Origin of the sequence: Campylobacter concisus (assembly GCF_002165815.1) — a bacterium.
Classification (GTDB): domain Bacteria; phylum Campylobacterota; class Campylobacteria; order Campylobacterales; family Campylobacteraceae; genus Campylobacter_A; species Campylobacter_A concisus_BH.
Map to the genome: position 1 here is coordinate 169970 of NZ_NDYN01000001.1, position 57671 is coordinate 227640.

Annotated in this window: 68 protein-coding genes (2 of these 68 running past the window's edge); 44 read left to right on the forward strand and 24 right to left on the reverse strand. The window is 34.7% G+C overall.

Annotated features, from left to right (window positions below; all coding sequences use genetic code 11):
• Positions 1–8115, reverse strand: partial view of a hypothetical protein gene (locus B9N65_RS00910; protein WP_087582425.1) — the 5' portion only. Its footprint begins 2151 nt before the window's first position; 8115 of the gene's 10266 nt are visible here — the first part of the coding sequence; the start codon lies at positions 8113–8115; the stop codon falls past the left edge of the window.
• Positions 8116–8321: 206 nt separating this feature from the next.
• Here B9N65_RS00910 and B9N65_RS00915 point away from each other — a divergent pair, with 206 nt between their 5' ends.
• The 3 genes from B9N65_RS00915 to B9N65_RS00925 are packed head-to-tail and all read left to right on the forward strand — an operon-like array spanning position 8322 to position 10113.
• The gene (locus tag B9N65_RS00915; RefSeq protein ID WP_087582426.1) at positions 8322–9254 is read left to right on the forward strand and encodes a DUF559 domain-containing protein; all 933 of its coding nucleotides are present in this window, start codon (positions 8322–8324) and stop codon (positions 9252–9254) included.
• On the forward strand, positions 9245–9706 hold the full coding sequence (locus B9N65_RS00920; protein ID WP_087582427.1) for a hypothetical protein: 462 nt from the start codon (positions 9245–9247) through the stop codon (positions 9704–9706). The genes B9N65_RS00915 and B9N65_RS00920 overlap by 10 nt, the downstream gene beginning before the upstream one ends.
• Complete coding sequence (locus tag B9N65_RS00925; RefSeq protein WP_087582428.1) at positions 9706–10113, forward strand: hypothetical protein; 408 nt, start codon at positions 9706–9708, stop codon at positions 10111–10113. Before B9N65_RS00920 ends, B9N65_RS00925 begins: the two co-directional genes overlap by 1 nt.
• On the opposite strand, the gene B9N65_RS00930 is transcribed toward B9N65_RS00925, so the two are convergent.
• The 21 genes from B9N65_RS00930 to B9N65_RS01045 form a co-directional block, all read right to left on the reverse strand.
• Positions 10110–12089, reverse strand: coding sequence for a hypothetical protein (locus B9N65_RS00930; protein WP_087582429.1), 1980 nt, complete (start codon positions 12087–12089; stop codon positions 10110–10112). The two genes, B9N65_RS00925 and B9N65_RS00930, sit on opposite strands and share 4 nt — an antisense overlap.
• A 1-nt stretch (position 12090) precedes the next feature.
• Positions 12091–12591 (reverse strand): hypothetical protein, encoded by a 501-nt coding sequence (locus tag B9N65_RS00935; protein ID WP_087582430.1) that lies wholly within the window; start codon positions 12589–12591, stop codon positions 12091–12093.
• A gap of 10 nt (positions 12592–12601) precedes the next feature.
• Positions 12602–13711 (reverse strand): hypothetical protein, encoded by a 1110-nt coding sequence (locus B9N65_RS00940; protein WP_087582431.1) that lies wholly within the window; start codon positions 13709–13711, stop codon positions 12602–12604.
• Complete coding sequence (locus tag B9N65_RS00945; RefSeq protein WP_087582432.1) at positions 13711–15333, reverse strand: hypothetical protein; 1623 nt, start codon at positions 15331–15333, stop codon at positions 13711–13713. Before B9N65_RS00945 ends, B9N65_RS00940 begins: the two co-directional genes overlap by 1 nt.
• A gap of 10 nt (positions 15334–15343) precedes the next feature.
• Entirely contained in the window at positions 15344–16003 is a 660-nt protein-coding gene (locus B9N65_RS00950) for a hypothetical protein (RefSeq protein ID WP_087582433.1), read from the reverse strand.
• 3 nt (positions 16004–16006) lie between these two features.
• Positions 16007–16390 (reverse strand): hypothetical protein, encoded by a 384-nt coding sequence (locus B9N65_RS00955; RefSeq protein WP_087582434.1) that lies wholly within the window; start codon positions 16388–16390, stop codon positions 16007–16009.
• Between the two features lie 55 nt (positions 16391–16445).
• Positions 16446–17624, reverse strand: coding sequence for a N4-gp56 family major capsid protein (locus tag B9N65_RS00960; protein WP_087582435.1), 1179 nt, complete (start codon positions 17622–17624; stop codon positions 16446–16448).
• Positions 17625–17638: 14 nt separating this feature from the next.
• Positions 17639–18616, reverse strand: coding sequence for a hypothetical protein (locus B9N65_RS00965; RefSeq protein WP_087582436.1), 978 nt, complete (start codon positions 18614–18616; stop codon positions 17639–17641).
• Positions 18616–18912: a hypothetical protein gene (locus tag B9N65_RS00970; RefSeq protein WP_087582437.1), complete on the reverse strand. Its 297-nt coding sequence runs from the start codon at positions 18910–18912 to the stop codon at positions 18616–18618. Before B9N65_RS00970 ends, B9N65_RS00965 begins: the two co-directional genes overlap by 1 nt.
• Before the next feature lie 18 nt (positions 18913–18930).
• Complete coding sequence (locus B9N65_RS00975) at positions 18931–20949, reverse strand: portal protein (RefSeq protein ID WP_087582438.1); 2019 nt, start codon at positions 20947–20949, stop codon at positions 18931–18933.
• Positions 20936–21355 carry a DUF5675 family protein gene (locus B9N65_RS00980; protein WP_087582439.1) on the reverse strand — a complete coding sequence of 140 codons (420 nt, stop codon included), beginning with the start codon at positions 21353–21355 and terminating at the stop codon, positions 20936–20938. Before B9N65_RS00980 ends, B9N65_RS00975 begins: the two co-directional genes overlap by 14 nt.
• On the reverse strand, positions 21352–21684 hold the full coding sequence (locus B9N65_RS11380; RefSeq protein WP_087582440.1) for a phage holin family protein: 333 nt from the start codon (positions 21682–21684) through the stop codon (positions 21352–21354). Before B9N65_RS11380 ends, B9N65_RS00980 begins: the two co-directional genes overlap by 4 nt.
• Before the next feature lie 425 nt (positions 21685–22109).
• Positions 22110–22496 (reverse strand): hypothetical protein, encoded by a 387-nt coding sequence (locus tag B9N65_RS01000; RefSeq protein ID WP_087582443.1) that lies wholly within the window; start codon positions 22494–22496, stop codon positions 22110–22112.
• Position 22497: 1 nt separating this feature from the next.
• Entirely contained in the window at positions 22498–22842 is a 345-nt protein-coding gene (locus B9N65_RS01005; RefSeq protein WP_087582444.1) for a DUF1353 domain-containing protein, read from the reverse strand.
• Positions 22835–23458 carry a DUF7338 family protein gene (locus B9N65_RS01010; protein ID WP_087582445.1) on the reverse strand — a complete coding sequence of 208 codons (624 nt, stop codon included), beginning with the start codon at positions 23456–23458 and terminating at the stop codon, positions 22835–22837. Before B9N65_RS01010 ends, B9N65_RS01005 begins: the two co-directional genes overlap by 8 nt.
• Before the next feature lie 269 nt (positions 23459–23727).
• On the reverse strand, positions 23728–24126 hold the full coding sequence (locus B9N65_RS01020; RefSeq protein ID WP_087582447.1) for a hypothetical protein: 399 nt from the start codon (positions 24124–24126) through the stop codon (positions 23728–23730).
• 10 nt (positions 24127–24136) lie between these two features.
• Positions 24137–25771, reverse strand: coding sequence for an RCC1 domain-containing protein (locus tag B9N65_RS01025; RefSeq protein ID WP_087582448.1), 1635 nt, complete (start codon positions 25769–25771; stop codon positions 24137–24139).
• Between the two features lie 10 nt (positions 25772–25781).
• Complete coding sequence (locus tag B9N65_RS01030; protein ID WP_087582449.1) at positions 25782–27770, reverse strand: phage tail protein; 1989 nt, start codon at positions 27768–27770, stop codon at positions 25782–25784.
• Complete coding sequence (locus tag B9N65_RS01035) at positions 27770–28528, reverse strand: hypothetical protein (RefSeq protein WP_087582450.1); 759 nt, start codon at positions 28526–28528, stop codon at positions 27770–27772. The genes B9N65_RS01030 and B9N65_RS01035 overlap by 1 nt, the downstream gene beginning before the upstream one ends.
• Position 28529: 1 nt before the next feature.
• Positions 28530–30128, reverse strand: coding sequence for a phage terminase large subunit family protein (locus B9N65_RS01040; protein WP_087582451.1), 1599 nt, complete (start codon positions 30126–30128; stop codon positions 28530–28532).
• Entirely contained in the window at positions 30121–30888 is a 768-nt protein-coding gene (locus tag B9N65_RS01045) for a hypothetical protein (RefSeq protein ID WP_087582452.1), read from the reverse strand. Before B9N65_RS01045 ends, B9N65_RS01040 begins: the two co-directional genes overlap by 8 nt.
• Positions 30889–31007: 119 nt before the next feature.
• On the opposite strand from B9N65_RS01045, the gene B9N65_RS01050 reads away from it, so the two are divergent.
• Complete coding sequence (locus tag B9N65_RS01050) at positions 31008–31304, forward strand: hypothetical protein (protein ID WP_087582453.1); 297 nt, start codon at positions 31008–31010, stop codon at positions 31302–31304.
• Here B9N65_RS01050 and B9N65_RS01055 read toward each other — a convergent pair.
• Positions 31288–31905 (reverse strand): hypothetical protein, encoded by a 618-nt coding sequence (locus B9N65_RS01055; RefSeq protein WP_087582454.1) that lies wholly within the window; start codon positions 31903–31905, stop codon positions 31288–31290. The genes B9N65_RS01050 and B9N65_RS01055 overlap by 17 nt on opposite strands.
• A 1-nt stretch (position 31906) precedes the next feature.
• The gene (locus tag B9N65_RS01060; RefSeq protein ID WP_087582455.1) at positions 31907–32335 is read right to left on the reverse strand and encodes a hypothetical protein; all 429 of its coding nucleotides are present in this window, start codon (positions 32333–32335) and stop codon (positions 31907–31909) included.
• Positions 32336–33193: 858 nt separating this feature from the next.
• Between B9N65_RS01060 and B9N65_RS01070 the strand changes: the two genes are divergently transcribed.
• From B9N65_RS01070 to B9N65_RS01260, 40 genes are all read left to right on the forward strand, one after another.
• Complete coding sequence (locus B9N65_RS01070) at positions 33194–33412, forward strand: hypothetical protein (RefSeq protein WP_087582457.1); 219 nt, start codon at positions 33194–33196, stop codon at positions 33410–33412.
• Between the two features lie 272 nt (positions 33413–33684).
• Positions 33685–33975: a hypothetical protein gene (locus B9N65_RS01075; RefSeq protein ID WP_087582458.1), complete on the forward strand. Its 291-nt coding sequence runs from the start codon at positions 33685–33687 to the stop codon at positions 33973–33975.
• Between the two features lie 175 nt (positions 33976–34150).
• Positions 34151–34321, forward strand: a complete 171-nt coding sequence (locus tag B9N65_RS10945) for a hypothetical protein (protein WP_180385106.1) — start codon at positions 34151–34153, stop codon at positions 34319–34321.
• Between the two features lie 10 nt (positions 34322–34331).
• Complete coding sequence (locus tag B9N65_RS10950; protein ID WP_180385107.1) at positions 34332–34502, forward strand: hypothetical protein; 171 nt, start codon at positions 34332–34334, stop codon at positions 34500–34502.
• Between the two features lie 97 nt (positions 34503–34599).
• Positions 34600–36531: a DNA-directed RNA polymerase gene (locus tag B9N65_RS01080; RefSeq protein WP_087582459.1), complete on the forward strand. Its 1932-nt coding sequence runs from the start codon at positions 34600–34602 to the stop codon at positions 36529–36531.
• A gap of 56 nt (positions 36532–36587) precedes the next feature.
• Positions 36588–36887, forward strand: coding sequence for a hypothetical protein (locus B9N65_RS01085; protein WP_087582460.1), 300 nt, complete (start codon positions 36588–36590; stop codon positions 36885–36887).
• A 73-nt stretch (positions 36888–36960) separates the two neighbouring features.
• Complete coding sequence (locus tag B9N65_RS01090; RefSeq protein WP_087582461.1) at positions 36961–37491, forward strand: hypothetical protein; 531 nt, start codon at positions 36961–36963, stop codon at positions 37489–37491.
• Positions 37472–37936 carry a hypothetical protein gene (locus tag B9N65_RS01095; RefSeq protein WP_087582462.1) on the forward strand — a complete coding sequence of 155 codons (465 nt, stop codon included), beginning with the start codon at positions 37472–37474 and terminating at the stop codon, positions 37934–37936. The genes B9N65_RS01090 and B9N65_RS01095 overlap by 20 nt, the downstream gene beginning before the upstream one ends.
• 272 nt (positions 37937–38208) lie before the next feature.
• Positions 38209–39303 carry a hypothetical protein gene (locus B9N65_RS01100; RefSeq protein ID WP_141083826.1) on the forward strand — a complete coding sequence of 365 codons (1095 nt, stop codon included), beginning with the start codon at positions 38209–38211 and terminating at the stop codon, positions 39301–39303.
• Positions 39293–40738 carry a hypothetical protein gene (locus tag B9N65_RS01105; protein WP_087582464.1) on the forward strand — a complete coding sequence of 482 codons (1446 nt, stop codon included), beginning with the start codon at positions 39293–39295 and terminating at the stop codon, positions 40736–40738. Before B9N65_RS01100 ends, B9N65_RS01105 begins: the two co-directional genes overlap by 11 nt.
• On the forward strand, positions 40726–41496 hold the full coding sequence (locus B9N65_RS01110; protein ID WP_087582465.1) for a hypothetical protein: 771 nt from the start codon (positions 40726–40728) through the stop codon (positions 41494–41496). Before B9N65_RS01105 ends, B9N65_RS01110 begins: the two co-directional genes overlap by 13 nt.
• An 84-nt stretch (positions 41497–41580) precedes the next feature.
• On the forward strand, positions 41581–41781 hold the full coding sequence (locus B9N65_RS01115) for a hypothetical protein (RefSeq protein WP_087582466.1): 201 nt from the start codon (positions 41581–41583) through the stop codon (positions 41779–41781).
• Positions 41778–42119, forward strand: coding sequence for an FAD-dependent thymidylate synthase (locus B9N65_RS01120; RefSeq protein ID WP_087582467.1), 342 nt, complete (start codon positions 41778–41780; stop codon positions 42117–42119). Before B9N65_RS01115 ends, B9N65_RS01120 begins: the two co-directional genes overlap by 4 nt.
• Positions 42112–42690, forward strand: coding sequence for a hypothetical protein (locus B9N65_RS01125; protein ID WP_087582468.1), 579 nt, complete (start codon positions 42112–42114; stop codon positions 42688–42690). Before B9N65_RS01120 ends, B9N65_RS01125 begins: the two co-directional genes overlap by 8 nt.
• Positions 42668–43063, forward strand: coding sequence for an FAD-dependent thymidylate synthase (locus B9N65_RS01130; RefSeq protein WP_087582469.1), 396 nt, complete (start codon positions 42668–42670; stop codon positions 43061–43063). The genes B9N65_RS01125 and B9N65_RS01130 overlap by 23 nt, the downstream gene beginning before the upstream one ends.
• Positions 43064–43258: 195 nt before the next feature.
• Positions 43259–44317, forward strand: coding sequence for a hypothetical protein (locus tag B9N65_RS01140; RefSeq protein ID WP_087582471.1), 1059 nt, complete (start codon positions 43259–43261; stop codon positions 44315–44317).
• Between the two features lie 131 nt (positions 44318–44448).
• Entirely contained in the window at positions 44449–44655 is a 207-nt protein-coding gene (locus tag B9N65_RS01145; protein ID WP_087582472.1) for a hypothetical protein, read from the forward strand.
• A complete protein-coding gene (locus B9N65_RS01150) occupies positions 44648–44833 on the forward strand; it encodes a hypothetical protein (RefSeq protein WP_087582473.1) in 186 nt (61 codons plus the stop codon). The genes B9N65_RS01145 and B9N65_RS01150 overlap by 8 nt, the downstream gene beginning before the upstream one ends.
• A gap of 110 nt (positions 44834–44943) precedes the next feature.
• Entirely contained in the window at positions 44944–45549 is a 606-nt protein-coding gene (locus B9N65_RS01155; RefSeq protein ID WP_087582474.1) for an NUMOD4 domain-containing protein, read from the forward strand.
• A 121-nt stretch (positions 45550–45670) separates the two neighbouring features.
• Positions 45671–45817 (forward strand): hypothetical protein, encoded by a 147-nt coding sequence (locus B9N65_RS10955; protein ID WP_180385108.1) that lies wholly within the window; start codon positions 45671–45673, stop codon positions 45815–45817.
• A 206-nt stretch (positions 45818–46023) separates the two neighbouring features.
• A complete protein-coding gene (locus B9N65_RS01160; RefSeq protein WP_087582475.1) occupies positions 46024–46794 on the forward strand; it encodes a DNA polymerase in 771 nt (256 codons plus the stop codon).
• 11 nt (positions 46795–46805) lie between these two features.
• Positions 46806–47393: a hypothetical protein gene (locus B9N65_RS01165; RefSeq protein ID WP_087582476.1), complete on the forward strand. Its 588-nt coding sequence runs from the start codon at positions 46806–46808 to the stop codon at positions 47391–47393.
• Entirely contained in the window at positions 47390–47809 is a 420-nt protein-coding gene (locus tag B9N65_RS01170; RefSeq protein ID WP_087582477.1) for a hypothetical protein, read from the forward strand. Before B9N65_RS01165 ends, B9N65_RS01170 begins: the two co-directional genes overlap by 4 nt.
• The gene (locus tag B9N65_RS01175) at positions 47806–47997 is read left to right on the forward strand and encodes a hypothetical protein (RefSeq protein ID WP_087582478.1); all 192 of its coding nucleotides are present in this window, start codon (positions 47806–47808) and stop codon (positions 47995–47997) included. The genes B9N65_RS01170 and B9N65_RS01175 overlap by 4 nt, the downstream gene beginning before the upstream one ends.
• 8 nt (positions 47998–48005) lie before the next feature.
• A complete protein-coding gene (locus B9N65_RS01180; RefSeq protein WP_141083827.1) occupies positions 48006–48260 on the forward strand; it encodes a hypothetical protein in 255 nt (84 codons plus the stop codon).
• Between the two features lie 288 nt (positions 48261–48548).
• Positions 48549–50747, forward strand: a complete 2199-nt coding sequence (locus B9N65_RS01190; protein WP_087582481.1) for a hypothetical protein — start codon at positions 48549–48551, stop codon at positions 50745–50747.
• Complete coding sequence (locus tag B9N65_RS01195; protein ID WP_087582482.1) at positions 50744–51166, forward strand: hypothetical protein; 423 nt, start codon at positions 50744–50746, stop codon at positions 51164–51166. The genes B9N65_RS01190 and B9N65_RS01195 overlap by 4 nt, the downstream gene beginning before the upstream one ends.
• Positions 51130–52353 (forward strand): ATP-dependent DNA helicase, encoded by a 1224-nt coding sequence (locus B9N65_RS01200; protein ID WP_087582483.1) that lies wholly within the window; start codon positions 51130–51132, stop codon positions 52351–52353. The genes B9N65_RS01195 and B9N65_RS01200 overlap by 37 nt, the downstream gene beginning before the upstream one ends.
• A complete protein-coding gene (locus B9N65_RS01205; protein WP_087582484.1) occupies positions 52338–52724 on the forward strand; it encodes a hypothetical protein in 387 nt (128 codons plus the stop codon). Before B9N65_RS01200 ends, B9N65_RS01205 begins: the two co-directional genes overlap by 16 nt.
• A complete protein-coding gene (locus B9N65_RS01210) occupies positions 52706–52885 on the forward strand; it encodes a hypothetical protein (protein WP_087582485.1) in 180 nt (59 codons plus the stop codon). Before B9N65_RS01205 ends, B9N65_RS01210 begins: the two co-directional genes overlap by 19 nt.
• Positions 52882–53676, forward strand: a complete 795-nt coding sequence (locus B9N65_RS01215; RefSeq protein ID WP_087582486.1) for a PD-(D/E)XK nuclease family protein — start codon at positions 52882–52884, stop codon at positions 53674–53676. The genes B9N65_RS01210 and B9N65_RS01215 overlap by 4 nt, the downstream gene beginning before the upstream one ends.
• The gene (locus tag B9N65_RS01220; protein ID WP_087582487.1) at positions 53677–54339 is read left to right on the forward strand and encodes an AAA family ATPase; all 663 of its coding nucleotides are present in this window, start codon (positions 53677–53679) and stop codon (positions 54337–54339) included. It abuts the gene before it with no gap.
• 9 nt (positions 54340–54348) lie between these two features.
• Positions 54349–54999, forward strand: coding sequence for a hypothetical protein (locus B9N65_RS01225; protein WP_087582488.1), 651 nt, complete (start codon positions 54349–54351; stop codon positions 54997–54999).
• Positions 54999–55439 carry a hypothetical protein gene (locus B9N65_RS01230; protein ID WP_087582489.1) on the forward strand — a complete coding sequence of 147 codons (441 nt, stop codon included), beginning with the start codon at positions 54999–55001 and terminating at the stop codon, positions 55437–55439. Before B9N65_RS01225 ends, B9N65_RS01230 begins: the two co-directional genes overlap by 1 nt.
• Positions 55440–55700 (forward strand): HU family DNA-binding protein, encoded by a 261-nt coding sequence (locus tag B9N65_RS01235; protein WP_087582490.1) that lies wholly within the window; start codon positions 55440–55442, stop codon positions 55698–55700.
• Positions 55697–56062 (forward strand): DUF6378 domain-containing protein, encoded by a 366-nt coding sequence (locus B9N65_RS10960; RefSeq protein WP_180385109.1) that lies wholly within the window; start codon positions 55697–55699, stop codon positions 56060–56062. The genes B9N65_RS01235 and B9N65_RS10960 overlap by 4 nt, the downstream gene beginning before the upstream one ends.
• Before the next feature lie 27 nt (positions 56063–56089).
• Positions 56090–56332: a hypothetical protein gene (locus tag B9N65_RS01245; RefSeq protein WP_087582491.1), complete on the forward strand. Its 243-nt coding sequence runs from the start codon at positions 56090–56092 to the stop codon at positions 56330–56332.
• Positions 56332–56844, forward strand: coding sequence for a hypothetical protein (locus B9N65_RS01250; protein ID WP_087582492.1), 513 nt, complete (start codon positions 56332–56334; stop codon positions 56842–56844). The genes B9N65_RS01245 and B9N65_RS01250 overlap by 1 nt, the downstream gene beginning before the upstream one ends.
• Positions 56822–57301, forward strand: a complete 480-nt coding sequence (locus B9N65_RS01255; RefSeq protein WP_087582493.1) for a hypothetical protein — start codon at positions 56822–56824, stop codon at positions 57299–57301. Before B9N65_RS01250 ends, B9N65_RS01255 begins: the two co-directional genes overlap by 23 nt.
• Positions 57301–57671 carry the 5' portion of a hypothetical protein gene (locus B9N65_RS01260; protein ID WP_087582494.1) on the forward strand. 67 nt of this gene lie beyond the right edge of the window, so only the first 371 of its 438 coding nucleotides appear in the window; it begins with the start codon at positions 57301–57303; its stop codon lies off the right edge, out of view. Before B9N65_RS01255 ends, B9N65_RS01260 begins: the two co-directional genes overlap by 1 nt.

The following is a 57671-nucleotide window of genomic DNA, read 5'->3' on the forward strand; positions in this document are numbered from 1 at the left end:
TTTTAAGTATTTAGATACTTCATCTAATGAATATTTCTTAACAAGATAACCCATATCAGTATCTAACAAGGCAACACCTAAGTTTTTAGCTTCTATGTCATCTAAAGGTTTAGAGAATAAGTTAGCTAAAGTTTTCTCAGTTACTGTTTTAGTGGCTAAGGCATCAGCATCAATTCTATTCGCAGTATAGATATATCCCTCTATTGTCCTACCTAGTTTATCTGTTTTAGTAAAGTCTTGCCATAGAGTATGTAACCAGCCGCCATATCTAGCTACTTGTATTTTGTGCATAAAACTTTGTAATACTTCTCGCTTTTCAGGGTGAATAGCAGCTTCTACTTGTAGTTTTACCATATTCGTTAAAGAATCTAGGTAAGACTTAGGATACTCATTTACTTTAATTGTCATATTATTTTTCTTAGCCCAGTCTATAAAGGCATTAAAACTAGCCTTGATTTTATCGTTAGCTTTCTCAAATGCTGCATCGTAAAAGGCTCTTACCATAGTCATCTGCTTAGCTCTAGCTTGGACTACTCTAGCATTAGCGTTAGCTAGTTTTAAATCTAAAGCTAATAAGGCATCGTATAAGTTACCAGATTTAGCTCCCTTGAATGTCTTATTGAAGGCATAAGAAATAAAGTCTTGTACTACTTCGACCATTCTTTCGAATAAGTTAGTAGCCTTAGACTCTTTACGCCTATGCTCGTAAGGTATGCTCTTTAGTTTTTCTACCAGAGTTCTATCAGTTATACCCATAACCATAAACTCATTCAAGCTATTCAAGTAAGCTTCACTACTAGAGCTAGTTGTAAAGTGCTTATACATTTTCTTAGCTATCTTCATATCTTCATTAGCATCTCCAGTAGATACTTTAGGCAAAAAGTCTTCTACTTCTAAATACTTGATCGCTTGAGAATGTATTTCTTTTAGATATTGTCCTTCTCTAGAGTTAAGCCCTGCTGTCCTAAGACCATATTCTAAACTAGCGTGGAGTACTTCGTGAGTATAAGTTTCTTCTAGGCTCATACCAGACCTAGTTGGAGTTGAAGCTCTTACTATTTTAGATACCCTTGCATAAGGATCGAATGAGCCTTCATGCAACTTGCCCTTAGCTTCTTCTATTCTGACTTTTAAATCTTTCAGCGATTCTTTAGAGGCATTGATCACTTGTTTAAAGACATCTTGTAATTGCTTACTATGATTTTCATCGTATAAGCCATCTAGCTTATCTATAGATCTCATTTCAGTTTGTTTAGATAGGAGTGTCTCTGGATTGCCATCATAGGTAAACTCCTCAGTAAGAGTGCTATCTGCATTTTCACTAGAGTTATTAGGAGAATGAAGAGATTTATCTATAACCTGACTATCTAGAATGCTTCTAATCTGACCTTGTACGATATCTAAAGAGACATCCTCTGAATGCTCTAAGTAATGAAGCACTTGTTTTAGTACAGGACTTGCTAACTTGACTTCATTGATATAATCATTGAATGCTGTAAATCTATCTGCTACTCCACTAGCACTTCTTTCTCCTGATTGCTTTTTAGACTCTTCAGTGAGAATAGAATTAACCTTATTCACTGTTTCTTGAAGTACAGGCATAGGTATATTACCAGATCTAATGTATTCTCCAACTAGGGTAGCTTCTAATTTATTGAATGCTTCAGCTTCTTCTTTAAATCTAGAGTTGTTAGGGATATTACTAGGTATGCCTAGTTCTCTAAGCTTACTAATCTCTTTCAAGAATTGTTTAGTTTCTTCTTTAGATGTAGCCATACCACTATATAGATCAGTAAATATCCTTTCAGCATACTCTGTTCTATCCTTCTCTTCGAAATCTAAAGGAGTTTGAGATTTAATTAATTCATGCTTTAACTCTTTTAGATCTTCTATTAAATCTCTCTGGCTATCTTTCTTAAGCTTGGCTATTACACTATCGATTATATCTACTCCTTTAGTTTTAGTCATAGCTGGAGTGATAAGTAATCGCTTTAATTCTTTAGGATCGTTAAGAGTACCTGTAAGAGTATATTCACTGCCTTCGATACCATTCTGTAAGTTGTCATAGACTACTGAAGCGTGCTTTAGTATAGTTCTATTAACTTCACTAGATATAACGAAGTCATTGAAGGTTAAGTCATTCTTCTCCATATCAATGGTAGTTGCTACATTTTTTATCTGTGAGGCTAGTTCTCTAACTAAGTTACGATTTTCAAGATCTACAGAGGCATTCTCGTTATAAATCTTATTAACTTCTTGAGCTTTCTTAGCAGATACGACTAAAGCATCATGTACTGGTATTACATGTATACCAGATTTATCTATCACTACAATAACTATACCTACATGAGTTCCGTCTACACCGTGTATTATCAGTACGTTAGATGCAGCACCTACATCAGTAAACATAGAATACTTACCATTTATAGTCTTAGCTATCCACTTAAACTTACTATCAGCCATTTCAGTCTTAAGTCTTTGCATAGTAACTTGTCTCTTATAGTTATCGTTAGTCTTATCTACTTTATCGAAGATAGAAGACTTAGCATTGCCTACAGAGTCATCAGCTAAGTAAGACGTATAAGGTAGAGGATGTTTCTTAAGTACTTCTTTCTCTATAGCCTCTTCTTCTGCTATAGTTAGAGTATCTGTATTTAATTCTTCTTTTCTTATAGTTTTAGCAGCCTCAATCTGGGTAGCTACATCATTAATCCTTGCATTAACTCCTTGATTTATGGCTTCATTCATCTGACGTACGAATGGATATGTAGCTTCTAGAGTTGCTATAGCAGGCTCATTGAGTACTGAGAAGTATAGTGCATCTAATAGTTGTCCTACAGTATACTTCTTCTTGCTAGTAGTACCATCCGAGTCTGTAACGTCATCTAACCATATCTCTTTAGCTAGGATACCTTGATCAGAATTAAGGTACTCCTCCATAGGTTTCTTTACTTTTTCAATATCTAAGTTACTCTTATCTAGATTTACTATATTAGCTAATATCTCATACGCTTGCTTACCAGCAGGATCGTTTCTTTTAGCATAAGCGTAAGCTAGTTTAGGTAGCCCTTCAGTAAAATACCTAGATAGGTTAAGTATAGAAGCTTTTTCTCCAGCACCATAGCTAAAGACTTGAGATATAGGTTTAGCTGCTTTTCTAGCTTTAGAAGATACTTTACCCTCTTCTAGCTCGAATGTATGAGATACCTCTTGAGAGACTTTACCTGATAGGTTTTCTATTAATCTAGATAGAGTAGCACTCGATTTCTTACTTGGATTTAGTCTTAAAAACTTATGAGCGTTATTTATAGCTTCACTAGTATTAGCTTTACCAGCTTCTAGGTATTCACCTATATTCTTAGCAAACCTTTGGTACAAGTCAAGAAAACCTTTATCGTATTTGTCATTGATCCTTTCACTAGTATTAGTACCATAACTAACTCCACCAGCTGCTAGATTATCTACATAGTCAGGAGATAACATATACTGATTTAGTTTTAATATAAGACCATTGTTTATACCATCAATCTCTGTAGTTATTGTAGTCTCGAATGAGTCCTTACCACTATTTCTAGCATTCACTAGATCTCGTATAGCTAAGGCAGCTTGGATAGCATGAGATACTTCTTCTATCTCAATAGTCTTACCAGCTATCTTATGTTCTTTACCATCGCTTATAAGAGCTTTTATAAACTTCAAGTAGTCTTTAGGATCACTCTCAGCGAACTTCTCTACGATAGCTTTACCAAAATCTATTGAAGACTTAGTAGCTTTTTTATCAGTCTTAAATCCGAAGGCTTGAGCTATAGATATATAGAATGCTGGAGTAGTAACTTCACCATTCTTGATCTCGTAAGTGTCTTTAGAATCTACTGGAGTTACTAGAAACCTATGGAACTTAGTCGCTTGAGGGTTTATATTAGTACTTCTCATAAAGAATCTATTATTCTTACTCATAAACGAGTCAAAATATATAGGAGCTGTACTATCTTCTGAATTAATGTAATTCTTCATAGATTCAATTGATTGCTCAATCTCTCTATTCTTACCCTTTACAGAGTCTAAATCTGAAGGAAGAATATATTTAGGGCTATTAGGATCAGTAGTAGTCTCATCTAGTTCTACATAACCCATACCTTTCTTTAAAGCTTTTACATAGCTTTCATCATTCATAATCTCTGTTATAGCTTCTCTATCTATAGGCATATATGGAGTAGTTTTAATTACATTAAGAGCTTTCTTATGTATAGTAGATATTTTAGTATTGCCCTTACCTTTTATAAAGGTATATGGACTATCATCTACTTCAGGTTTTTCGGTTAGATAAGAGGATACTTCAGCTTCGCTATCTTTTAAAGTAAGTGAGAGATTATTCATCTTCTTATATAGATCAGTATCTCCATCTAGTTTTAAGAACTTACGATAATTTACATTACCTAAGCCATAGAAATTAACTTTAGTACCATTATTAGAATCTATCTCTATAGAAGTTTCTTTAACTAAGTCATTCTTGATCAAGGCTCTAACAGCATATAGACCTAGTTCTTGCTCTATTAGAGATACCTCTTCTGAACTAGTAGTCTCTTTATTTACATTAAAGCCTATATCTTTTAGGACTTTTCTACCTATAGCAGGTAACGCTGTAGAAGCGAAGGTGTGTGTCATAGCTGTCTTTATAAACTGATCGTTTATAGCCTCTTCAGAAAAGCCCATCTTAGATATGGTATCTAGTGTATCCATATAGTCAGCAGTGTAATTCATAGGACCTGTTATAAGCCACTCTAAGCCACGATACATCAAACTAGCTCTTACTCTATTGTCATTGAGCAATAAGCTTGCAGGAGCTTTCTTATCGCCATTCTTACTATCAGGTAAGACTGAGACTAGATTACCTTTCTCGTCTGTAAGTCCTACTCCTTTTAATAGTGTCATATCTAATTGAGTATAAACTGATGCTCCTAAGAAGTCTCTAATATTATTAACTGCTGTCTTAGGATCTTTTACTAAGATACCGTTAGCTTTCTCACTTGGTTTAAAGTGAAAATTAAGCTGTGTAACTTTAAGTTTATGCTCTTCAGGCATACTAGTCTCTTGATCTAAGAGAGTATCCATAATAGGTTTAGAATCTACCTCGATAGGTTCTAAAGGTTTAGGCTCAGGTTTTTTAGGACTTGTATTCTCGGCAGGTTTAGAAGCTGGAGCGGTATCTAAAGTAGTATTAGTACTAGGTTTAGGGACTTGTTCAGGCTTCGATTCTGCCTTAGGTTTAGGCTCTTGTACTTTTTCTTGTATAGGCTCTGGTTTACCTTCTTGCTTAGGCTCTACTCGCTTAGATGTCGGTTTAACCTCTGGCTTAGGAGTAGGTTTAGGCTCTACTTTAGGCTGAGTATTCTCTACCTTAGTTTCTGGCTTAGGTTTAACAGTTTCTTTCTTAGAAACATCTTGTTTAGATTTAGTCTTGTAAGCTACTAGACTACTGATAGTATCTATTGTATCTATCTCGTTTCTAAGCTCAGCTAGTTGCTTAGTTAGAATATTATTAGCTTTCTCATTAGGTCGCTTAATCCATGTATGGTAGCCTTCGTGCTTGTCATCTTCACGATCTATAGCACCCTTGATCACTTCTACTGGAGTATCAGCTGAAGCTTGTTTAGGTATTCTAAAAGTATATACTGATCCATCATTGATCGGATACTTACTAGCATACTCGTATAGTTTAGCCTTATTCTCTTGAGACTTCTTAAAACTAGAGATATTCTCACTCATTTTAGATAGGTCTTCTTTAGAAGTTCTAGAAGACATAGCCTTAGCTAGATAGTTAGTAAGTGAAGGTCTTTCTTTACCATATTTATCTGTAAAACCTTCTATGAATATATCTTTAGATATATCATGATAACCTTCTTTACCATTAGCTAGATTGTCTTTAATACTAGTAGCTAAGCTAGTAACTGCTTTATACTCTTCTGGTGAGAAAGCATTAGGTGAGTTCTGGATATCGTTGTAAGCACTCATTAAAGTATTATAGTTATTCTCTATCTCTTTAGCTCTTGAACTATTGTTATTAGGGCTATGAAGTTCTTGTCCTTTTAACATACTTTCAATTATCTCTGGCTGTTGCATTCTAAGAGCAGCTAAAGTACTCTCTAGTGGAGTCATACTTTCTATTACATTATAGTCAGGATTTTCTTTTTTACGAGCGAAGTGTTCTTGGATAATCGGACCTATGTTTTTAACAGTATTCTGAACTTCTTTAGGTAGCTTAGAGAAGTTTTCAGTCTGACCTATATAAGATAAAGCTCCACCTATCTCACCCATAAACTCTTTAGTTGTAGGAGTCTCTGACGGAGTACTAGCCCTAGATATAATATCTAAAGCTTTACCTAGCTCTTGATTATCTATAGGCTCACTAGAAGCGTTAGCAAGATCAGTATTGACTTCTTTATCATTAGTTCTAGTGTAGATATCTTTAGCTTTAGTATAGATACTCTTACCTGTATTGAGAGCAGTAGCTGGGATATGAGTACTAGCTCCGATAGATCCACCTACTAATCCTCCAGCTATAGCTGCATCTCTAGCTTGTTCTTCTTTCTCAACTGCTGTTAGATCAGGTCTAGCACTTAGTTCTAGTTTAGTTTGTAGATACTCTATAGGGGCTTCACCTACTGCACCTACTGCAGCTCTACCACCTAGATAGCCAGCAGTTTTAGCTCCTTGTTTAGCTATGCCACCTAAGGCATATTTTAGTACTTCTTTAGCTGTTAGGTCTTTAGCTTCTTCAGAAGCTGTCTTAGAGAATGTAGGCATCATCTTAGAGATAATGCCACCTTCACTAGGAGTAAAACCATTCTTAGCTATTCTAAGCATATCTTCTTCAGGTAATGACTTAGTTAGATAACCAGCTACTTCTTTTAGATCAGCATTATAAAGACCTTTAGGTATAGACTTACTCATACCTTTTAGTAAAGCTGAGGCTTCTATGTAGTTTAGACCTGTATAGGCTAAAGCAGCAGGAGCTTGCTCTAGGATACCATCTATGCCTACCTTATCTTTATAGACATCTTTATCACTTAAGCCTTGCATTCTAGCTAAAGCTTCTCTCTTATCTATATCCATATTAGTAGCTTTAGTTAGAGCATTAATACCAGCTACTCCTAGTTGGATACCTTTACCTAAACCACCTGTAGCTATAGTAGTGAGTACTTCAGGGTGAGTTAAAGACTCAGTAGCCATACCGCCTATAGTTTTAGCCATATCCCATACTGAGTAGTTATCTCTATCCCATTGTCGTCTTAGACTCTCAACTGTATTAAGACTTTGAGCATTGATGTCTTTACTAGCCTTAAGAGCCTTATTACCCATATAGTTCAAGCCATCAGTTACTCCTGACATTAGTAAGCCATCATCTGCTTGAGCTTTCTTCCAGTTCTTATTCCAACGTTGAGCTAAACTAAGACCATCATCTTGGGTATGAGTAGGCAATACTCCATCTAACATATATCCAGCAGTATCTACTACATCACCTAGACCTTTTACTGCTCCACCGATACCTTTTAGAGCATCTCCACCCCATTCTAGAGCTTGAGATTTAATAGTACCCATAGTTGTAAAGTCATGGGCATCATCAGTAGGTACATAATCTTCAGTGAATACTCCTGCCGCATTCTCTAGTCGATTAACTCCTAATTGTCTTGTAAACTGATTAGCTAGTTCTCGTCTAGTAGTATTGAGTTTAGCCCTATCTTTATCTAGCTCTGCATCTATTATATCTTGTTGCATTAGACTAAGTTGTCTTCGTTGCTCAAACTCATCAGCTCTCTGTCCATTTTCTATAGCTCTCTGTAGTCCGTGTAGCTGTTTATTTATACTCATGCCTCTAGCTAATAGACCTTCAGAAGTTAATCCTGTTAGATCTGGAGTGGCATAAGGATTACGAGCATTTAAGGTCATATTTCGCTTAAAGTTAGCATACTGCTCTCTCCTAGCTTGCTCTGCTGTAACGTTAGCTAACGTCTCGTCAGCTAGGTCTAAACCTATCTGATAATCGTCTGGCTCTAGTTCTGCTAACTTATTTGTAAAGGCTTGTTGAGCTTTAAACTTCTTGTCTGCTAAACCCATATTCTCTCCTTTATGGTAATATTTTTTAAGGTAATAGTATTATTATATCTAACTAAAAGAATAATATTGAAAAGGTAAATTATTTACAAGGACATCCTTTTCGAATACAATAAAATTAAGTTTAAATTTAAGAATATACTTTTACAATACTGAATTAAAGTATATTTAATTATGCTTACACCTAGTATTTAATATTAAAGGCTACTATGACTTGGTCTGAATGGTTAGAGAAACATAAAGTATTATTAAATCAGCATCCAGCAGACTATGAGCGAGAGTTCGTCCTAAGAGTGTTATCTAAAGTTAGTTCTATAACGCCTGATATGGTTGTTCCACAATTTAATTTCAAAGATCATAATGGTAAAAATAGATATATAGATTTTATGGTTGTAGTAGGTAAAGATACTTACTTAGCTATCGAACTAGATGGTAAAGCTAAGTTTGACAACTACAACATATTCGACGACACAATGATGCGACAAAACGATCTTATTAAGCAGTTTAATCACTTACTTAGATTTACAAATAATCAGATGTTAAATGAAACAAACTGGGTTATTGATAGTATTACAGAATATATAAAGGAGCTAAAAATACCAAAAATACTTGATCTAGAACTAACTGAAGAAAAACTTATCCAATTCGAAACCAATAAAGCGATAGAAGAAAACTTACAAAAAATTGAGAAAGAATTAAAAGAAGTAAAACAAGAAAATAATTCCATGTCTTTCGGCACTGCCGTCTTAATAGTAGCATTAGCTTTAATAGTTCTTATTCTTTTTTCTAGTATTGCTTTTAAACCTAATAAAACTATTGAAGTAGTAAAGGAGCAACCTAAGCCTACTTACATACAAGCAATTGATGCGAAAAATCATATTGGAGAGTATAAAGAAGTCTGTGGATTCATTGCAGATATAAAGCAGTTTTCTAAAGGGGTATACATTAATTTAGATGGTAAGTACCCTAATATACCTTTTACTATTGTAGTTTGGGAAAGAGATTTTAATTCAGAACTAGACAAGGCTTTAGATAAGATAATCCCTACAAGTAAGATTTGTATTCATGGAAAGATAGAAAGTTTTAAAGATAAACCTCAAATATCATTAACAGAAATAAGGCAGATAAGAAAATGGGATTAAAAGAACTCTTTATCAGTACGTTAGAAGATGTTACACATACTATGAAAGCATTTGAGAAACAAACTCAGATAGATTTAGAAAAGCTAAAACGACAAAATGTTTTAATTAAAAATAGTAGTCTTAAAAAAGCTCTTGAATATTCTAGAAAAACTTTATTGTTAGAGAGATTAGATAAACCTTCTACTGCAGAGAGTAAAAAGATATATCAAGATATAGAAACTTTTCAAGAACTAGTAAAAGCAGAAGAGATTAGTGGAGATTATTTTGAGATTGAATTAAATGAAGATAGTCCATTAAGCAATGAATATCTCTTATATTTTAAGATAAATTTAGCTACCTTAGTCGATAAAATTATAGAGAACAATAAACTTACTTCTAATTATAAACAAGCTTACGAAGAATATAAGTTTATGCAAAAGAAACTCTACACTAAAATAAAAAAAGGGCAATAATGAGTAAGATTGAAGATATTGTAGCTGATGCAGAAAAAAAAGCTAAAAAGAAGTTAGACGAGTATAGAACTAAACAAGAAGCAGAGCTTCAAGCTAAGCAAGTTCAAGCTGATTTAGATAAACGAATAGCTGATCGAGAGCTAGAACTAAGAAGAGAACAATATCTAAAGGATAAGTTCTCTAGTGATCCTGATAAGTATACGAAAGCTATGGTAGCTAATAGTATTAGTACTAAGTTTAATCTTGACAGTCTTATAGGTATCTCTAAAGTACTTTCAAGCGAGTCTTCCGTTGTATCCCATAACGAGTTACAGACGGAAGAAACTAGATTTACGACAGCCGTTTTGTTTCTAGCAGGCTTTGTACTTATAACTATTTTTGCAGTATATCTATCTAATAGTTATTAATTTCTAAGTAAATTAAACCAAGTAGAAGAAGATGGTCTGTTGGTAAGTGATCCTGCTAGACGAGCATCATTCTCTATAGCATTAGCTTTCTTTTCTCTCTTGACATATCTTTCCCAATTACGTTCTCTTTTATAATTAGCAAAATCTTCTATGAAAGTTCCCATACTTTCTTTGTCTGGAGTAGGTAAAGTAATTCCTAAAGACTTTCTTTTCTTACCGTTACTATCAGTATAACCTAATTCATAACTATTCGCATAAGTTAAACCAGTAGCTTGTTTAGGACCTTTATGCTGTTTAGATACAAACTGAGCAAGATCTTCAAGAAGGTACGCTATATCTTGATCTTTATCGCCGAATGCCTGAAACTCACCTTGCTTTAATGCTTTCATTGCATTAAACTCCTCAGGATTTTCTGCTACTTTTAGAACTGCTTGAAGCATTTTAGGATTACTGCGTAAATTAATCCCTTGCTTTCCAGTAGGCATGACTAAAGGTACATAAGCTAAAAAATCTCTAGAAATATTACCATTAGAGTCAGATAGAGTAGTTTGTTTTAGATTTTCGAAAACTTTAGGATCTGCTTCTTTAGCTTCATGCCAAAAGTTTTGTTGCATATCCATAAGAGCTTCATTAGAAGTAGAAGAGTTTCTTATTTCTTTAGCCAATCTTTCATACTTATTAATTTCTGGACTCCACCCAAATTGTTGGTTACCAAAATCATCTCTACCTTGTATAGCTTTTTTCATTTCTGTTTTAGAAAAAGGATCGTACACTTTATAGAAACCTACATTGTTTAATTGAGAATTGAAATGCTCTTTTTCTAAATACTTTGTATCTGCTAGCATCTTATCCATGTCTGTAAATATTGGATGTTTCTTTTTATACTCCTCGTAGAACTTTCCTTCTTCACTTTCTTTATCGTATGTAGCAGGTATCTTTAAAAAACTTCCAGCTCCATCAGGATATAGAGTATAAGCTTTATCCTGATTATACTCATCTGCCAGTGTTTCTCGTAAATACTTATTTTGAGCAGAATCTACACGATTATGAAGTACGTCATCCCTAAATTTAGAGTTAGTATTCATTATAGGGAGCATTGATTGAGCATAAGATTTTAAAACATCTTCTGGTAAAGCAAGAAACTCTTCTGGACTCAAGCTAGAAATATTCTTCAACTGTTGCTGAGATAAAGTTCTATCAGAGTATTTCTTTTCTGGACTAACTGGTTTACTTAAATCTGTTGGCTTTTTCCAGACATACTCAAAATCTAATGTATTAGGGTTTAGTTTTCTTTCATACTCATCTCCAGTAGATGGGTCAATGAATTTACCATCATTAGTTTGCTGTATATTAGGACGAGGAGAAGTAGAGTCACCAGCTCTCTGAGCCATCATAACCTTATCTCGTTCAGCATTGTACCAATCTCTATTAGCATTCTCTTTATCTATTCTAGCTTGAGCTTCTTTTTCAAGTAGTTCAGCTTGTCTAACCGCAGCAGGCTTACCGAATACATCATTAATCATTTTATACTCATTCTGTAGATTGTTAAATCCCCATTGAGCTTGATCGTTCTGTATTCTCTGGTGAGTGTTTCTTAGATTACCATATTGATTTTCTATGCCTTGTCCTATATTCTTTAAACGATTGTTTTCAAGAAGTAAAGGATTATTCTCTGCATCGAAATCTATCTCTTGTTGAGTCTTAGTATTCTGCTTATCTCTAAGAGTATTTAGTAACTCTTCACTCTTTACTTTTAGAGGATTAAGCTTCTCTTGTAGTTCGTTATCTAACGTTAGATTTCGATTCCTAAGACCAAAGTTCTCCACCTGTAAAGGGTGGAGTTCCTCTAGTCTTTTCTCTTGCTGATACCTATTCCAAGCTTCTTGCATTGCAGAGAATGTTCTGAAGTTATCACTCTTCATAGGAGAGTCGAAGTGAGGTATCGAGATATATTGTTGAGGATTATAGTATGACATATTATGCTCCGTAAGCTGCTGTTAATGCTGCTCTCTGACCTTTAAGCCTATTATATTCAGCTCTATCTCTTGCCATATTCTCTTTAAAGGCATCTCGTTGTAGTTGCATATTCTCCATCTGCTCTTTATAGAGTCTATTATTCTTACGCATATCTTGTAAACCTGAGTAGATACCATAAGCACCCATAGCTAAGCCACCTATGTTACCTAGCATTTCTCCATTAGTACCTCTAGTTACTGTAGATCCATCAGCTAATGTAGTAGTTGTACCACCACCATTCCACCAGTTACGGATACCATCCCAAGCATTAGTTAAAGCATTGCCACTATTATTAGGGATTGTTAAGTTTCTACCAGCTAATGTAGATGTATTGCTTGTATAAAATTGTTTAGGAGCATAACTCCCACCTAGTTGCATACCAGTACCATTAAATCCATTAGATTGAAGCCAATTAGGGATATAGGTAGACTGATTTAGTATACTATCTTCAATATACGCCATTTTTTCTCCTTTATTTAAATCTGTTATAAGAGTCTTGCTCTAAAAATTCTGAAGCTCTAAATAGCTCACCTGTAGCCATTGCATTCTCTTGAAACTCAGCTATTGAAAAAAGAGTTAAGAGTTCTTGCATGGATTCGTTATTTATATCTATGTTAAACTCTTCTAAATTAAGAGTACTGTCTGCAGATTCTGCTTTAGCTTTCTCCGCTTCAGCTAGAGCTTTAAGATCTTCTATGTCTGCAGCTAAATCTCTTACTTCTCTGTTTTTCTTATCTTGATTAAAAGTACTCGTTATACTAACAGCTGTACTTGCCGCTTGCAAGGCTAACATTGTAGTAGCCATATTAGCTCCAAGTTTAGTAGCTCCAGATAAGAATCCAGACATACCACCATACATAGATAAAAGATTTCCACCTATTTTCCAATATTTAGCATTAGGACCTTCACTATCCTCAGCAGCAAGAGACATGATGCTTCCTGCCATCGAAATAAAGGCAGCAGCTCCTCCACCTGAAGAACCTGCGAAGACAGCACTGGCTATAGGGACAAAGACTATTCTAAAAAAATCTCCAAAATGTGTGCTTTCTTTTTCTTCCCACTCATATTTAGTAGTAATTTTTAGAGTACTTAAAAAAACTTCTAATTGAGCTACATAAGGAGTTCTATACCATAATCTAGAAGGCATAGGAGGAATGGCATAAATAGCTTCAGAGTATGCTGTTGCAATATCCCACGAAGGATCAAAATTAGGTCCATAATGATACCTACTCCTAAGATCGTAAGTCATAGGTTGAAAAGCACTTACTGTTTTTTTTCTAGTCCTTCTTTCTTGGATTTCGTATTGAGTAGATTCCATTACAGTAAAAACTTCTTCTCCTCGATTAAACCAAGTTTTACCTGTAGTCTTTTTATACTCATCAGGATCTACTTTAATGTAAGGAAAAAGACCTTTAAATGTTTGAGGAACTACACTTGTATTAACATTAGGATTATATTCTCCTACTCTTATTCCTTTCGAATAAGGACCTTTATAAGGTATTAGGGTAAAAGTATTCCCACCTTTCATTAAATCTTTAGGATTTACAAAACCTACAGTGAAATCTTCGTCTAGTATTCTCATCAGTCTGCTCCTAAAGAATGCTCATAATCATCGCTGTGATCTACTATAAGCCCAGTATCTGTGTACCATATATCGAATATAGTATCTAAACCAGAATAGTCAGAACTATGCCCATCATCATCTGTATTGCGACAAAAAAAGAAGCTAAGATTTAACCCATACTGAGTAAATTTAGAAAAAATCTTTTTTTCTACTTGTTCTTGTGTAGAGCTACTCCAATCTGGTATATTTAAGTATAAGAATAATTCATTACACATCAGCTCTGATCCTGTATAGCATATTTTAGTCATAGGTTCATTTATGATTTCTCTCTTTATAAGTTGAATATTAAAAAAGTACCTACCTACCCAATATACACTTCTAGGAGCTTTTTTAATATCTTCTCCAGTAGAGGCTATCTCTTCAAAATATTTATAGATTGTGTGTAAATATTTTTGCCAAAACTTATTTTCTCGCACTCTCTTATACAAGAACCAAGTTAAATCTAGATATTGGCTAATCTTAGCTGTTGCAAGATTTTTAGTACTCATCATTTCGTGAACAAGATCCTTGCCTTTAGGGTCTTTTTTACTTCTTTTAGGTGTAGACCTTTCTTTATATCCAGCTTTTTCTAGAGCCATCCGTGCGTACTTATTACTATAAATAGATGTAGATAAAGGATACTCTGCAGCAAGATATTCTGCTCTAGCACTACGTTTAGTGGCTATACTATCGCTATTTTTACCAAAGTAAATACCTCTTTCTTTCTTGAATTCATATTCTATAAAATAAGGACTATTCTCTTTAAAAAGTAGTCTAAGATCATTTACCCAGTTATCCACTTCTACAATTTTAGAAACTACTTCTATTTTTAATTGAGAAGTAGTTGTACCTTCATTGTTTACTTTTTCTTCCGTATGCCCTTTCCATGTTAGTCCTTGAGATAATCTAAATAGAACTCTTTTAGTAGCTTCATCTACATCTTTATCGACTTCGATTTCAGTAAGATGTAACTCAATATTCTTATCTAAAGGATCTATATTGAAAGTAGTTTTAATTTCTTCTAATAAGAGAGGCTGATAGACACTCTTAATATAATTTTTAAAAGAAGTAAAAATACCTATATCACTCAAAAATACTCTTTGATCTACTTTATACTTAGAATCGTTTTCTTTTTCTTGTATAACTAGTGCAGAAGTACTCCCTAAATACTTAAAAGTATATCCATCTTTTAAAAACTCTTTAGAAGTAAAATTATATTCGATTTGTTTAGATATAATATATTCTTCCGCTAAGGTATTCATAAAACCTAATTGGTAAGATTTTATCTCTCCTTGAATACCAGTTACTTGTTTTATTCGTTCAAAATCATAAGTCACAATATAAAAAGCAGTTTTTCGACTATACGGTAGTTTAAACTTTACAAAACCTGCTTCATGCTGAAAATTAATATCTAGAATATTTTTATATAGTGCTTTATTATTAGAGATTTTTCTGTTTTTCAAGTTTAAAAATTTTTCTAAATAACTCTTTTGTATAGGGTTTTTATAAGCTTGTCCTATTTTATTTTTCTTAAGAGGATCACTTACATAAGGAATAAAAAGGGTTTTATCTCGTTCAACAGTTTTAGAAAACCAACCCATAGCGATAATCCTATAACTCTATGCCACTAGGTTCTCCACCCTTCTCTATTCTATTTTCTACCTTATATTTCTTCTTAGCTTCCCAATCAGTTAAGCTTGAAGCTCTAAGGTCATCATAGACTTCAGATAGTGAAGATGCTTTTAATGCTTTAGGGAATGCTGCTGCATTCTCATTGAAATCTAGCATACCAGAGGCGAATATCATTGAGAAAGACTCTAGCTGAGATTGAAGTAGTTTTAGTTTTAAGTTATCACTAAAGCCTTCGATCTGTCTATCGTATACTTTAGTTTGTGCTCTTAACTGCTCTTGTTTTAGTTTATTAAGAGCTTCGTCTTCATCAGCTTGATTTTCTTTTAGTTCTAGTTCTGCTATCTTTAGTTTTAGTTCTGCGTTAGCTATAGCTAGATTAACAGACTTGTCTATTGCTGCTGAGACTAATTGAATGTAGGCTTGGGCGTATGTATCGCCCAATATCCTACCATTATCGTATTGAATACGAAGATTCTCGTCAATAGCGTGCATTAAGACATCGAAAGCTCCTTCACCTAACCATTGGAGTCTGTTTTCTCCATAGAATTCTTTAGATAATACTTCACCTGAAGTAATGTCATTAGGCTCTACCTTTACATTCTTATAGTCAGTTGTGATCTTTACTTTAGTCTTAGCCATTGATTAGTCCTCGAAGCTGATATTATATTTATTAACTAGCTCTACCTTAGCATTACCTGTTCTTCTACCATTAATCACTTCATCACTATGAATAGGTATTCTAACGTCCTTAGCAGAGTCTATAAGGCATTGCTCTAGTTCTACTGGTACATTTAGAGGCACTACTTTAGATAAGTTAAAGAATTGATTTTCACAAGTTAGCATAACTGCATTAGTTACATCATTATCTCTCTTATCGTTAGATGTAATAGTTACTACTCTAGTTTTAAAAGCTTCTTTCTTAACACTTGCTACAAGTGCTTGTAGATTAGTAACCTCTTCTACTTCAGAAGTCTCAACTTCTTCATTGTTTTCGATCTCGATATTCTCATCTTTTTTCTTAGCCATAATTTATCCTTTATTTAGATTTAAGTTATCCCCTAGTTATAGGGGATAAAAGGTATTAAGCACTTGCTAGAACTAGAGTTTTCAATAGTTTCTCTTCTTGCAAGATAATACCTGCATACCAGAAGCGATAACTAAAGAAGCCTTTAGTGCCATAAGGATTGCTCAACTCAGTTTGTTTAGGATCTTGAGATCTAAATGTAATCTTATCTTGTCCTTTAAGACCTACAGTAGCGAATGCACCTTTAGTTGGGAACAAGATAGGGAATACATCGAACTTACCTGTACCAGCAGCACCAGTGTAAGATAATGTACCAGTATATCCAGCAGGTACAGTAGCACCTTTACCACGATATACTACAGCTGTCTCACTCTCAATAAATCTAACCTCGTGCATAGCACCAACTTCACCTTCAGCTAGGTTACTAGCATCAGCATATTTATAAGCTGGGATATATGCAAACTCTTCAGTATTGTTCTTACCTCTAGTAGTATTCTCTAGATCGAACTTAACCTCTGGTCCGATAATTGCATAGTAAGCTCTATTAACAGTTCTAGTATCGATCTTATTAGATCCTGTAACTATCTCTGTATTCTTCTCAGCTCTGTTTCTAACGAGCTTCTTAACAGCTCTTCTTAGAAGGTCGTAGCTTATCCTGTATTGGTCATCTAGTGTACCACCAGCAGTAATACCATTACCCATTGTAGCTAGGTTAGTAGCTAGACCTGAGTAAAGTACGTTACCTGTACCAAGCATATCTAGTTGGATTAGATCTTCGTTTCTGACGTTAGCTAAAGCACCAAGCTCTTCACGATACCTAGTTTGCATAACGTCTTCACTAAATAGCTCTACTTCATCAGTATACTCAATCATTTCACCATAGCTTGCACAAGTAGTTTCCATAGTTACTTTCTGAAAAGTTACTTGATTTCTAGCACCACTACCTTCTGGTAATTTAGCTTGATTAAGACCGTTAGTAACATCTTCTACGTTTCTGCTTGACAAGAAACCATACTTAGCAAAATCTGCTGCATTTAGATCTCTATCGTAGATATGTTGCCATCTAGAAATCTTATACTTCTTACCACTCTTAGTTGGCATAGATTTTCTATCAGCGAATTGAGCATATACGTTCTTAGCGTTAGCTGCATTTATACCAGCTCTATCGTACCAATGTAAGATAGTATTAGCACCACTTGTTGAGTTGTTACCGTCTTTATATTCCATAACTGCCATAATTGTTTTTCCTTTTAGAATCTATTTTGGAGCGATTTATACCAAGCGTTATACTCATCATCATTGTCTTCGTCAAGATAATTAATAACGCTCTTCTTATCCGCTCTAGAACTAGGGAGAGCAGCACTAGCTTTAGCTCTTGTTCTGATCGCTTCCTCTTTAGCTTTAGTAGCTATAGCTTGTTTTTCTATCTGCTCTTGCCTAGTAAAATAATCTTGACCTGCTTTAAAGTAATACTGTAAAACAGGTTGTTGATAACCATCTAATGCCGCTAGCTTTAGAGCTTCTGGCATTACCTTCTCATATATACCGTTTTTAACATCATCATGCAGACCCTCGATATTCTCAGTATTACTTAACAAGTACTGCTTAGATTGCGGATCGAGTACCTCGAAAGCATTCTTAGTTTTCTCGAACTCTGGATCTCTAGCTAGTCTTGCAATAACATCTTGAGTATTTTGAGCTTCAGCTTGTTCTGCATATCTAGTTGGGGTATATTTCCCATCGTTCTCAGGAAGATCGTAAACATCTATTCCACTAGATTTAATAAGAGAAGAGATTGCATCTTTATTTCCCTTTTTAATATCTATAAGTAGGTTAATATCGTCTTCACTGATACCATTCTGCTCGATTGCACTTATAGTTCTTCTATAAGGTGCAATAGTCTGCATTTTCTTGGTATAGTCCATAGCTTTAGGAGCTAAGCGTATAAGCTCGTCTTCACTAAAGTCATACTCCATACCATTAGCTTTTATTTTATAAGTCTTAGGTTGTGGAGTCTCTTGAACAACTTGCTCAGTAGGTTGTTCCACTTCCTCACTTACAGGCTCACTAACTTCTTCAGTAATAGGTTCTTCTACTTCAGGAGTAACTTCTTCTTCTACAGCTTGAGGAGCTTCTTCTACAGGTTCTTGTACCGCATTAGCTCTCTCGTCTATAACCATCTTCTCTAGCTCTTCATCAGTAAGATTGTTTAATTGCTCTTCAGTCATTATCTATTCTCCTCTGCCAATGCTGATCCAGCTAATGATGGTATAACTGTAAATAAGTATTGTTGTAAGTTAGCTACAGATACAAGCTCTTCAATAACGTCAGGTCTTTCACCTCGTTTTTTGACATCACCTCTACCTAGTAAGCTTACTCCACTCAAGGCTTTATCTTTTAGATAACCTTCTAGAATAACCTTTTTAAAGTCTTCACTTTTTAGCAATCGTCTAAGAGCTTTATCTAGCTCCACCCAGTAACTATTGTCTACAGATTCAAGTTCATCTAGTACTTGTTCTTCCATATTTTCCCCTTTATTAGATTATAAATATTGTTGCTTAGGACTCTGAAGTAATTTCAGAGTTTCTCTATCTATGTTAAATTGATTTTGTAATTGCTGTCTTTGTAAGGCTTCTTTCTCCTTTATCCCACTATATTGATGTACGTAATCTAAGTCAGTCTTATCTGCCATAGAATTAAGATTCTTAGCCTTAGCTAACTCAGTTTGTACCTTAGCTCTCTTAACATCTTGATCTACTGTATTCTCACCAGCTTTAGCTTGAGTATTAGCTATCTCAGCTTGTAGTAACTGCATTTGTAGTTGTTGCATCTGTTCTGCCATAGGATCAGGTTCTGGTTTATAGTCCATAATCATCTTAGCGAGATCAGGCATTCTATATAGCTGAGCTATCTGAGCCATAAGTATCTTTCTCAATCTAGGATCTTCACTAGGACCTACAGTCTGCAATACGAAAGCTAACTCTTGAGCTTTAGCTCTGTTGTCATCACTCGTAGATATACTTAAATCAATATCTATGTTGGCACCTAAGTCATCTCTCTTTAGATATACGAAGGTATCATTAGTTATTCTGTATTGAGACTCTTCATCTAAGAACATAGCATCGTAAGCTAACCATTTTCTAAGCAATGGCTTAACTAGATTTTCACTTATATTTCTAACTATGTTTAGCCTTCTAGTACTAGCACTATCTATAGCACCTCTGATGGATGTTGCGGTGCTGCCTAATGCATTTCCATTGATACCTGTATTAAAACTAGCTACGCCAGTAATGCTCTCTGCTTCATTGTTCATTAATGTAAGTACATTGAATATTGAGCTAGGTAGCTCATTAAAGTTGCCTATAAAGAAGTCTGAAGCATAGTGATTAAACTCGAAGTTCTCACCATTGAGAAATCTCTGTTTATTGTATTCATCAAGACTACCTTTCTTTATACCCTTCTGACCATTATTAGATAAAGCCATATTATCGATAAAGCCTCTATAGATTGCAGTTTTGATCTTTTGAATATCACTTAGTAACTCTGCATTAGATTCTCCATATAGTTTAAATGGTATAGCAGAGAATGGCACTATTAAAAATGGAGGCTTCTTATCAGGAAAAGGATTAGCCTCTAACCTAATAATTGTATTGTCTATCCAAGTACATACAATAGGCTCTGCTATGTCATCACCATTGATGTCATAGTTACCCCAGTATTCGTGTACTACTATTTTCTTTCTAGCAGTATCGCTAAATCTAAAGCTAGTGCTATCTTCAGTAATGTACTCAGTATCGTTAGTGCCTGTTAAGCCTGTAGGTATTTTAATCTTGTCTAGATTTTTATATATACCTGCTTGCTTAAGTGTAGTCATATCAGTCTCATATCTATAGATAACGAACTGACATTTATCCATGTCATCTTGGCAAGTAGGATCTATGAATATATCTTCATTTCTGCATACCATAGCTGTAGGGTGATTCTTGACTGGCTTAGTCTTTCTTACTCTTACTTTAGTTATCAGAGTAGGTTCTATACCTTGAAGAATACTAGGATCAGCCATACCTTGATTTATAACTTCTATAGCTCTCTGATAATCAGGATTAGGTATCTCTCTATCCTCTTGTACTTCTACTACCTTTTCTTCGTACTCCCAACCTGTTCTAATAACTACAGTACCTTCTTGATCTAGAACCTTTAAAGCTTTAGTCATAAAGTTATATCTGCTAAACTGCCTACAGAATTGAGTATTGAGTAGTACTTCTATCTTAGGAGCTATCTCAGCATCTTCTGAAGTAACTGGATTAGCTTTAATAATATCTGGAGTAGATACGAAAGGTTCTATTAATGCAGCATGTTGCCATTCTGATTGTTTCTTAATATCTCTAGATACTAATTTAGACCTACCATTAACTTCATTGCCATAAGGCTCTGCATTGTACTCACTCTTCCATCTAGCTATTTTCTGATCTAACTCATTTCTGAGTAACTTAGATGCAGTAAAGTCTGCCTTTAAATTAGAGAGCAATCTAGCTTCAGTTATGTTGTCAATCTCTATCATAGTCAGCCTCTATTCTTACTTCATTTAAATATCCATAACTGAGCTCTAGAAACTTGTTTAGAGTAGCCTTAGAGTTAAACACTCCATTCTTGTCATAGCTATCACCTAGTAAGATACATCCTTCAGTATCCTTAGGGTAGTTACCATTATGGATTAAGATATATCTAGATCTAGGTACTAGATTGTTGTATAGTAAGGGTAGTGATCTCTTAAATCTAGGAGAGTTATGCCATACTACATTATAAGCACCTACAGGTATTCTTCTATCTTTACCACTCTCTGTAGTATCTCCACCAGCAGGCTCTAGTGTATAGCCTTGTAAGATAGCCCTATCCTTATCCATTAAAGAAAACTTACCTATTGTTCCATCAGGTATATTTCTAAATCTAGTAATGTTTAAAATCAATCTCTTCTCCTTTCGTTTCCATCCCAATCGTCTTTACATCTAGGGAAAGGTCCTATGCCATACTTAGCTAGAAAAAAATCTCTAACCATAACTAAGGCATCACTGCCGAACCATGCACCTATTCCACAAGATGCATAGCTTACTTTCATATCTTGACAGAAATAAAAGACCAATTCATAGACTATATATGCACTAAATACTCCGTCAAGGATTCTGTTAAAGAAATGAGAAAAACACTTCTTGCGAGAACTCTTGAAGAAAGAGATAATGCTGCCTATAGTACCTATGAATACCACGTACCATAAATAATGTATTTCCACTTTTCTCATGTCCTAAATACCGTTAAGAGTTTAGCAGGGGAGATTATGGCATTGATCACTCCTTGTGTAATAGCCCATACCGTTAGGGCAGTCTCCATACTGCTGAACATACGATCGTATAGGCAGAATAGCCCATAACCACAAACCCCTATAAAAACTCCCCCTAGCACTAGAACAATAATGCGTTTAAGCATACTCTTTGGTCTAGGTAAACCTTTTATCCCCATTATTTACTCCCCTTGTAACATTGAATAAGCAAGTCCTCAACATGAGAAAAATACTTCATTAATTCTTCGAATGTCTCAGGCTTAGCAGGATCGTACTCAGGCTTAACAGGTAGAGTATTGACACATCTAATAGGCATGTACTTTTCTTGATACTCAATCTGAGTAACAACCTCTGGCTTAGCTGAACAACCTACTAAGAATAAGATACTACTTAAGAGGCTTAGCAGCTTCATTAGCTATCCTTTCATAGTAGTTAAGCTTAGATTCACAACTATCACTAGGCTTAGTTATATACTTGTACTTAACTTCAATCTCAGGTTTTTTAACTACTTGAACGCTTAGATTCTTTATCGCTTCATTCTGCTGATCTAAACTATTTCTGCATAGAGCTAGTTTAGAATCTGCTAAAGCTTTATCTAGGTATAAGCTCTTATATTCTTCTTGTTTATCTCTAAACTGCTTTTCTAGATTAGCTACCTTATCAGAGTAGTACATATAGCCTAAGCCGATAACTAAAGTTATGACAGCTAGTATTGCACTGCCAGCTTTACTGAGTGAAAAGAACTCTAAAATTGCTGAGAGTATATTTCCCATTTTAATCTCCATATCTAAGTAAGTGGTACAGCCTTACACTCCAGTAAAGCACCGTAACTTCTATCTTGTTTACATTTAGGTCTATTAACATCTCTTTAAAAGTATTATCCGCAGACCTAAAAGTAATACTCTTTTTTTCGATAACTATATCGGTAAGATAATCATGAACTATAGCTGCACTAAGATATTCTGCCTTGTTAGGTGGGAAGATACTCCAGAATATTCTAGGAACACTGGCACCATCTGTTATATAGCCTTTAGGTATAACAATATCTCTATACCTATAGTTCTCTACTAGTTCGAACTGATACTTGCCTACAGGCTTTAGAATAGGTCTATTAACCATTGTCTCTTACCTTCTTGAATGGATGAATACTCCATACAGTCTTTAGCTTGATCTTGTCTTCAGGTTCTAGGTAGCTAGCATAATTACTTTTAGTCATACCAGCTATATCCATCAGCTTCCAACCTAGGTATATTCTGCAGTAGTACTTCTTAGAGTATCTGATTACCTTGTATAACCCAAACCTAGTCTTACCATTATTCAATCTACAAGTTACCTTGCACCAAGTACTCTTAGTACCATTATTACTAGTAGCATGTATATCCCCTATCGTAGTAACTGAAGCAGGATCTATAGTAGATACTCTTACTCCTGCTACTTCACTAGAGTAATAACCTATCCTATTTCTAAATAGCCAATGCAATCTAGCTTTATACGATCTATTACTAGGTTCAGGATAATGCTTTTCTCTCCAGCCACTATCACCATTAATAGCAGCACACTGACTATCGTAGTAGTCATTAGCATCCTCGAACCATCTAGCCCACCTAGGTAGGTGATCGTCTTCTCTCTTAGTAAATACTAAAGCTATAGGTACAACTATATAGGACAATATTTCTAATACTATCTCTACTACTATTGTCCTTATTAGCTGTAGTATCTCTTTAATTGTTAGCATTCTTTTTCTCTTTAGGTCTAGTTCGAACGACATCAGTGAACTCGTCGTCATCGATGTACCAAAAAGGTTTCTCTCCATTGTCATAGTACATCTTGCCGAAATCGTCAGGATGTGTAGCTAAGTGAGCTATTACCCTGTAGACGTTCGTCATATTCGAGTTATCCCACTGATCGCATTTTCTAGCACGTAAGAATATAAGCATAGGGCATAGGATTACTCCTAAGACAAATGCTAGTAAAGCAACTAATGCATATCCCATCTTGTTCTCCTTATAGCTTACTAGCTTCTAAGAAGAAGTTATCTATAGCATTATCGTCCATACCTAATGCCTTAGCCATCTTCTGTAGTAGAGGACTAGTAATCTCGATGTCTCTAGCATACTCAAACTCTATCTGAGCTTCTTTATCTGCTTTAACTAATGCTTCAGCTTGCTCTAGTAGGTTAAGCTTAAGTAGCTGTAGCTTTAGTTGTCTTACAGTTATCTGCTTAGGTACAAACTGCTTCCAGAAGTTATCTATAGCACTGATAGTATCTGGATTAGTTATAAGCCACTTACTATAAGCTTTTTCATTAGTAGTCTTTAGCTTGACACCTTCAGGAGCAGAGGTTATTACCTCGTCTCCTAGCTCTTGTATAAAGTTAGATGTTACATAAATTATCTTATCCATTGCCTTGTCCTTATAGTGTTTGTACAAATCTAGTTATTGGTGTTATTACGTGATTTAAACCGCAAGTACCATTAGCATTGTAACCGCAGGTATAAACCCTACCATCGTTTAGAAGTATCATAGGGTTATTCAAGTTTTCGTAACCTTGAACGTATACTTGCTTGATATTGTCTATATCACTAGTATTGAAAGGTACTCTTGTTAAACTATTAGCTGCATTAGTATGATTTAGTCCTAACTGACCATAACCATTATAACCTGCTGCATATAAGTATCTAACATTGTCAATCTCTACGATTGCATATATCTGACCATATTGTGGTTGAACTGAGTGGTAAGTACCCCAGAATTGTTTTACTTTATAGCTAGTAGTACTGTCAGCGAATACTACTTCTTTAAATGTAACTACGTCAGTTGTAGCATTTACCCCTAATTGTCCTGTAGCACTACTATAACCACAAGCGAATAGCCTACCACTTCTAGTAAGAGCATAAAATGAACCTATACCACATACTTCCATCCTAACGATAGGGTCATTAACTTGTTTATATCCAGATGGGAACATACTATCTTCAACTTTAGTAGGTAACGGATTTCTAAATGCAGGTATAGTCGAGTTACTATTACCCCAAACGTAGTGAGTATTGTCTGAGCAAGAAGCTACGACTACTTTATAAAAGTATTGTGAGCTAGAACTATTGTAAGACATTGAAGCAGTTAAGCTTACTACTTTTTTATCTTGTAGTGCTGTTACCTGTGTAAATGTATTTCTATTAGTTTTATCGTTAAGCCCTAGTTGTCCGTTATCGTTCCATCCACAAGAATACAACTTACCTTTTTCAGTGATTATATAAGCTGAAGTATAATAACTATCATTTAGTATCAAGTCCTTAACACTATCCCCAGCATCTAAAAAAGTAAGGGCTAGTTTAGTAGGTACTGTTAATGCTGTTGTATTACCCATACCTGCGTGACCATAAGCATTTTCACCCCAGAACCACACTGAGCCATCGTTCTTAATTATGCCTGTATTAGACCTACCACCATAATAACCTGGTTTACCTGGGCATACCTTCTTGACATTATCAGTTATCTTTACCCAATCATATTGATTAGCAGTATTTCCTATGCCTAAAGTGTTATAGCCATTATAGCCTCTACCGTATAAATCTCCGTTTTCGTATAGTAAGAAAGTATGCAGATAGTTAGTAATAAGTTGTTTAACCTTCGACTTGCCTTGTAATGGGTGAGGTATATTAATCCACGAAGGCATATTACCAGCTGAAAAAGTATTATGGTCGCTATTATTAGCACCGCAGAATAATAGCTCTTCATTTTCTGTTACTACCATATTTATATAAAAACTTGCATATAGGTTATCTGGTAATAACTTTATTGGTCCGAACTTACCTCTACTCTGTATCTGGCTTAAACTCTTACCACCTATAGTACTAGCATTAACATTTTTTAGTAACTGCTCTTTAGTTTCTCCGTTAAGTGTCTTAGCACTACCGACAGTGATAGCACTATCTCCACCTATAGTTTTAATATTACCGTTATCTGAGTATAGAAGCTTACTTACTTCTGCTTCTCTACCACCTACTTTATCTTTTACTCTGGCAACTGTTATCTTGCTCTCTGCCATATTTATCCTTTCAATATCTTATGCAGACATATTCTGCTATGTTCTTAACTACGTTTTCAGGTGCTGTTGGTACTACTCTGCTGGCATCGAAGTCTATGTTTAGTCCGAAGTAAGGACCATTACCTACATAGTTATAACCAGTGCCATTAACAGTAGAAGTTATTGCCCCTTCCATTACATTAGATAAAGACAAGTGATTGTCATACATCTTGCCAGTTATATTTCTTATAGCATCACCCTGCTTACTACCTATCTCTCTGTCACTCTGATAATCTACTTCAGCGCCTGCATCTAAACATCTACCGAAGTAGCCTCGTCTATCTGGTATGTTAAAGGTTGTAGTACCATCACCTTCGCCGTATGTAGTGCCTATAGCTTCAAATAAGTCAGGATAAGCTTCTCTACTTAATTCTCTACCATCGCAGAATAACCATCTACCTTTAGGGTTTTTCATTGCGAAGAAGCCATATTGTCCTGCTTGAAATTGAGGCTCTTCTAAATCTACTGTAGTACCTTCGATGTAGAGTTCTCCATCTACTACTAGTTCATCCTCTATAACAGGATCTAGTCTGATAATAGCTTCATTAGCTTGCAGAGTATAAGGCTTAGTTATATCCTTTACTTTCTCCCAGTAACCATTGATAGATGCATACTTGTTAATGTAATCTATAAGTCCTCTCATAGTAAGGATATGAATAGGTCTAGCGTTATAACTTGTATTTCTCATAAGGATTTGTAGATTAGTAGTAATATCTGGTCCTGCTAACATACTATCAGCCTTAGCTAAAATACCTGTAAGCTTTAATTGCTCTGCTTCTAATACTTGTATATTATTAGCAGGATTAAAGTCATCTCTAACAGATTTTAATCTAGGTATATATCCAGTATAGCTTCTCTTATCGTATGTCTCAGTCTGTCTTACATACTCTTCAGGAGCTAGTCCGCCAAGCTTGGCACTATTTACTGCAGTAGCATCAGCATCTAGCTTAGAATTAAGCTCTTCATGCAAGGTTGATAACATAGAATCTAAGTTAGTCATACCTGCTGTAAACTTATTTACCTCAAAAGTAAGCTTATCCCCTAATTCTTTTACCTTTTCTTGCATAGGAGTAAGCTTATTCGCTACTACTCCATCTATCTCAGTGAACTTAGTTTCTATTGTAGATTGAATAGTAGTAATAGAACTCTTTAGAGTAGTCATCTCTTCATCAAGTTTCTTAATACTTTCAGGATCGAACTTCTTAACTCTCTCTTCTAGTTTAGTCACAGCATCATCAATAGTTCTCTGAACTATCTGTCCTGCTTCTTTATAAGCTTTTATGACTTCTTTAGTCTCAGCTCTATTGTTTCTAAAGTCTAGTAAATCTTGTTTTATATCTGCTAAGTTTTTTAGTTCTGGTATAACTTCTTGTATGTCTTCTAGTACGCCATAATATCTAGCTACTATCTCGATAGCTAGTAAGTGCTGAGATACTTCATCTATCTCAGTTAGATGTTCTGATACGCTATCTACATTATCTATACTCTTGTAAAGTCTTTCTAGCTTATAAGAGATATTATTTAGTACTCCAATAGCCTCTGACATACCATAGACACGAGTGATCTCATTTATATGTCTAGCTATGTTATCTAATAAGCCAGATACACTAGCTTGAGCTACCTTCTTAACACTATCTAGATCAGTAGAAACATTAACTATATCACTAGTTACTTTAGATACATTAGTTATGACATCTAGTGAAGGCTCTATAGTCTTAATATACTCAATACTATCTCGAAGTTTAGTTATTGTATTTCTCAACGAGAGCATATCATGGATATTACCCATCTCAGCTTTCATCTCTTTAAAGAGTGGTAAGTTCTCTAGTAGAGTTTTCTCTTCATCACTCAACTCTTCTCTAAGTACTATTGTCTTTATAGTATCTGTATTCTCTGCATTAGATAGATTACTATGCGTACCTTCATGCTTAGAGTTTATAAACTGAACTAAATTAGCCATTAACAAAACCCTTTCATATCAGTTGTAGTTCGAATAAGACTATCAGGGATCACTTGTTGATTCATAATAGCCTTCTCAACTTCATTGTTATAAGCAGTTAGGGCATTGCCATAGTATTGTTTATAACCCTCTATATTAGTAACAATTCTTAAAGCTACGTAAGCATATAAGACATCTAATAGACCACTAGGTAAATCTAATTCATCTTCTATACTAGTTACCTTTATAGGCTTAGGCTTATACTCTACATAGTAAATATCACCTTCTTTAGCATTAGGGAAAAATAGAGTATCTTGATTGATCGCAAATACATTGATCTCATTCAATCTAAGAGTACTATTCTTGTCATCTCTAACACTAAGTATCTTATAGATCTCGTCTTCATTAGTTTTAAAAATATCTGTCTCTACAGCCTCATTCTCTAGCATCACTTCTTTATCTAAAGTAATATTCATCTCTTTAAGAGCTTCTATCTGAGCTGCTTTAGTTGTAAAACCACCATGAGTCATCTCACACTTAGCAAGCTTAGCATGAGTAGCCATAATAACATTAGGATCTTGTCTAGATATTCTAAAGTTCTTTCTAAAAGCAGGTACTAGAACTATGGCTTGTTCTCTCTTAACATTGAATAGTCCATAGATAGTGTTCATAGCTTCATTAATAAGTACTATTAAGTTCTCATTATTCATCTGCTTATTAGGAGTAACATTAGGTAGAGTAACGATCTTTAAATGCTCTAGTGCTTCTTTTACTTTCATGTTAAAATACCGTATTCCTTATTGTAGTTATTTCACTTACTTCATTATCGTAAGTACCATAGGTATTAGGCTTGAAGGCATCGAAACTACCTAGCATAGATATGCTATCTAGTACATCGTCATGCTTAGATTTAAAGCCTTGTTTAGTAGCCTTACTTCTTTCCTCTTCGAACTCGTTATACCATGCAGTATCTTTCATCTCATTAGCTATCCATACTTTCTTAGTATCGAATCTAGGTTTAAACAGAATAAATCTAGAGAACTTATCTCCAGTAGGTCTAATACCATCTTCACCATTGTTATTCGAACTAAGGAAGTTAAAATAGATATTCTTAGCTAGCATCTCATCTCTTAACCAAGAGATAAATCCAGCTTGTTGTCCTGTAACTTCTATACCTACTCCGATAGGGTTATAGATAGAGACATATTCGAATATTTTATTTATAAATTTACTAACTTCAGTCTTATCACACCAGCCATCTACAAGCATATAATCACCATTATTAGAGTAAGCCCATACACTAATAACACTAAAGTCAGCATTCTTCTTAGCACTAGTAGCTAAATCAGTAGTAATGTAGAAGTTATATCTATCTTTATGCTTTAGTACTTGTTCTCTATTGAAGAAAACTAGACTAGAATTAGGTATAAGTAAATCTTCTTTAGAAGTGATCCTAAGCATAAGCTCTTGATAGAAACTATCTATCTTACCTATACTCATAGCTTCTTCATAAGCATCTTTTACATACTCATAACTAAATCTATCTTCCCAACTACCTTTAAACTCCTCTTTAGTACAAGGAAACTTCTCGCATACTGGATAGCAAGCTACTTCCCAAGCTCCACTCTCTACTATCTTATATAAAGGGTCTTTAGCATTAAATGGAGTACCTAACCAGATTACCTTATGCTTTACAGGACTAAGAGCATACTTAACAGCTTTATGAATAGTGTCTTCTATAGTTTTAATAACAGTATCGCTTCTAGCATCTTCATCGCTAATAATGTCATCTACGATAGCTAATGTAGGTCTCTTACCGTATTCTTTAGCACCACGAATGCCTGTTTTTGCACCATACATTTTTACTACGAATCTATCACCTCTTAGATTTACAAACTCCAATCTAACATCAGTGATCTTTCTTCCTGCAGTAACATTGTCATCTTCATTACCATCTTCGTCTACATACTTAATACTCTTATTAGGTATAAGCTTCTGTAAGAACTCACTATTCTGGTATCTATACTCTATATTCTTTCTAAGAGATTTAACACCATTCTCAATACTGTCACCGATATATACAGCAAACTCTACCTTACCTATACAAGGTAATTCTCCGAAAGCTGCAGCATATAGAAATAACCACTCTGCGAATACAGAAGTTTTTCCGATGCCTCTATGGCATAGGACAGCAGTATTTCTAGTAGAATTAAATACAGCTTCACACATCTTTAAATGTACAAGAGGAGTTTTATTTTCTAGAGTATCACCACTAGCCATCTGAATGAAGTTAATAAACTTAAGTACTCCTTCACTAGGTATATAGTCTTTAAAACTATAATCTACTTCGTTTAAGTACTCATCTACACTCTTAGCCATCGTTTACTACCTTAGCATCTATGAAGCTCATTTTAGAGTTAGCTACATCAGTAAGCTTACTACCATTAGCTATCAATCTTTTCTGTTCTTGTACCATGTTAGCTAGCATCTCTTCGTACTGATCTACAATACTGTCAGCCTTGTTATTAACATTAACATCTACTTTTATATTCTCTGGTGGCTTGAGGTGAAGTAATAATTTATCAGCAGCATTAATCCTATCTCTAGAATATTTAGCAGTATCCATTTCCTCTACTAATCTCTTAACAGCTTTATATCTATAGCCTTGAAACATAAGCCATAAAGGTACTTCAGCTTGAGAGAGTATTTTTATGACAGTAGGATTTTTACGATACCTAATAGCAGCACTACTTAGTTGCTTATATTCATCAGAACTAGTATCTGCCCCTACTCTATCTTTTACAAAATCCCTATAACTAAAGGCTCTAGTATAAGCTTGAACTACATTGCCGCCATTAGCTTCTAGAAAACTACAAAATCTAATGGCATTAACATAATCTTCTAGGCTAACACGATCACCTTGTAGAGCATCTTGATAAGTATAAAGGGTATCCATAAATCTAAAGCCATCGAAGTCAGGCTCATTAATTGTCTGGTTAATTAAGTCAAGAGCCTCAGGAGTAATAGTAAGTCTCTTCTTCCCCTTTAGAGACTTACTAAACCATTCAGTTAATTCTTCTTTAGATACATTAGTAACTGTCTTGACAACATTTCTAAGACCTAAATCAGTATCACTCAATGTCTTCTCCTTAAGATCTAATTAAATATTACGAATTAATCTTAGCGTAATACTGATAAACTTTCAAGAGTAAATCTGCTATAATTAAGGTTAGATTAAACCTTTATAAAGGACATTCTATGAAGAAAATATTTTTAGGATTTTTAATTTTAGTGACTTCTAGCTTCGGTTGGATCAAGACTGACATCATAGAAGCTTGTGTATCTGTAAAGCAGAACTATGGATGGAGTATGCCAGTAAAAGTACTAGTAGCAATAGGTATACCTTCGGATATAGCTGTAATCTTACAAGATTATAATAACATACCTATCTCATTAGATAGATCTATAATAGGTAGATATATAGTAGGAGACGTAATAGGTGTAGACGAGAATAGAGTTATGTATAAACTACAAGACTCTAACTTCTGCTATTAACCTTTTTACTAGAAAGACCTTCTACTTCTATAATATTTACTAGAGCTTTATATAAGTAAGAATCTTCTTCACTTAAGTTCTCTTCACTCTTTAGCTCTTCTAACTTATTATTGAGTAGATTAAACATTAGTTCAGTAGCTACAGCCTCACAATCTTTTTTATACTGCTCTTTACTTAAAGTACCATCAATCTTCTTCGATAAATATACTTCACTAAACATTTCTCTACTCCTATACTCTTCTGTTAAGAATATCTTTTTATTCAGCCAATCAATATATTGCTCACCTTCTACATTAAACCATAAACTCATTCTGTCCTTGAATACTTCACGAATATCTTTAAAGACATCTTGAGATAATCTATCCTTAAATGCAGCACTCACTCCATTCATTCTAGTTAGCATCTTAGTATAGACAGCTTTGCCTATAACCCAGCCAATACCGACTACTAGTATAGTGACAACTAGTGGAGCAGCTCCAGCAACTGATTTATCTGTATCTCCCCTAGATGTAGCTACTAGAATATTACCTAGAGTAATCCCTACAACAGAGAACAAGAATCCACTCAATATCCCTATAACTAATGCAGCACTCTTCTTCATCTTACATCCTTACTAATTTATCTAAAGTATCTCTGATCTCACTAGGAGTATATAACCTAGTACCAATATAGGTCTCACTTAGATTGAAGTATCTCTCTACGATATCTCTCAATCTAGCTAGCTTATCACTATCCTTACCCTGTAAGCAATAACCTATCTCTCTACCTATGACTTCACTTAGATATTTAGAAGCCAGCATATTAGTAATAGAGCTATCTAATTCTTTAATCCCATCCATATTACCTATACCATTCTTAAACTTTCTTAGTACCATAGAAATACAATCTTCATCTTGCTTTAGCTCTTCAGTAATGCCTTTATACAAGTCCTTATCTAATGGGATATCTCCTAGTATCTCTTGAAAATTATCAGCATAGCTCTCGCAATGAACTTCGATTACATCATCAGTAAGCCAGAATCTACCACTCATATAACCCTCCCTGATTTTCATTTAAACATATTTTAAAAGTATTAGTCTTAATATTCTCTTATCAATTCTTAAAGGACCTACTATGAACTTAGAGCAAGCCTACAAGAGTTACAGAGATAATCTGCTAATAACAATATTCGAAGTAGAAACTTATGCTGAATATTCTCTTAGATTTCAAGATCTAAACCAGCTTCTGAATCTATACTCTAGAGCTACCTTCTATCTATGTGAATGCCTAGACGAAAGCTCACTTATAGTCTATTACCTTGATCCTATCTCTAGAGAACGAGCTACTAACCTATTTAAACTATCTCTCCCTATAATAGAAGAGCATCTAAGACAAGCAGTAGTAACTCAATCTAAGCAGATACCTAAGCCAATACTTCAGTCATCAATCCAGACAGTAAAAGCATTACAATCTAAACCTAAGCATACTCTAAACATACATCAGAGATATGTCCTACATTATCTAGAAGTATTCTTAGAGTACCTTCACTAATACAAGGCACTAGTCCTAGTAACTCATACTAGGCAGGCTCTCTCGACCAAGCATGGTCTCTAAAAAGATAGTCTAGGCTATGAGGAGCATAGGGAGAGTACAAGGACTCGTTTGTACTGGGGAGTTATAATTTTATGTAGAGGTAGATTAGGTGCTGATTTGTATAGAAAAACAATAATTTTATATGAGGGTAGTACTCCCCCTCTCACTCTCAAAAATTATTTACCTACCCCCCTACTCATTGTAAAAAGCATTCTTTTTCTCAAGCCAGCTCTCTAGTAGTTCAGAGTTATCCACGCTATTCGGTTAATCGTTTGAGAGTAATACTCTTAATAAAAATAATTTATAAAGGAGACATTATGTCTAAAGAAATCAGTTTATTCGGTACAGTTAAGGAAGTATTAGGCACTGTCCTTAGATCAGGTGAGAGGCTAGTTAAAATAGCTGATCAAGGCACTCAATATGCACTAGAAGCAGCTAAGGTTGCAAGGCTAGAGGCAATAAACGAGTTAGAGATTAGTGAAGAATCTCTTAAGAGTTTCGAAGAGAAAGTTGCATTGCTAGAGAGAATTAAATAAGCTTAAAATTAGCTTAACTTTCTCTCCATCTCAGGTTAGGGTTTATCCCTAGCCTTACTTTTTTTTCGTATCTCCTTGTATTTCTCTCATTTTCTCTCATATTGTTCTCCTTACACTTTATACACTTAACACTCACACTTACACCCTACACTACCCTACGTCTATCGTCTCTCCTTCATATCCAACTCTCGTCTCCTTGTTCAAGCTCGTTCTCCGTTCGGTTTATCGTCTGAATGATTCGTCATTCTAAATTAATTAATAAAGGATAATCCATGAGATTAGCAATCAGTGTATCAAAATCAGTTGAGCATCGCTCAGACGAAAGAAGTCCAGAAAACTTTCTTAACTCACTTGAAGAAGTCAAGCAATATACGCAAGATTATGACGTAGCATTCTTTACTAATGTTAGAGGACATAAATGCGAAAAAGGTACAAAGCCTATGACATTTAAAGAGGCTTATGCTCATGCACTTCAATTAGTAAATGAAGGTTACGATCGTAGAGATGTGTTCATCTCAGCTATCTTGAACAAGACAGCAACAGTCGAAGATATAGACTTCTGATTATAGAATTAGTTGAGAGAGGTATTCGTATCTCTCTCAGCATTAGAGTAATCAATAGGTATAAGAGTATCTATTGACTACTTTAATCCTTCTAATTCTCCTTAATTACTAATCGAGTCAGCATAGATTAGTAATTCATCCATGCTGATTTTTTTTTTTACAGAAAGGAGTAACCATGAAAAGAGTAAGAGGTTACATTCATAGAGAAAATATGGTGATCAGTTTCGATACTGATCGAGAAAGGTTTATGCCTTATCGTGTAGTGATCAACTATAACGGCAAGAAGGCAGAAACATACTTTAATACATGCAAGGCTCTATTTGAGTTCTTGCCAAGAATAAAATAAAGGATTAATCATGAAAATATCTCGCAAAGAAATTAGAGCAAGAGTTCTAAAAAGTAGACAACTATGGAGACATAGAAAAGAACTTGTTAGACTATCTAATATCGTATACCAAGTACATCCTATTGACTGGTATATCCTTCAAAGTAGAACTAACGGAATGTTAGAAGAAGAAGAAGAATAACTTCATAGACCTAATCAAGTCTCTAAACTGATTACCCTTTTTAACTCCTAGAGATAGACATCTCTATTACTACTAATTTTAATACTAAGGATAGTCAATGTTTACGACTCAATCAAGAGTAGAAGAGCTACTCAGCGAACAATACATTCAGACAGAAGTTAAAACTTACTTAGATACTCAAGTAAACTTATTAGATGAAATCTATGAGCGTATATGCCAATGGCTTATAGATTATAGAACAGGTGTCTATGGCAAGACCTATACTAGTAAAGACGAGAGACTTGCAGAAGTACAGAAACATGTAGATGACCTACCTAGATATGTACTCTACTCAGTATGCTTACTAGGTAAGACTACCTTACAAGCTACTGCTACTAAACTAGGTTTATACATCCATGAAGATATACTTACTGCAGCTAAGAGTGGTAGTGAGATACTTGCAGTATGCGATGGCTTAGGTTATGAGATCATTCGACCTAAAGCATTCAGTGGTAATACTTTTGAGATACAACCACTGATCTCTATCCCAGCTGACATCAAGCAAGCTCTAAACTTGTCTCTCTTCTTGCCTCCTATGGTCTCTCGTCCTAATGCATGGACTACTAAATCTAATGGAGGCTATGACCTTACTCATAACTATGCCATACTAGGCGATAGATATAACAAGCATGATAACCCTATTAATCTTCATGTCCTAAACCTATTGCAGGACGTTAGCTATCGTCTAGATAGTACGATAACTAAAGAGGACGATGTACTAGACCTAGACTCAATCGATCCTAAGTCTAGAGAACAAGCTCAAGCTAACTTCAATCAAGCTTTACAAGAAAATAGATATGTCTATACTGAAATGGGAGATAAACCTTTTCACTTCGTATTTCAATACGATAAACGAGGACGTATCTATTCTAAAGGTTACCATATAAATATTCAAGGTAACTCTTATAGAAAAGCTATGCTCAAGTTTGCTGAGGCAGAGAAGCTTACTGAAGAGGGTTGGAAGTGGCTTAAGATAGACCTAGCTAACCACTATGGTCTAGATAAATCTACATGGCAAGAGAGACTAGACTTCATTAATGAGAACATAGACTCTATGCTTACTAATCCAGACGAATGGATATCTAAAGCAGACGAACCTTTACTCTTTAAGTCAGCTCTCAATAGCTATCAGATGTCTCTTATAACAGGTACATCAGATCAAATCGTAAGACTAGATGCCACTTGCAGTGGTCCACAACTAATGTCAGTTGTTATGAGAGATGAAGAAGCTATGGCTAGACTAAACGTCTTAGGAGACTCTTGCAGAAATGACTTCTATACTCTAGTAGCTCAAGAGGTTTATAACCGAACTAAAGACAGCTCTCTATGGGGTACTAACCCTAACTTTAAAGAGATACGATCTAACATTAAACGGGCTATTATGACGACGTACTACAATAGTACTTGTAAGCCTGAAGAATACTTCGGTAAAGATACTAAAGAGCTACAAGTATACTATGAAGTACTAGACGAGTTCACTACAGGTGCTAGAAAACTACAGAAGACAATTAACGATCTCTGGGATAATTCTAGACTAGTCTATCAATGGACTTTACCTGATAGCCATACTGCATATTGCCCAGTAATTACTACTAAAACATCTCGCATAGAGATTAAAGAGATGAAAGGTGGTACTGCAGTAATGAACTTCATTCATTCAATCAATCAAGGAGGTGAAGAAGAGAAACGATCACTATGCCCTAATATCGTACATAGCTTAGATGCCTATGTATGCAGGAGAGTTATAACTATTCTAGCAGATAAAGGCATAGCAGTATCTCCTATTCATGACTCATTCGGAGTAAGTCCTAATAACTGTGAAGCTCTTAGAAAAGCTTATAGAGAAGTCCTAGCTGAACTATACAGAGAAGATATTATTAATAATATCCTAACTGAAATAGATCCTACAGCTAAATTAGACAGACCAGACTACAAGCTTAAAACTTCTATGGCAGTCAAGAATAACCTAAACGGCTATTACATCTGTTGAGTACTCTATTACATAAGTAAAAATACTTATCTATCAATTATTTTAGGAGATAAATAATGGGAATGTTTACAGAAGACATTGAAATAGGTGCAGCTCTTTATGAGTATCACTTAGAAGAGAGGGAAAGAAAACAAGCAAAACTAGAAAAAAAGAAAGCTAACGATATCTATGAGTATCACGTAAATGGTTCAGGAATGAAGTATTGCATAGCAGATATGGACGATAAGTATCTTATCAACTGCTATAAGTACTTTCGTAAGAACTATGAATATAAACGAGCTTTTAGCTTCTATATAGAGCTAAGACTCAGATATCCAGATACATGGAGAGAGAAGATACAAGAAACACAACTATAGAGATTCGTTGTTAATCCAATCGAGAACCCTGCTACGCAGGGTTTCTCGAACTTTTTTTATTTAAAGGATTAACATGTCAGCAGTAACTGAAATAAGAATGCTATTTCAATCATTAAATGAATGGAAGGCTGAGAGATGTCTCTCACTAGATAGCCAACGTGAAGGCTATCTAAGAAACATCATGGAAGAACTAGGTGAGTTAGCCGAAGCAGTTAAGCAAGGTAACTCTGAAGAATATATCGATGCACTATGCGACATCGTAGTATTTAGTATCAATGCCTTAGATGAATACTCTTATAGTGCAACTAGTATGACTATTACTCGTAATACTCCAAGAGAAACCCTCTATCGTAATCTACTTCACGAGATAGCTAAGTATGCCAGAGACTGGGATACAAAGTACCTCTGTAATATCTATCATGTGTGCAAGATACTAGCTATGCAGGGTAACTATGACTTATTCATAGCTATGGACGAGACTATAAAAGAGATTAGTTCTCGTACAGGACACTACAGTGCCTCACTTAAAAAGTGGATAAAGAATACTAGTCCTGAAGCGAAAGCTAAATGGTACAAGGCTAACTATGGCAAGTGTACTCTCTAGTGGTGAAAAACGTATAGTAGCAGTATTGTCTACTTGCTATGGCTTAATGATAGATGACAATATAAAAGAGCTTTACATAGACCAAGAAACTACATTTATGGTAGATAAGATTAGATCTGATCTCTACGATCTCTTATCTGACTATGTAAAGCATGGACCTGAAGTCGAGAAATACTCTAAAGTTATAGATAGTAAATTAAAACGAGATAATAGAGATTATTGTATTTCTAATACTCAACTAGCTATGACTTTACTATATCTCTCATTCGAAAAGTGTGAGAAATCCTTTAAGAAACTACCTACAAAAATATCTGATTGGTATCAAGACAATAGAGATACTATTCTAGAGATTAGCTATCGCTCTTGTGATAGTGCAGAGTTTAAAGACTCTGACGAAGGTAGTTACTTATTAGCTCACACAATAATGGATGCTATAAGAGGCTAACAATGGCAATTAATCAAGAATATCTAACACACGTTAGAGAAGTTGTTTCTGAGTTAGATGCAACTCAATTAGAAAAAGTATCTTCTAATACTACTACGATATATGTTCTAAAGGACACCTTATATCTAACAGGTACATTAAAGATACCTAAGAAGTACGAAAAAGAGTTTAAGTATCCTGCATATATTAGTTATAAGAGTACTCTCTTCGGAGTTCTTCATAATGATTATGGATATGTTACTAAACAGATCAAGAAGTCTTATGGAGAACTAATGTGGAAGATAGCATCAGAAGGAGATAACTCTGGTCTATTCTTACAAGAGTTATTTATACCAGATAATTCTACCTATCACTTAGACTGGTACAAGGTATCAGAGGGCTATAACTTAGATGGATTACCATCTAGTTGTATGAAGGGTAAGGGAGATCTCTTTATCCCACTAGACAATCTAGCAGAGATGGCTGTCTTAGTTAAAGACTCTACTAATCAGATGGTAGCCAGATGTATCGTCTGGAATAAAGGTATAGTAGAGAAAGCTGATGGTACTAAGATAGATAAAGACCTATACGATAGACTTTACTATGTAGATGGTGAAGCTGAAGAAGCTATGATTAGCTACCTAGCAGATAAAGGCATAGAGCCACTAAATGCTTATTGGTGCAATACTTTCAATATAAGGATCAAGAACCCATTTAATAACGGTCTCTACCCTTGGATGGATACCTTCTGTATCCTAAGAGAAAATGACTACTTATATTCTTATGACTGGCAGGAGTATGGCTACAGCCAACAAGACATTACCGATCTAGCTAGAGATTATCCTACATTAGAGATCATAGGAGCTTTACTATCTCAAGATGGAGATGTAGTATATCCACTAGAAGACTCTGATGAAGATGACGAGAACTTCTCAGCCTACGAGAATGAGTGTATCCCTACTGACAGACAAGTTTATTCAAACTATCTAGGAGATATTCTTACGGATACTAGATCGTTTCAATCCTCTTATGATGGTGACTGGTATCCAATCAATGGTAAAGGTGATGTATGGCTACCTATCTACCCTAATCCTGAAGATAAGATAGATTACGTAGTAGGTACTAATAATGCAAACTTCTACTACTGGACAGATAAGCATACACAACAACGGTATCTAATACCAAGAGATGATACTGTTATAGATTACATAACAGAAATATACATACCTAGAGATAGAGCTATCTATCTACCATCTAAGAATTTACATATCTATAAAGATGTCAAGCTAGCAGATGTAGTAAAAGCTTTTACTAATGCTAATGGCGACTTCTTATTAACTCCTGAAGAATTAGCAGAGATATCAGAGGAGCTTAACGATGGACAATAGACAGAAAGTTAAACAAGCTATTGAACAATACATTAAAGCCAATTTTAGCGATGATTCTAATGAGTTCTACCAATATAATAGAACTGACCATTTAACCTATGCCGATAGAAGACTTATAGTATATGATGCTAAATTTAGACATATCACTACACATCTACTAAGGACATTAGCTCCTGATAAGTTTAAACATCAGATATATGCTATATGTCCAGAGACAGTAGTAGGCATATCTTTTAAAGATGGTAAGCTTAGTTATTCTCAGGTTAAGAAATCTAATATAGATCCATTTATCGAGAGTCTCATAGAGATAACTGGTAGCTGTGATATTCTAGATCACTATGCGTGTGAAGTTCTTAGAAGACAATTTAGATTATATCTAGATGCTTCTCCAACAGAGTATAAGCTTAACACCATAACTATCTCTGAAGGTTACAATCTAAGAGACCTACCATCTAGCTGCATGAAAGGTCAAGGTCTCAAGTTTAAACCCTTAGATACTATGGGTAAGATGTACTACCTAACATCTAATAAGACAACTAACATCTTAGCTAGGTGTATAGTCTGGGATAAAGGAGTGGTCATCAATAGTACTGACGATGAACCTATAGATTGTCAGTTATATGACAAAGTCTATCAGCTAGAAGGTAAATACGGCAATATCTTTAAAGATATGCTTGAAGCTAAAGGTATCTTAGAGTTAGATAGGTTAGAAGCTATCGATACTTGGAATCTGTATATCAATAATCCTTTTATAGAGATAGAAAATGGTAACTACCCTTGGATGGACAGATTTAGCTTACTAGATATAAATGAGAATAGACTTTACTACTATGACTGGAATGCCTATGGACACAATAGTAGTGATCTAAAAGAGTTAGCTATGGAGGTAAATCCTGAAAAGTATAAAGTACTGTTATCTACCGATGGCTATACAAGGGATATGGACGAAAATGACGGCACAATATATTCTGAGTATGAGAACAGCGATATTGAAGAAGATGATGCTGTATGGTCAGAGAACTTAAATAGCCATATCTCGTCCAATAATGCTGTATGGAGTCAGACAGAGAGAGACTACTTTCACGAAGATGATTATGGCAATGGCTGGTACTATAACTGGGATGATAGAGATGAACCTATCAATATAGAGAATCCTGACTTTGTAGAGTTTCAAGACTCAGATGACACTAGATATATGGTAGCTAAGAGTAATGCTGTAGAAGATATGCTAAGCGAAAATATTTCTAACTGGATACCTAAAGAACTGGCTATAGAAATTAAAAGCTTAGGACCTAACTACTATATCTATGATGATTACTTAGTATCTATAGTTAAAGAACACTTTGAACAGTGTTTAGACGAAGGTAAAGGCGATGCTGATGAGTTTAAAAGTATCGTAGAGAATAAGAATGGAGAATGGACATGGACGAATTAATAAACTTACTGATAATGGATCAAGCTACTCTATACGAGCATGTAAAGAGTATTGACAATCCTAACTATATTAAATCTATAGTACCTAATGGTGGAGTATTATTTATCCCACTAGACGAAGAGAAGTACCCATTACTATGTACTCATTTAGATACTATAAATGACTTTAATGATAGACCTGCTCCATCTATAGTAGATATACTCATAGATGGAGATACCTTATCACTTAATCCATACTCTTCATGCTCTTGTCTTGGAGGAGATGACAGATGTGGAGTATATACTGCATTACAATTAATGGACAGTAATGTACCTTATGCATTCGGATTCTTCTTAGACGAAGAGATTGGAGGAGTAGGAAGCGATAAGATTGGTATATCTAGCGTAATGCCTTATGAGAATATAACAGCATTCATAGGACTAGATCGAAGAGGTAAAGATCACGCAGCTCTATATGGTTACGATAGTGCAAGCTTAATTAATGTATTCGAACAAGAGGGATATAAGAGTGTTTATGGCACTTTTACAGATGCGAGTAATCTAGCTAAGTACTGGGATATTGCCTGCATAAATCTAAGTGTAGGATACTATAACGAGCATACTACTTCAGAGACTATTAACTTTAAAGAAACTAAAAGCACTCTAAGGATGCTTTTAGAACCTAGAGTTATAGAAGAACTACTAGACAATACTTTTACTTATGACAACAATTTTCAAGACGATCCATTTTGGAATCTAAACGGAGATTACAATGAATGATCTTATAGATCTTATATTACTCCCTTTAGTTGTCGTCTTGTTTATTGCTTTCATAAAGTATATACAACAATAAAGGAAACTAAAATGAACATATTACTAAAACTAGTGAAGGATTATAAGCCTTTACTATTAGGTATTACACAAGAATGGCAAGAGAGTTATATTAATACTCTCTTCGCTAAACAAGATCCACTAGATAGAAAATACCCTTATGGATATGCTTACCATAATCATGAGTTCTTCTATCTAGCTAAGAGTACTGGATATGAATGGAGTAAGCTATGAATGTAAAACTATTAGAACATACTCACTTATCTAGTGCAGTAATAGCTGCTAGAACATGCTGGAATAGCTTTCATAAAGGAGGCTTATACGATTGCCCTACTAATGAAATTACTGAGGAGGACAAGACTCTTCTATCTAGGTTACTTTTCAAGAATAAGCATGAAAGTATCTTTGAGCATATTGTTTATGTATTCAATATACTAGGTATCCCTAGACTATGCTTGCAAGAACTAGCTAGGCATCGTATAGCTAGTTATAGCGTAAAGAGTACTAGATACTCAACAACTAAAGAGTTAATGAAGGAAACTGCTTTTATAGAGGAGATCATTAATGGTTAAGTTTATTCAAGATACTGAAATAAAACAGTATGGGAAAAGAGGGTATATGTTTGCACTCTTTCAATGCCCTATTTGTGATAAGGTTTTTGAAAGACCCAAACATGCTGGTAAAAATTTAATAGCTTGTAGAGAATGTGCTTATAAAGTCTTAAGAGTGAAAAGACTGAAACATGGACAACGGTATACAAGGCTATATAGAACATGGATAAACATGCGAAGTAGATGTAACAATCTAAGAGAACAGCATTTTAAACATTATGGTGCAAAAGGTATTAAAGTATGCCCAGAATGGGATAACTTTGAAGTCTTTAAACAGTTTGCCTTAGAAAATGGGTATACCGATAGTTTAACTATTGATAGGGTAGACGTTACAAAAGGCTATGACCCTACGAATGTTCAGTTCGTCCCTCTCAAGATAAATGCGGGTAAAGATAAGGTTGTAATATCAGAAAAACTTTACTTTGAGATTAAAAAGGCTAATAAAGAAGAACATATACTATTACCAGTTCTTTTTGCAAAATACGGTGTTTCAGGAGGAGCTTATTACAATGCAAGAAACCGATATGAATAATACTTTTGTTAGAGAGATACTCTATAAAAATTATAAGATTACAGCAGAAAATGTAGCAAGAGCTTCTAAATATGTAGAATTGACTGGAGATGACGAACAAGACTTCTTTATCATTCAAGCTCTAGAGAATGTACGATTATTAGCTTTAAAAGGGGTTAAATCAGATAATTTAAAACACATAATCCCAGAGAGCTATCTAACTGATCTTGTTATGACTATAAACGTTAGATCTCTAAGAAACTTTTTACAGCTAAGATTGTCTAAATCAGCCCATAAGAGTATTAGAGCCTTAGCTAACGAGATGCTTACATCAATCCCTGTAGAACATCTATTCTTGTATAAAGACTTACTAGAGGAGAACAAGAATGATTAGTTGTAAGCATTGTGAGTCTTTAATACCAACTTACTATAATACTTGTCCTGTATGTGGTCAAGTCCTTGATAAATCTAATAAAGTTAGATTTAAAACCTTTAAGCATAGTCCTACTAAGAAGAGTAATCCCCTAGAAAATATAGATACTAAAGAATATACTTTTAAAGAACTAGACGAAATAGTAACGACATCTAAATGATTGTTACCTTCGATATTGAGACTACTTCAATCCCTAAGCTAGTTCTAGATATTGAGAAGATTCTTTGTATTGCTATCAAGATAGACGACAATCCAACTAAGTGTTATACATACAAACCTATAGCTAATTCAGACGGAGATCTAAGCGTTGTCTTAGATATTCTAAATAAAGCTGATCTAGTTATCGGTCATAATATAACTAAGTTCGATATCCCTATTATTGAGAAGTTTCTAGGAAAGATTACTGCACCTATAGTAGATACCCTGATTGATGCCAAGCTAACATATCCTAAAGACATACTACTAGGTATAGATTATAAGATACCTGAGCTACCTAAAGCTCTTAAAGGCTCTTATTCTCTAAAAGCATTTGGCTATAGATTAGGTAACTATAAACTTGACTATGATGATTTTACTGAACTCAATGAAGATATGGTAACTTATTGTAAACAAGATGTAGAGGTAACTTATGCCTTATATAGACATCTTATTACAAGAACTACATATCCATCTAAGAAGGTAAGAGAGCTAGAATATAAAGTAGCCTCTATTATTTTCGACCAACAAGAATATGGCTTCTATTTCGATATAGATAAAGCTAGAGAACTTGCTACTAAGCTTAAGTTTAGACAGATGAATCTAGAGCATGCTTTACTCAAGATCTTCCCAAAACAATTCGAGCCTGATGGTGATCCTATTATCCCAGCTAAACCTAGAACAGTTAAGCTTAGATATAGAACATATCCTAAGCATACTACGATTACTGAGTTCTATAGACCATTAGAGATAGGTAGAAATGGTAAGTATAAATATCCACCTAAATCTATGAAGTGGCTAGATTATCCTTATAGGATAATCCCACAAGTTGTTAGTGGAGAATATCAGAAAATTAAGTTAGTAAATTTTAATCCTAACTCTCGTCAGCAGATAGCTAAAAGACTGATCTCTACTTTTAACTGGCAACCAGTGAACTATACCGAAAAGGGCAATATAAAGATAGACGAATCGATACTAGGAGAAACCTATGAAGACAACGAAGACAATTTCGATGCATGATTTTAAACAAGTATATAAAGCTTTTTACGACACTGTAATGGGTACTAATTACTTCATAAAGCAGCAAGTTACTCAAGCTTCTATACCTTGTAATGTCGTTTATATCCCACCTAAATATGAAAGGAGGCTTAATGAAAAAGAGCGAGTACTTATACGGTAAACCTATTCAAGCTTTTCCAGATGCTAAAAACCATTATCAATCTAAGATACATTCAGCTAAAGAATTGCTAAAAGAGTTAGTCTCTGTACCTTTAGAAAATAGAGACGAGAAGAGAATTAATGATGTTCTTAAAGCTATCTCATTTAATGAGCAACTTCTAAAGGAGTACTATGAGTAGTCTTAATGAAGCTCTAGAGCAACTAAAAGAATATCTTAAACTCTCTAAAGATATAGGACAATTACTTCTAGGAGATAATAGTCTTATTAATCTTTACAATCCAGATACTCATAGATTACATGGTAAAGTAGATACTCTCGGAGCCAATACGGGGCGTATGACCCATAGTCTGCCTTAATATAGGGCGTTAGAGTAGAAATACTCTAAATGAAATGTTACTTAAATGGTGAAACTCCTTTATGGTAACTATATTACAAACATAATATTTAAATTATAAAGGACAACACTATGCTAAGTTCAATTATAGAAACATGGAAAGATGTACAAGATAACTCAAATTATGAAGTATCTAATTTAGGACAAGTACGCAATAAGAAAACTTCTCAAGTCTTAAAACCTTTTAGAAATAATTCTGGGTATCTAGTTGTTAAACTTATTACAAAGCACAATCTAATACATAGATTAGTAGCTTCAGCATTTATAGATAATCCACTTAACAAGAAATATGTAGACCATATTGATAGTAATAAAGATAATAATAGAGTAGATAATCTTCAATGGGTAACTTGTTCAGAGAATATCCAGAAAGCATATAACGATGGCTTACATAATTTAGAGAAACATAAAACTTATGTAGGCAGAAAAAATGCACGATCAAAAACTAAATATTTTAATGTAAGTACAACTTACAATGACTATAAAGGAGAACGTACTTACTATTATTTAGCTAAGGTAACTCATAATGGTAAGAACTTATGCCCAAGAAAGTTTAAAACAGAAGAAGAAGCTGCTTTACACGTAAACTGGATTATAGATACTTATAAGTTAGATCGTCCTAAAAATATAATTGATAAAAGCTCAACGACTATCTCGAAAGAGAGTACACCTAAGTAGGTGGAAAAAGTAACTACCTTAGCAGGTAATGCTGAAGGTATTGATATAGTCTAATCTGCATAGTAATATGCAGCAGTTCGTAAGAGAACGCATATAGATTAACGACCTATATGGAATATAAATGAACATTACTCAAGTCCCTAAAGACCCAGAGTTTAGAAAACTCCTATGCGTACCAGAAGGTAAACTATTAGTAGATGTTGATGCGGATGCGTTAATTTTAGCGCATATAAAACAGATTGAACTCGGTGAAACTCCTAACGTATAAGGCGAGGACAATACCGAACTAAGCCTAGAAATAGGAAAGCGTAACGACTATCCCTTATGGGAGTACACTATAAGCCAATGATAGTGGAAGCGGTCTGGTATAGAAATATACGTGATATAGTCTGATCTTATAGGAAACTATAAGCAGTTCATAAGAGAACGTAGTAGCACTTGCGAAGCTACTAGAACACAAATGTAGAATTGGTAATGCTTGGACATTACTTAGGTCCATACGATAATTATGAGTTTGCTCATACAGTAGATACTGGCGATAAATCTAAAGGTACTGATATTCATACAGTAAATCAACATAGAGTTGGATTACCTACTAGAGATCTAGCTAAAACCTTTATTTACTCTGTTTGTTACGGAGCTGGAGAGACTAAGATAGGTATTCAAGTATGGAATAAAGAACCATTCGAATATACCCAGCAAGAGTACGCTACAGCTCTTGAAAAGATAGAGAAGAGAATAGTTTTACTAGATGGTAAGAAGTTCTATCCTATAGCTAAAGGTACATTAGCTCCTTATAATGAAGATTTAATCTATCAGACAATCTATGGGGCTAGAACTTCTCAGATGTTTAGAGATAATACTAAAGGCTATCGTAAGCTAGTTGAAGAGACTACTAAATCTATTAGAGATAGTAAGATCGTAGGCTTAGATGGAAGATTACTCAACGTTAGAGCTGAACATAAAGCCTTTAATCTATTACTCCAGTCTGCTGGAGCTATTTTTATGAAGTATTACTTAGTTGAAGTAGATCGACAACTAAGGGCTTTATATACTCATGGTAAAGAGTTCGCTTACGTCTCTAATATCCACGATGCTATTAACTTAGAAATCTTGCCAGAGATTAAAGACTCTGTCAGAGATATTCTAACTAATAGTTTTAAAACTGCTAGTGATGAATTAGGTCTTAAATACCAAGTACATGGTGAACCTAACTTCGGAGCTAATCAATACGAAACACACTAAAAAGGATCTTAATGTTAAAAAGATTTGTAGAAGGCATAGGCTTGCCTATAACTCTCTTTGTAATTACATTCGTACTTTGCATAATTGTATTACGAATGGATTATAACCAGAGAGTTGAAATCGAAGAGAATAAAGATGCCAGACTTGTAGAGAGTGAAAAAGCTTTAGCTGATAGTCTTGGCTTAGTTGAGCATAGTATTGCTCTAGAAACGTCTAGAATGAACGAGATTAATACCATATATGCCAAGATGCGTAATAAGGATATTGATCTCGCTGAGCTAACCTATAGAGCAGCTAGAGAGTATGATATAGATGCAGGATTACTTACAGCTCTAATTAATTCAGAGAGTGAGTATAGTACTAAAACTAAACATAGTAATCCTACAGTGTCTGGTCTAGGTGGTATTAATGCCAAGTATTGGAAAATACCTAATAAGACTTATGAAGAGCAGATATATGCTACAGCCTTTATTCTTAGCTATTATCTAACTAAGTATAACGGAGACTATATGAAAGCTCTTACAGCTTATAAAGGTATATCTGACTCAGGTAGAGTTAGGGCTAGACAAGTTCTTAAAGAGTATGAGGAGCAACAATGAGGTGCTTATATGAATACTATAAAGGTGGTACAGAACTTAAGAAATCTCAAGTATCTAAGATAATCAAAGATGCTACTGATAAACATCCTCTATTTAAGCCTTTAGCTAAACAGATGGATCTACATAGAGTATCTGAAAGAGAAGACCTATTACAGAGAATGTATGACATCTATCACTGTGGAGCTAATGCAGGCTTCTCAGGACTGATAGGTTGTATGGATATGTCTAGGTTCTTTGATGAGAATGAAGACGATATGCTAGAGTGGTTGAAGCAAGAAGCTGAGTTAATCGGTTGTAGCTCTACACTAGCATTTTTAGGTGATTATCTAGGTGCAGACCTAGACGATTATAAATGGAAAGCTGTACAAGCTCTAGCTAACTATTTAGCTATTGATGTAATGGAGAGTGAAATATGAAAATAATAATAGCAATGTTACTAGCATCAGCACTATGTTTTGCAGAAGAGTCTATGGTAGTCAGAAATCAATTAGATAAAGTTATCAGACTATTACAAGACCTTAACGATGGACAAAATATTCAGATCATGATGCTCCAACAGATTCTAAAACAACAACAAGAGATCAATGAGAGGTTAAAGAAATGATTTACTACGTGGAAAAGTCACTAAGCAATAGTCTTCATAAAGTACCTTTATGTGCTTCTGATCTACTTATTGATGCTACTGGTCTAGTAGATATTATCACAATGACTCAAGGCAAAGTAGTAAAAGAAGCTATGACAATTCTAGGTGGATTAGAAGAGGAAGCTATTAAGAACTATCTAATTAAATATTATGCTCAAAGAAAAGCTACTAAGAAAGTTCGTAAGAAGCTAGAAAAGGAGTTAAAAAATGCTAAGAGTATTTAAGAAAAATGAGTTAAATGGTAAGTGGGAACAGCTTAGTATTAGTGATATAGAGATAGATCTAGATGGCATAAGTCTATTAGATCTCTATAAGACTCTTACTCCTAGAGAAAGGCAAGATTTCGTATACGCTATGGACTATGACGAGATAAAAGAATTATGTTCTCTGATTACTCACTATCACCCTTCGCCTTCTACGAAGGCTTCTTCGACTTTTTAAAAAAGGAGGTGCTTAATGGCACGATATTACTATGGAGATATTGAAAGCTCTTGCAAGTTTAAGGCTGAGCTATGGTAGAAATGTTAAGACAAGAGCTGGAAAAATACCAGCTATTCGATAATAAGCTACCTAAGTTCTTACTAGATTTATCTCACTCTATACCTAACTCTAAAGTACCAGAAAGAATGAAGCTTACTATTGCAGTAAGCGAGTTTATTCTATTTATGTCTCAGTTTAGAAGACATATCTTGCACTGGAATACTAGCTTGATACCTATTAATGCTATTACCTTCTGTATAACTGGTAGTGGCGTAGGTAAAGATAGTTCAATCAATATTATGAGAAAGAACTATAAACTAGGTTATGACCATATTAATGCAATCAGAGAAGAGAAAGCAGTAGCGAGAGCTATAGCTAAGGCTAAAGATAGAAATCAAGCTAAACCTTCATCTCCAGAAACTTATTCTAAGTTCTATGAAGCACCTACTCCACTATTCGCATCACCTTCAACTAATGAAGGATATATAGCATATCTAAATGGTATTGAAGAAGATGGTATAGGAGCTGGATTTCTAACTAGCTCAGAGATCGGTAGTGAGCTTCTTGTATCACCTGTAATTACTTCTAACTTTCAGCTTATATCTGAGATGTACGATGAAGGCAAGAAAGAAGTAAAGGTTATTAAAGATAAAGATAAACAATCTAAAGCTATTAAGAATCTAGCAGTATCTGCTTTATTCGTAGGTAGCCCAGATAATATCTTATTCGATACTGAAGTGAAGAAGAAGTTTAAAATGGAGTTTAGCTCTAAGTTAGCTAGAAGAAGCTTCTTTAACTATTCACCTATCCTACCACCAGCTAAAGAGTATCTATCTATAAAAGATCTACTTGCAGAAAAGATTACTCTTGAAGACGAAGCTAAGAAGATTATAACAGAGTATGAAAGCATCTTCTTAGGTATCGCTCAGAGAGAGATAAGTAAGCTCGGTACTCCATTAAATGTCTCAAATGAAGTTAGATCACTCTTTACTTTATATAAAGAGTATAACGAAGCTACCGCAGAGACTATAAAGAAACAGTATCCTATATCTAAGATAGTTAGATCTCACTTACAATGGAAGGCTCTAAAGCTAAGTGGAGCAATAGCTCTATTTAGAGGTAAAGATACTATTGAAGCTGAAGACTATGTAGATGCTTGTAAGTTTTGTGAGCTATTAGATGAAGATATGAGAAACTTCGAGATAGAGCTAGTAAAAGAACCCTACGAGTTATTCGTAGGATTAGTACAACAACTACTCGAGGATAACAAGTGTTTCGTCAATATTCACTTACTTAAAAAGCTAGGGTATATTCAAGGTAGTTCTGGCATAGCTAATAAACTAAAAGAGTTAGCTACTCTTGCAGGAAGCTATGATGAAAGTGGTATCTATAGAGCTTTAGAAAATGGTATTGAATATACCAAGATTATAAAAACTAATGCTCTAGGTGTTAGTTACCTAGCTTGCAGTGGCTCTAAAGAAGAGAGAGCTAAAAAGTGTTCTAGTGGATTTACCTATGCAGAAACTGATTTTAAAGCTCTTGGTGATATGCTCACTAAAGACTATGCCTATTCTCCATTTAGATTTAAGAATGGAGTGAGATCTAAAGCTAGTGTAGATAGTGGAGCTAAGTGGATATGCTTAGATATTGATAAGAGTCTATTTACTGATGAGCAGACTCATGAGATACTAGCTAACTTCAATCACCATATTGTAAGGACTAGTGATCCAACTAATGCTTATAAGTTTAGAGTACTCTTAGAGTTAGACAGCTTCGTAGATTTAGACGAGAAGACTTATAAAGCCTTCATTAAAAGTATCTGCGAATATCTAAGCTTAGATGCAGATATACTCCCTAAATCTCAGATATTCTATAGCTATAGTGATAGAAACATTCTTTCTGTTACTAATAAATCTTGCATAGAAGTAAGAGAACATCTACTTCAAGCTAATGATGAAGCTAAAGCTCCTCAAGTTGTTAGTACTTTAAATGAAGCTCAAAAGCAAGCTCTACTATCTTCTCCTCTAGATACATTCAACTATGCGTTTAATGCTAGAGATGGTGAAGGTAGTGTAAGCCTTATACGAGCAGCTAAACATGCTAGGGATTTAGGTATGAGTACAGAAGAGATTATCTCACTTATGAATGAGATTAATGAATACTGGGAAGTACCTATGGAGTCTAAAAGATTCGAAAATACGATTATAAATCAGATAAGGAACTGGAAATGAGTACAAGAAGTTATATAGGTAAATTAGACGATAAATCCAATGATGTTAAGTTTATCTATTGTCACTGGGATGGCTATCCAGAATATGTAGGTTATATGCTGGATACTTATTATAAAAATCCCGAGAAGGTAGATGAGCTACTTAACTTGGGTGATATATCAAGTCTAAGAGAAAACCTAATCCCTAAAGGTAAGCATGACTTCGATGAACCTGAAGAAGATGTTACTGTAGCTTATTATAGAGACAGAGGAGAACCTTGGAATACTGTAGCACCTAAGCATACTCAATTAGCTAATTATGAGAAAGGTGACGATATGATTGATTACTTTTATCTCTTTAAAAATGGTGAGTGGTATGTAGATAGAGAGAATGGTTTAAGCCTATGGACAAGAGTATCAGACTTACTCCAGAACAAGTAAAAATCTATGACTACTTCACTTCAGACAGTCCTAAACCTAATAGAATAGTTGTCCTTCGAGGTGCTGCAGGCACTGGTAAAAGTTTTGTACTATCTCAGATAGTTAAAGACTATAAAGGATCTGTATTAGTAACAGCTACTACTCATAAAGCTAAAAATAATCTTCAAGCTTCTATAGGTACTAAGGCATATACAACTCATAGTGCTTTAGGTTTCAATATGACACGTAATGGGATAGAACAATATCTAAGCGATATTAGAGAGCCTATAGAAGCTGATCTTCTAATAATCGATGAAATGTCTATGCTACCTAATAAAGTCTATCAGAAGGCTTTAAATGGAAGCTATAAGCATATCTTGCTTGTAGGAGATGAATGTCAGTTATCTGCTATAGGTCTTAAAGCAGACATTAAGCCTGACATGGAGGTTGTTTTAACTCAACAGATGCGACAATCTATCAGTGATCAAAAACTACATCAGTATCTAGAGTCTCTTAGATCTAGTATTAAATCTAAGCAATTACCAGATTTTAGAAAAGATTTACCAGATAGCATTATCTTGTACGATAGCCATAAAGATTTCTGTAAAGCTTATCTAGAGTGCAATAGTTCTAAAAGAATACTAGGCTATAGCAATAGTGTTATAGATAGTTATAACAAGGCTTTAGCTGATAAAGAACTTTATTCTGTAGGTGATCTATTAGTCTTGGATAAACCTATAGGCTATTGTAAGAATGGTGATATAGTTGAAATCTATGACGTTCAGAGATCTAGTGAAGGTATCTGGGATATTCATGCTATTAGTAACGATGGAGAATCTGTTAGATTTCGTATCTGTAAGAGTAAAAAGCAAGAGAAATGCATCTTAGATGAAGTCCTTAGAACTAATCCTGAATGTTATTGGAGTATAGCAGATACTTATATGCATCCTAAGCATACCTATGCTAGCACTATTCATAAAGCTCAAGGCATGACTTTAGATGAAGTATTCATAGATGCTACAGATATATACAAGCAGTTATATCGAAAACCTACGAGATATAACAACTACAATAAACCTATTAGTGTAGAGGAGTTTCTAAAACTAACATACGTAGCAATATCTCGTATGAAGTATAAAGCTCACTTATTCGTAGGCGAAACAAGAAACTATAAAAACTTAAAGGAGAAAACTTGCAATCAGAAATAATTGATGAGCTAATTAGGCTCATGTCTAGCGTAAGAAGGATTGTATCTATTCTAATGTCTCAAGATAATAGTACTAAGACATCTTCTAATCTTGTTCAAGACATAAAGAGTGAGATACTAAAACCTGTTAGCGAAGTTAAAGATACTAATAACCCTTTTAATCAGCCTAAAGCTAAAAAGCATAGATGGACAGATTCAGAGGTAAAACAGATAATGTATTGTGCTGATCCTAAGACAGCAATGTCTAAAAGACAGTTCTCGTATCTTCTAAGAACTTTACCTAATAGCCTTACAGCTACTGCAGTAAAGAATAAGGTCTATGACTTAGGTCTTGCAGTCAAGAAAGGAGTTGTATGTTCACGAACAGAGTAAAGATAATTCAGGTAAATGAGTATCTATGTGAGATAGAAACTGAGATCGAAATCTCTAGAGAGCAAGCTATAGGTATGGCTCTTGAATACTTTGAGAGAGCTTCTGATGAAGAGAAGCAAGAAATGCTCATAGAAACAAGAGAGACAGGAGAAGTACAATGACTCCATTAAAACCTATGAATTATCAAGAGAACTACTTAGATCTCTTGCCTGAAGGAAGTTTCAGAATAAGTCCATCTAGTGTAGCTAAGTTTACTGAAAAGAAATGGGAGTGGTATCAAGAGAATGTCTTAGGCAATAAGATATTCGAAGGTAGTACATCTACTGTACTAGGCTCATGCGTTCATAGAATAGCAGAGAGCTATATTAAAACTAAAGCAGTAGATAAAGATGAATTGTATGCTTATATAGATTCTCAATCTAATCCAGAAATAGATAAAGAATATATAAAAGATCAGTTTATACCTATGGGTCAAGCACTTATAGATTATCTAAGAGTATTCGGGATACCAAATAGAAGTGAAGAAGCTATAGCTTGTAAGATTGTAGATAATGTTTATGCAGCAGGAACAGCTGATGCAGTCATCGGTGATACTCTTATAGATTTTAAAACTACATCTAAGACAAGTATAGACGAAACTTATATGCCTAATAACTATAAATGGCAATTACTTACTTATGCCTATATCTATAGAAAGATGGGAGTAGATATTAATCGTATTCGCATTGTATGGATAACTAATAATATAGTTGGCAGAGTAAGTGAGAAGACTGGTAAGCCTTTAAAAGACTACCCTTCTCAAGTGATCCCTGTTACTCAAGTTATTACCGATGAGGATATGCAATTCATTGAAGACTACCTTAGATTGATTGCTGAGACTTATCTTAAAGGTGTAGAAGATCCTAAGTTAGTCTATCTACTCTATTCAGATTACAGATTAAAGGAGAAATAATTGAGTACTAAAATACTTGTAAGCGGTTATGAAGCTAGTGGTAAATCTACCCTAACTTCTCAGATAAAAAATGCGTTGGTTATAAACTTCGATAAGAAAGAGTATAGCTTTAATGTACCCCATGCTAATTTTAAAAACTATGAAGGCATGGAGAGTGTAATAACTTTTATCAATGACAAGATAAAAGCATATAAGGAAAAGTTTAAAGAGTTTCCGAAGTTCATAGTTATCGATACTGTCACTCAACTCTATGCAGCAATGACTAGATATAACTCTGTTAAATATACAGGCTTTAAAATCCATGAACAGAACAATATTGATACTCTAGATTTAAATAACTATATCGAGAATGTTCTGATAGCCAATGGAGTATCAGTAGTCATTGTAGCTCATACAATGGTAGACGAGAAGAGTGATAGGCATATTATACCTGCTCAAGGTCAATTCGCTAAAGCAGGCAGTTGGTTATCTATAGTAAACGATAGTTTATTTATAGAGAAATCCAGTGGTAAGTTAGTTGTCTATTTTACTTCATTCAAGTATCCAGCTAGAACAACATTGAAAGACTTACCAGATAAGGTCGGAATAAACGAGTTTGATATCAATGAATATCTCAACAAGCTAGTAAATGCTAAAAACGAAATTGAAGAATATATACTATAAGGAGTTAAAATGAGTTTCTTCACAGCAAGCATAGATAAAAAAGCTATTGCAGAAAACGGAAAAGAGTTTATCACTAAGAGTGGTATTTACGACGTAGTTATTAAGTTCGTCAGTGTTAAAGTCAATGATCATGGTGCTAGAAGCCTAAACTTCAATGTACTATATCAAGGCAGTGAAACTACATTGTATGGACTTAAACTAGATAACAACGATGGAAGTGAAAACTTTCAGAGAAATATCTTCAATAAACTATGTGTTATTGCAGGTATTCAAAATGTTAATGACCCTGTAAAAGAGGTACATAAAGTAGGACGTGATCAGAAAGAAGAGTCATTTGATGTTCTAGATCAGTTCAATGACTTACCTGTTAAAGTCAATATTAGATTTAGATATTCTAAATACAATGGTGAGATCAGAGAACAACGTGAGATTATGGGCTTTTACAGAGAAGATGGTGCTACAGCTAGTGAGATCGTATCTGGTACAGCAGTAGGTGTACAACTTGAAAAAGATAAAAAGTATGCTGAGAACAATCGCTATGACGATGGTCTTACAATCGCTGATGTTGAAGCTTGGAAAGCTAGTAAATCTACAGCTAATGCAGCACAAGCTTCTAAAGATATAAAAGTTCAGACAGCTGACAATCCTTTCAGATCGTAATGTACGCAGCGATAGATCCTGGATCTAACGGTGCTTTAGTTATAGAAACTTCTCCCCTTACATTTATAGACTTTAAATCCCAAAACTTACAAGGCTATATCCATGCCTTGAAATCTAATAAGGTAGATCTATGTATTGTGGAGAAAGTTCATTCTATGCCTAAGCAAGGTGTTAGTTCTACTTTTAGTTTCGGACAGAGATTAGGAGAGATAGAAGGAGTACTTCAAGCACTTGAAATCCCTTACATTATGGTCTCTCCGCAAGTTTGGCAGAAAGCTATAGGTATCCCAGCTAAAGCTGATAAGAAAACTATAGCTAATACCTTAATCAAGCTTTACCCTAATGCTTCTATCTATGGAGCTAAGGGAGGCTTACTAGATGGCAGAAGTGATGCCCTAGGTTTACTTCATTATGCTCATACTAAATACAAGGAGGAATAAATGCTATATAAGGATTTTATCGACGAAGTAGCCTCTAGGTCAGGTATGTCTAAGAAGGGTACGAGAATTACTCTATCTAAGACATTCGAGTTAGCTAGAGAGATCTTACAGAAAGAAGGAAAGCTTAATTTCCCCACCATAGGTCACTTCAAGTTACTTAAAGTGCCTATTACCGATTTAAAAGGTAAAAGACGAGTAATTAGTAAAGTGACTTATACAAGTTCTTATACTCTAAAAAAATTATTGAAAGGTAAGAAATGATCGAGGAAGTTCTAAACGAGAGACAGGATACTCATGGTGACTATAGATTAGTCAGTAAGATTTCTCAGATACTTAAGGATGTCTGCGAAGCTCATTTACAGTCAGACTTAACTCCAGCTAAGGCAGAAGCCTTAGATATGATCTTACATAAGATTGCAAGAATAGTCTGTGGTAATGGTAACTTTAAAGACCACTGGGTAGATATAGCTGGCTATGCAACTCTTGCTGCTAAAGATGAAGAACAAGACAGAGATCTTTTATTGTTTAAAGAACTCTGCGAGATCGTAGTCTATAAAACAGAAGACGAAGAAGCTAGAAAACAAGCTATCAGAGATTTCTTTAAAACAATAAGAGGGGAGTAAATCCCCTTCTTAAGTAAGGATACTTATATGACTAAAGGCGAAGCATTAGTTAGGCAACAAGAAAGTCAGCGAATGGTTAATGGTGTCTGGGTATTCGATGAACTTGAGCCTTACGAACCTTTTGCGACTAAAGCTGAAGCTTTCGAATACTATGGAAGAAAGCTAGATGAATATTGGCTTAGCAAGATAGAACTACATAAGAAGTCTAAATTTACTAAGCAAGATATTCTAAAAATATTAAAAGGTAGATACCTAAATGGAGAACAATAATGAACAACTTACAAGAAAAAATCGAGATTATCCGAGCTATGGATAAAGGTTTAACTATTCAGTATTCTGAAACTGATGGCGAAGAAGACGACTGGGAAGATATGCTAACTGGTGAATTAGATTTCGGTATGTATGAGTATCGAGTTAAGCCTAATAAGAACCCTGATACTACCTTTCAGATAGGAGATAAGTTAGTACATATAGCTGATGAAGGTAAGCTTGAACCAGAGATAGTAACAGTAAAAGGTTTTACTAAAAATGGAGATTACCTATTCGAGGGAGATGCTATCCATACTCCTGTAGAAGCTGTAGATGCTAACTATAGAAACATCAATGATGTCTATTGGTGGCACGTTATTCACTATAAGAAAGAGGATAGATATACCTTAGCTCCAACTATGATGAAGCTAGGTGAGATTAAAGGTTGGGCTAACGAAACGTATGAGCCTATGTTTAGTATGGGATTTAGGATCCCTCGAGGAGAAGAAAATGAATCTAGAAGAGAAGATTAAGATACTTACTGCTTACGAAGAAGGTAAGACAATAGAAACATACTATCGATCTGAGGGTAAGTGGTGTAAGATAAATCAAGATGTTTGGGATTTCGAAGATGGTACATATAGAGTTAAATCCGATAGAGATACTAAGTTTAAAGTAGGAGATACTCTTGTATTTAAAGACTCTGAAGAAGGGTTATGTCCAATGACATATACAATCACAGACATTGACGAAACCAATTATAAGTTTGAATATACAAGTCCTACTGCTATCGAAGAGGTAGATAAAGATTTCATCAACGAAAGAGATGTCTTATGGTACTTCGAGATATACGACTATATCTCTAAAGAGTACTCAATGTACCCTAAGAGAATAACTAGAGCTGAGTTAGAGAAAGAATATGCATCTAAACACGATACTTTTAGATGGAAGCCTATATACGCTCTTGGATTTAAACTAAAGGAGAACTGATGTTTGAGAAAGAGATTGAAGAGACTGTTAAGAGATATATCTCTAAAGGATGGTATCTAGAAAAGTTTAGACGATCACGAACTATAGAAGAGGATATAACTAAACATATATCTGAAGCTACAGCTTATCCTTATGAGATTATGAATAACTTAGTTAAGTATCCGAACATGTATGGTGAGATACTCAGCATAGTCGAAGGAGAGTTCCCATTACTTAGTAGATGTATTGACTTTATGAGAGAGCTTAAACTGAAAGCTATTGACTTCAATACACTCTTATCTATGGAGAACAGCAAAACGTTTGACGAAGAAGCAGAGAAACTCAAACTAAGAATTATCCAAGAAGAGCTAAAGCCTTATGCTGATAGATT

Bases quoted from the DNA above. Each gene is read 5' to 3' on its own strand.
- B9N65_RS00915 (WP_087582426.1), top strand. From the start codon at position 8,322: ATGACTTGGTCTGAATGGTTAGAGAAACATAAAGTATTATTAAATCAG.
- B9N65_RS00920 (WP_087582427.1), top strand. From the start codon at position 9,245: ATGGGATTAAAAGAACTCTTTATCAGTACGTTAGAAGATGTTACACAT.
- B9N65_RS00925 (WP_087582428.1), top strand. From the start codon at position 9,706: ATGAGTAAGATTGAAGATATTGTAGCTGATGCAGAAAAAAAAGCTAAA.
- B9N65_RS00930 (WP_087582429.1), bottom strand. From the start codon at position 12,089: ATGTCATACTATAATCCTCAACAATATATCTCGATACCTCACTTCGAC.
- B9N65_RS00935 (WP_087582430.1), bottom strand. From the start codon at position 12,591: ATGGCGTATATTGAAGATAGTATACTAAATCAGTCTACCTATATCCCT.
- B9N65_RS00940 (WP_087582431.1), bottom strand. From the start codon at position 13,711: ATGAGAATACTAGACGAAGATTTCACTGTAGGTTTTGTAAATCCTAAA.
- B9N65_RS00945 (WP_087582432.1), bottom strand. From the start codon at position 15,333: ATGGGTTGGTTTTCTAAAACTGTTGAACGAGATAAAACCCTTTTTATT.
- B9N65_RS00950 (WP_087582433.1), bottom strand. From the start codon at position 16,003: ATGGCTAAGACTAAAGTAAAGATCACAACTGACTATAAGAATGTAAAG.
- B9N65_RS00955 (WP_087582434.1), bottom strand. From the start codon at position 16,390: ATGGCTAAGAAAAAAGATGAGAATATCGAGATCGAAAACAATGAAGAA.
- B9N65_RS00960 (WP_087582435.1), bottom strand. From the start codon at position 17,624: ATGGCAGTTATGGAATATAAAGACGGTAACAACTCAACAAGTGGTGCT.
- B9N65_RS00965 (WP_087582436.1), bottom strand. From the start codon at position 18,616: ATGACTGAAGAGCAATTAAACAATCTTACTGATGAAGAGCTAGAGAAG.
- B9N65_RS00970 (WP_087582437.1), bottom strand. From the start codon at position 18,912: ATGGAAGAACAAGTACTAGATGAACTTGAATCTGTAGACAATAGTTAC.
- B9N65_RS00975 (WP_087582438.1), bottom strand. From the start codon at position 20,949: ATGATAGAGATTGACAACATAACTGAAGCTAGATTGCTCTCTAATTTA.
- B9N65_RS11380 (WP_087582440.1), bottom strand. From the start codon at position 21,684: ATGAGAAAAGTGGAAATACATTATTTATGGTACGTGGTATTCATAGGT.
- B9N65_RS01000 (WP_087582443.1), bottom strand. From the start codon at position 22,496: ATGGGAAATATACTCTCAGCAATTTTAGAGTTCTTTTCACTCAGTAAA.
- B9N65_RS01005 (WP_087582444.1), bottom strand. From the start codon at position 22,842: ATGGTTAATAGACCTATTCTAAAGCCTGTAGGCAAGTATCAGTTCGAA.
- B9N65_RS01010 (WP_087582445.1), bottom strand. From the start codon at position 23,458: ATGCTAACAATTAAAGAGATACTACAGCTAATAAGGACAATAGTAGTA.
- B9N65_RS01020 (WP_087582447.1), bottom strand. From the start codon at position 24,126: ATGGATAAGATAATTTATGTAACATCTAACTTTATACAAGAGCTAGGA.
- B9N65_RS01025 (WP_087582448.1), bottom strand. From the start codon at position 25,771: ATGGCAGAGAGCAAGATAACAGTTGCCAGAGTAAAAGATAAAGTAGGT.
- B9N65_RS01030 (WP_087582449.1), bottom strand. From the start codon at position 27,770: ATGGCTAATTTAGTTCAGTTTATAAACTCTAAGCATGAAGGTACGCAT.
- B9N65_RS01035 (WP_087582450.1), bottom strand. From the start codon at position 28,528: ATGAAAGTAAAAGAAGCACTAGAGCATTTAAAGATCGTTACTCTACCT.
- B9N65_RS01040 (WP_087582451.1), bottom strand. From the start codon at position 30,128: ATGGCTAAGAGTGTAGATGAGTACTTAAACGAAGTAGATTATAGTTTT.
- B9N65_RS01050 (WP_087582453.1), top strand. From the start codon at position 31,008: ATGAAGAAAATATTTTTAGGATTTTTAATTTTAGTGACTTCTAGCTTC.
- B9N65_RS01055 (WP_087582454.1), bottom strand. From the start codon at position 31,905: ATGAAGAAGAGTGCTGCATTAGTTATAGGGATATTGAGTGGATTCTTG.
- B9N65_RS01060 (WP_087582455.1), bottom strand. From the start codon at position 32,335: ATGAGTGGTAGATTCTGGCTTACTGATGATGTAATCGAAGTTCATTGC.
- B9N65_RS01070 (WP_087582457.1), top strand. From the start codon at position 33,194: ATGTCTAAAGAAATCAGTTTATTCGGTACAGTTAAGGAAGTATTAGGC.
- B9N65_RS01075 (WP_087582458.1), top strand. From the start codon at position 33,685: ATGAGATTAGCAATCAGTGTATCAAAATCAGTTGAGCATCGCTCAGAC.
- B9N65_RS10945 (WP_180385106.1), top strand. From the start codon at position 34,151: ATGAAAAGAGTAAGAGGTTACATTCATAGAGAAAATATGGTGATCAGT.
- B9N65_RS10950 (WP_180385107.1), top strand. From the start codon at position 34,332: ATGAAAATATCTCGCAAAGAAATTAGAGCAAGAGTTCTAAAAAGTAGA.
- B9N65_RS01080 (WP_087582459.1), top strand. From the start codon at position 34,600: ATGTTTACGACTCAATCAAGAGTAGAAGAGCTACTCAGCGAACAATAC.
- B9N65_RS01085 (WP_087582460.1), top strand. From the start codon at position 36,588: ATGGGAATGTTTACAGAAGACATTGAAATAGGTGCAGCTCTTTATGAG.
- B9N65_RS01090 (WP_087582461.1), top strand. From the start codon at position 36,961: ATGTCAGCAGTAACTGAAATAAGAATGCTATTTCAATCATTAAATGAA.
- B9N65_RS01095 (WP_087582462.1), top strand. From the start codon at position 37,472: ATGGCAAGTGTACTCTCTAGTGGTGAAAAACGTATAGTAGCAGTATTG.
- B9N65_RS01100 (WP_141083826.1), top strand. From the start codon at position 38,209: ATGTGGAAGATAGCATCAGAAGGAGATAACTCTGGTCTATTCTTACAA.
- B9N65_RS01105 (WP_087582464.1), top strand. From the start codon at position 39,293: ATGGACAATAGACAGAAAGTTAAACAAGCTATTGAACAATACATTAAA.
- B9N65_RS01110 (WP_087582465.1), top strand. From the start codon at position 40,726: ATGGACGAATTAATAAACTTACTGATAATGGATCAAGCTACTCTATAC.
- B9N65_RS01115 (WP_087582466.1), top strand. From the start codon at position 41,581: ATGAACATATTACTAAAACTAGTGAAGGATTATAAGCCTTTACTATTA.
- B9N65_RS01120 (WP_087582467.1), top strand. From the start codon at position 41,778: ATGAATGTAAAACTATTAGAACATACTCACTTATCTAGTGCAGTAATA.
- B9N65_RS01125 (WP_087582468.1), top strand. From the start codon at position 42,112: ATGGTTAAGTTTATTCAAGATACTGAAATAAAACAGTATGGGAAAAGA.
- B9N65_RS01130 (WP_087582469.1), top strand. From the start codon at position 42,668: ATGCAAGAAACCGATATGAATAATACTTTTGTTAGAGAGATACTCTAT.
- B9N65_RS01140 (WP_087582471.1), top strand. From the start codon at position 43,259: ATGATTGTTACCTTCGATATTGAGACTACTTCAATCCCTAAGCTAGTT.
- B9N65_RS01145 (WP_087582472.1), top strand. From the start codon at position 44,449: ATGAAAAAGAGCGAGTACTTATACGGTAAACCTATTCAAGCTTTTCCA.
- B9N65_RS01150 (WP_087582473.1), top strand. From the start codon at position 44,648: ATGAGTAGTCTTAATGAAGCTCTAGAGCAACTAAAAGAATATCTTAAA.
- B9N65_RS01155 (WP_087582474.1), top strand. From the start codon at position 44,944: ATGCTAAGTTCAATTATAGAAACATGGAAAGATGTACAAGATAACTCA.
- B9N65_RS10955 (WP_180385108.1), top strand. From the start codon at position 45,671: ATGAACATTACTCAAGTCCCTAAAGACCCAGAGTTTAGAAAACTCCTA.
- B9N65_RS01160 (WP_087582475.1), top strand. From the start codon at position 46,024: ATGCTTGGACATTACTTAGGTCCATACGATAATTATGAGTTTGCTCAT.
- B9N65_RS01165 (WP_087582476.1), top strand. From the start codon at position 46,806: ATGTTAAAAAGATTTGTAGAAGGCATAGGCTTGCCTATAACTCTCTTT.
- B9N65_RS01170 (WP_087582477.1), top strand. From the start codon at position 47,390: ATGAGGTGCTTATATGAATACTATAAAGGTGGTACAGAACTTAAGAAA.
- B9N65_RS01175 (WP_087582478.1), top strand. From the start codon at position 47,806: ATGAAAATAATAATAGCAATGTTACTAGCATCAGCACTATGTTTTGCA.
- B9N65_RS01190 (WP_087582481.1), top strand. From the start codon at position 48,549: ATGGTAGAAATGTTAAGACAAGAGCTGGAAAAATACCAGCTATTCGAT.
- B9N65_RS01195 (WP_087582482.1), top strand. From the start codon at position 50,744: ATGAGTACAAGAAGTTATATAGGTAAATTAGACGATAAATCCAATGAT.
- B9N65_RS01200 (WP_087582483.1), top strand. From the start codon at position 51,130: ATGGACAAGAGTATCAGACTTACTCCAGAACAAGTAAAAATCTATGAC.
- B9N65_RS01210 (WP_087582485.1), top strand. From the start codon at position 52,706: ATGTTCACGAACAGAGTAAAGATAATTCAGGTAAATGAGTATCTATGT.
- B9N65_RS01215 (WP_087582486.1), top strand. From the start codon at position 52,882: ATGACTCCATTAAAACCTATGAATTATCAAGAGAACTACTTAGATCTC.
- B9N65_RS01225 (WP_087582488.1), top strand. From the start codon at position 54,349: ATGAGTTTCTTCACAGCAAGCATAGATAAAAAAGCTATTGCAGAAAAC.
- B9N65_RS01230 (WP_087582489.1), top strand. From the start codon at position 54,999: ATGTACGCAGCGATAGATCCTGGATCTAACGGTGCTTTAGTTATAGAA.
- B9N65_RS01235 (WP_087582490.1), top strand. From the start codon at position 55,440: ATGCTATATAAGGATTTTATCGACGAAGTAGCCTCTAGGTCAGGTATG.
- B9N65_RS10960 (WP_180385109.1), top strand. From the start codon at position 55,697: ATGATCGAGGAAGTTCTAAACGAGAGACAGGATACTCATGGTGACTAT.
- B9N65_RS01245 (WP_087582491.1), top strand. From the start codon at position 56,090: ATGACTAAAGGCGAAGCATTAGTTAGGCAACAAGAAAGTCAGCGAATG.
- B9N65_RS01250 (WP_087582492.1), top strand. From the start codon at position 56,332: ATGAACAACTTACAAGAAAAAATCGAGATTATCCGAGCTATGGATAAA.
- B9N65_RS01255 (WP_087582493.1), top strand. From the start codon at position 56,822: ATGAATCTAGAAGAGAAGATTAAGATACTTACTGCTTACGAAGAAGGT.